The sequence below is a fragment of the Magnetospirillum sp. UT-4 genome (assembly GCF_902729435.1).
GTDB lineage: Bacteria > Pseudomonadota > Alphaproteobacteria > Rhodospirillales > Magnetospirillaceae > Magnetospirillum.
The window spans coordinates 120,923-175,316 of record NZ_LR746522.1; the positions used below are offsets into that span (position 1 = coordinate 120,923).

Here is a 54,394-nt window from a genome sequence, read left to right on the forward strand (position 1 = left end):
CCGTCCTTCAGCACCACCGGGATGGCGATGTGGTCCGAGTAGCGCTTGACGATGGCGCGCAGCCGGTGCGGATCGAGGAACTCGGATTCGCCGTCCCGGAGCGTCAGGGTGATGGCGGCGCCGCGCGCCGCCTCGGCCTCGGTGACGGTGAACTCGCCCTTGCCCTCGCTGGTCCAGCACCAGCCCTGGTCCTCGCCGGCCTTGCGGGTGGTGACGGTGACGTCCGAGGCGACCATGAAGGCGGAATAGAAGCCGACGCCGAACTGGCCGATCAGCGTCATGTCGGCCTTGGAATCGCCGGTCAGGCGGCTCATGAACTCGGCGGTGCCGGACTTGGCGATGGTGCCCAGGTTGGCGATCAGGTCGTCGCGGTTCATGCCGATGCCGTTGTCGGTGACCGTCAGGGTGCCGGCCGCCTTGTCGGGGATCAGGGTGATGCGCCAGGCGCCGTCGCCCTCGGCCAGCTCGGGCTGGGTCACCGCGGCGTAGCGCAGCTTGTCGCAGGCGTCGGAGGCGTTGGAGATCAGTTCCCGAAGGAAGATCTCCTTGTTCGAGTAGAGCGAGTGGACGACGATGTCCAGCAGCTTGGCCACTTCGGCCTGGAACTCACGCTTTTCCGCACTCATGCGCCCCACCTCGTTCATCCGGCGATCCCTAATCCGCCCATCGGCGGCGCCCTGATATGAGGGTGTTCGCGACACCTTGCAAGCCCGCGTCTTATCCCTAAGAATGGACCATCGCGCGCACGGTTGCTCCCGACGGGCCGAATGGGTATAGATATCGGCCCCCGGCGCCAGGCCGGGGCGGCGCCGCCCGGCAAACAGGCGCGGCGATTGGAATAGCAGGAGACGTTTCATGCAGAATCCCCTCCAGATCACCTTTCATGGCATCGACCATTCCGACGCGGTCGAGACGCGCGTCCGCGAGAAGGTGGCCAAGCTGGAGCAGTTCTTCGACCGCATCACCTCCTGCCGGGTGGCGATCGAGTCCCATCACAAGAACACCTCGAGCCTGCATCACAAGGGCGACGCCTTCCACATCCGCATCGATGTGGCGGTGCCGGGCTCGGAGCTGGTGGTGAAGCGCGATTCCGACGAGCACGAGGACGTCTATGCCGCCCTCAAGGGCGCCTTCCAGGCCATAGAGCGCCAGCTGAAGGAATACGTCGCCCGCTCGCGCGGCGACGTCAAGGCGCGCGCCCACGCGTGAGCCCCCCGGGGGTCCATTAAAATGGGGGGATCCGCAGCGCGGCCCCCCCGGGCTCCATTTAAAATGGGGGGATCCGCGGCGCGGCCCCCCGGGCTCCATTAGAAAATCGGCAGATGCGATTAGCGTCTTCTGCACGGTTGATGTTTGCCCCGAGGTGCGCTAGAAGTCCGCCGTCTTCGCGGGTGCGGCAGAGCGGCTGGCGCGCCCCTTTCGGGACCTCCCATGAATATCGATCTGGCGCGCACCTTCCTGGAAATCGTCGAAACCGGCAATTTCAACAGGGCGGCCGAACGCCTGGACGTCACCCAGTCGACCGTGTCCATGCGCATCAAGGCGCTGGAGGACGAGCTGGGTCGCCCCCTGTTCGTGCGCTCCAAGGCCGGCACCGAGCTGACCGCCGCCGGCATGCAGTTCCGTCGCTACGCCACCACCCTGGTGCGGGTGTGGGAACAGGCCCGCCAGGAGATCGCCCTGCCGCCCGGCTTCCGCACGGTGCTGACGGTGGGCGGCCAGTTCTCGCTATGGGACCGCCTGCTGGTGCAGTGGATCCCGTGGATGCGCACCGCCCTGCCCGACGTCGCCCTGCGCGCCGAGATCGGCGGCTCGGACGGCCTGATGCGGCAACTGGCGGAAGGCATCATCGACATCGGCGTGATGTATTCGCCGCAAAGCCGCCCCGGTCTGCACATCGAGAAGCTGCTGGAAGAACGCCTGATCATGGTCTCCACCAAGCGGCGCTCCGTCGATGAGTGGGACGACGATTACGTCTTCGTCGATTGGGGGCCGGAATTCCGCCAAAGCCACAGCCAGGCCTTTCCCGACCTCAAGACCACCGCGGTGTCGGTGGGTCTGGGGGCGCTGGGCCTGCAGCACATCCTGGCCCATGGCGGCACCGGCTATTTCCCCATGCGGGTGGTGCGTCCGGCCCTGGCCGCCGGCCGCCTGACCGCGGTGGAGGGCGCCCCCGAATTCCGCCGCCCGGCCTGGCTGGTCTATGCCCACGACGAGGGGCGCGCCGACTGGTTCCCCACCGCGCTGGAAGGCCTGCGCCACGTCGCCTCGCTGGAAAGCGAAGATTAGAGCCGGATGCTATCAGGTTGAATCGCGAGGCGATCCAACCTGATAGCTGAATCCGCCTCTAAATCAATAAATTAGACTCCCCCCGCCCGCCTGCGGGAGAGGGGGATCATTTAACTCCCGGCTTTCTTCAGAACTGCTTCAGCAGCCGGCGCAGATAGTCGCGTTCGGCCTCGGGGCGGCGCCATTCGCCGGCACGGCGGCGCAGTTCGTCGAGGATTTCGCGGGCCCGCACCAGATCGCCCCTTTCCGGAATGCGGGTGGTGCCGTCGTCGCCGAAGCCGGTACCGGTGAGCGGCCGGCCCAGGGGGTCGCGCGGCACCGCGCCGAAGCCGCCCTGGCCGGCGGCGCTGAGTTCCGCCATCGCCTCGCGGGTGGCCTGGCCGAGGGCGGCCACCGCCGCCGCCTGCGCCTCCGAGGCCGTGCCCCAGTCGCCTTCGCCCAGCGAGCGGGCCGCCTCGTCCATGGCCCCGGCCGCCTCGCCCAGCGAATCCGGCAGCCGCCCCAGCCCGGCCGCCAGCTTGTCGGCCAGCCCGTCCAGGGTATGGCGCAGCGCCTGCTGCGCCCGGGCCGCCTCGGCGGCGGCGCCGCGCGCACCGGCGCGGGCGTTGCGGTGGCTGGTGTCCAGCATCCGCTGCTGGCGCTCCGCCAGATCGCGCAGGCCCCGCGCGGCGTCCACCGCCGGCCCGCCGCCATCGGCGGGGGCGGCCTGCAACCCGTCCAGCAGCGCCCCCAGGCGGTCCAGCATTTGCTTCAGCGCGTCGCGCGCCCCCGCCTCGGCCAGGGCGCGCAGGGTGTCGGCCATGTCGGCCAGCTCGTCGCTGCCGATGGCGCGCTGGTTGGGCGCCATGGCCGCCGGATTGTCCGCCGCCCGCGCCGCCAGGGCGGCGACGTAGCGTTCCATGGCGGCGCGGAACTGCTCGACCAGCTGCTCGATCTCGGCGGCCGAGGCGTCGCCGGCCAGCGCCCGCTCGAGCGCGCGCCGGGCCTGTTCCAAGGTGCGCTCGGCCCCGGCCAGCTCGCCGTCCTCGATGCGCAGCGCGGCGTTCCACAGCAGGTCCTGCACCTCGGCGAGGTCGAAATCGCCACCCATCAGGGTGCGATGGGCGGTCATCAGGGCCAGGAAAACGGCAAGGTCGTCGTTGAACAGCTCCGGCTGGTCGACGATGCCGTCGATGACGTCCGCCGCCCGCGGGGCATTGGCGCGGTCCTCGGTGACGGCGCGGCGCTGGGCGGCCAGGGCCTGGGCGGCGGGATGGGTGAAGTGGCGCTCGGGCAGGGTGATGGTGACCGGCACGCCGCCGCCGGTCTGGCCCATTGTGTCGGCGGCCTTGGGCGCCAGGGTCGCCGGCAGGCCGGCCCAGGGATGGGCGGTGAGGTCGTGCCAGCCGGCCAGCCCGGCCTGGCGCGGGCGGTTGGCGGGAAGCTGCAGCTCGACCATTGCCGGCGCTTCGCCGTCCGGCGCCCCCAGGCGGCGGATCTCGATCCAGGCACGCTCCAGGCCGTGATCGTCCGAGGCGGCGAGGTCCAGGCGCAGGCGGCCCTTGTCGCCGGTCTCGGGCGGCGCCGCGAAATCGATGGAGGGCAGCGCGTCGGCCACCACCCGGATCGGCCATTCCGCCAGGGTCCTGCCGGTCTGGCGCACCGCCAGGCGGTGTATCGGACCGATGCCGGCCTCGATGCGCTGGCCGTCGCCGTCCTGGCGCTCGAAGGCGATGCGCTCGTCGTCGAGGACCAGGGTGGCGCCGCCCCAGCCACCCGAGAGCACCGCCAGCACGGTGCTGCCGGCCGGGACGTCGATGCCCTCCCCGCCCGCCGCCAGCAGCACCGGCGGCGCGTTGGCGGTGGCCGGCGGATTGATCCACACCTCCAGGCTGGCGGGGGCGCCGACGCCCAGTTGCGGCGACAGCGCGCGGGTCAGCCGGTTTTCGCCGTCGTGCCAGCCGCCGGCCAGGGCGATCACCAGCAGCAGCAGTGCCGCGGCGCGCCAGCCATAGGGGTCGCGGGCGGCCATGCCGCCATCCGGCCAGGCCAGCCGCAGCCGCCCGGCCAGCGCCGCCATGCGGCGGCGATGGGCGGCCCACAGGGCGGCGGTGACGGGATCGTCGGCACCGCCGGCGGGGCGGTCGGCCAGGGCTTCGAGCGGGCGGTTGGCAAGCTCCGAATCGCGCTCCAGCCGCCGCGCCGCCTCGTCGAGGGCGGGCCGGCGCAGCCGCAGCGGCACCCGCATCAGCAGGAACCCCAGCCCGCCGCCATAGGCCGCCAGCACCAGCCCGTGCAGCCATCCGGGCAGCAGCGGCAGCACGTCGAACAGGGCCAGGGCGACGAAGGTGGCGGCCAGCGCCAGCGGCGGCACCAGCAGCGGCCAGGCCTGCTCGACGGCCAGCACCGCCCGCGCCCGCGCCAGCCGCTTCGCCAGCCGGCGCTCGAAGGCGGGATCGGGATCGGCCGGCGGCGGCGTGGGGTGCATGGCGGTGCCTAACAGGCTGTCCATATTGGTTTCTTGGCCCGCCTGATCCTTCGAGACAGCCGCTTCGCGGCTTCCTCAGGATGAGGCTACTGTGACGACCTAAGACCTCATGCTGAGGAGGCCGCCGCGAGGCGGCCGTCTCGAAGCATCCCTAGTGTGGTGGCCTGCTTATCCCCGAAATCCGCTATACGGATTTCGGGGGCAGGACACTAGAACCAGTCCGGCAGGCTCTCCAGGGCCCGCATCTCCTCGTATGTGGGGCGGGCGCGGACCACTGCAAAGCGGTCGCCCTTGACCAATACCTCAGGCACCAGCGGACGCGTGTTGTAGGTCGATGCCATGGCGGCGCCATAGGCCCCGGCGGTGCGGAAGGCCAGCAGGTCGCCGGCCTTGACCGGCGGCAGCAGGCGCTGGCGGGCGAAGGTGTCGCCGGTCTCGCAGACCGGGCCGACCACGTCGACCGGCACCGGCTCGGTGCCCGGCGGCGGCGCCGTCACCGGCTCGATGGCGTGGTGAGCGTCGTAAAGGGCGGGACGCATCAGATCGTTCATGGCGGCATCGACGATGACGAAGGTGCGGGTCGCCCCCTCCTTCACGTAGACCACGCGCGACACCAGGATGCCGGCATTGGCCACCAGCAGGCGCCCCGGCTCCAGCACGATGCGGCAGCCGAGATCGCCCAGGGTGTCGCGGATCGCCGCCGCGTATTCGTCCGGATGCGGCGGCGTCTCGTCCTCATAGGGCACGCCGAGGCCGCCGCCGACATCGAGGCGGCGGATGTCGAAACCGTCGGCGCGCAGGATGGCGACCAGGTCGCGCACCCGCAGGAAGGCCTCGCGGAACGGCGCCACCTCGGTCAGCTGCGAGCCGATGTGGCAGGCCACCCCCACCACCTCGATGCCGGGCAGGGTGCGGGCCTTGCGGTAGACCTCGTGGGCGCGGGTCCACTCGATGCCGAACTTGTTCTCCTTCTTGCCGGTGGTGATCTTGGCGTGGGTGCCGGCATCGACGTCCGGGTTGACGCGCAAGGATACCGGCATGCGGATCCCGCGCTCGGCCGCCACGCTGGACAGCAGCTCCAGCTCCGGCTCGCTTTCCACGTTGATCTGCATGATCCCCTTGGCGACGGCGAATTCCAGCTCGCCGCGGGTCTTGCCCACCCCCGAGAAGACGATGCGCCCCGGCGGCACCCCGGCGGCCAGGGCCTGGCGCAGCTCGCCTTCCGACACCACGTCGGCGCCGGCGCCCAGCTCGGCCAGGGTGCGGATCACCGCGACGTTGGGATTGGCCTTGCAGGCGAAGCAGATGGTGGCGTCCAGCCCGGCCTTTTCCAGCGCATGGGCGAACACCGTGTAGTGGCGCACCAGGGTGGCGGTGGAGTAGCAGTAGAACGGCGTGCCGATGCGGGCGGCGATCTCGGCCAGCGCCACCTGCTCGGCATGCAGGCTGCCGTCGATGAGGTCGAAGTGGTTCATCGCGGCGCCGCCTCGATCTCGGATTGCGGTTCCTCCTCCATCTCCTCCATCTCCTCGCCGGGCTTGGGCTTCGGCTTGGGAAACTTGATTTCGGGATAGACCCGCGGGAATTGCGAATCGTCGGGTTCGATGGGCCGCCCCTTGCGGCCGCAGGCGGCCAGCGAGGTGCCCAGGGCGGCGATCACCAGGATGGTGAATAGGGCGCGCAGCATGATCCCCCCTTCTTCTGTCAGAGCCAGCGGGCGCGGGCGGCGGCGACCTGCTCGCGCACCCGTTCCGGCGCGGTGCCGCCGAAGCTGGTGCGGCTGGCCACCGAATGATCCACCGCCAGCACCGCCCTCGCCTCCTCGGTGATGCCGGGCTCGATGCCCTGCATCTCGGCCAGGGTCAGGTCCTCGAGGCCGCAGCCCCTTGTCTCGGCCAGCTTGACCAGCGAGCCGGCGACGTGGTGGGCGCGGCGGAACGGCATCCTCAGCGCCCGCACGCACCAGTCGGCGATGTCGGTGGCGGTGGTGTAGCCGGCCCCGGCGGCGGCCCGCATCACCCCTTCGTTGACCCGCATGTCGCGCACCATGCCGGCCATGGCGGCGATGGCCAGCTCCATGGTGTCGGCGACCTCGAACACCGGTTCCTTGTCGTCCTGCATGTCCTTGGAATAGGCCAGCGGCAGGCCCTTCATGACGATCAGCAGGGCGTTGAGATCGCCGATCACCCGGCCGGTCTTGGCGCGGATCAGCTCGGCGGCGTCGGGGTTGCGCTTCTGCGGCATGATCGACGAGCCGGTGGTGAAGGCGTCCGACAGCGACACGAAGCGGAACTGGGCGCTGGTCCAGATCACCAGCTCCTCGGCCAGGCGCGACAGGTGGACGGCGGCGATGGCGGCGGCGGCCATGAATTCCAGCGCGAAGTCGCGGTCCGAGACGCCGTCCAGCGAATTGTTGGTGGGCGCCCGGAAGCCCAGCTCGGCGGCGGTGGCGTGGCGGTCGATGGGGAACGAGGTGCCGGCCAGGGCGGCCGAGCCCAGCGGGCATTCGTTCAGCCGGGCGCGGGCGTCGGCGAGGCGGCCGCGATCGCGCCCCACCATCTCCACATAGGCCATCAGGTGGTGGCCGAAGGTCACCGGCTGCGCCGCCTGCAGGTGGGTGAAGCCGGGCATCACGGTGGCGGCGTGTTCCTCCGCCCGCTCGATCAGCGCCGCCTGCAGGTCCCGCAGCGCCGCCTCCATGCCGTCCATGGCGTCGCGCACCCACAGGCGGAAGTCGGTGGCGACCTGGTCGTTGCGCGAGCGCGCGGTGTGCAGCCGTCCCGCCGCCTCGCCGATCAGCTCGGCCAGGCGGGCCTCGACGTTCATGTGGATGTCTTCCAGCTCGGCCCGGAAGGGGAAGCCGCCGGCCTCGATCTCGGCCAGCACCCGGGCCAGACCGTCCAGGATGGCGTCGCCGTCGGCCGCGGTCAGAATCCCCTGCTTGACCAGCATGCGGCAATGGGCCATGGACCCCTTGACGTCCTGGGCATAGAGACGCTTGTCGAAGTCGATGGATGCGTTGATCCGCTGCATGATGGCGGCGGGACCGCCGGCGAAGCGGCCGCCCCACATGGAAGAGGCGGGCGGGGCGGAGGCGGAGGAAGACTTGTCGGTCATGGACACCTTGGACGGACTTGCAGGAAACGGGCACCGATGAACAGGAACGGAAACGGCTGGATGCGCTGGATCGCCCTCGGGCTGGGATTGGCGATCGCGGCGGCGGTGGTGTTTTACGTCACCAGGCGCCAGGAAGGCTACACCCAAGCCGGCCCGGACCCAAGCCGGACCATCGTCGCCGCCGCGCCGGCGGCACGCCCCGCCCCGCCCGAACTGATCTTCGCCGATGAAAGCGGACGCGGCCTGACGCTGGCCGACTTCGCCGGGCGGGTGGTGCTGGTCAACGTCTGGGCCACCTGGTGCCCGCCTTGCATCGCCGAGATGCCGTCCCTGGACGCGCTGCAGGCCAGGCTGGGCGGCGAACGGTTCCAGGTGGTGGCCATCGCCATCGACCGCGGCGGCGCCGCCGTGGCGCGGCGCTGGTTCGAGGCCAACGGCATCGCCGCGCTGGCCGTCCATGCCGCCAACCCGGCCCGCTTCCCCAACTGGGAAATCCCCGCCTCGTTCCTGATCGACGCCCAGGGCCGCCTGGCCTGGCGCGGCAAGGGCATCTTCGACTGGGAGGGGCCAGAGGCGGACCAGGTGGTGCGGGAATTGCTGAACGAGTAACGCCGCCCATGCGGGGTTTGCGGCCATTGCGGCCGCGGCCAAGACCGCGGGACGCGGGCGCCCGGCGAGGGCAAACCAACAAACGAAACCGGCGCCCCAGGGGGGCGCCGGTTCCGGTTCGTTCAGGCGAGGAGATCAGCCGTTGACGCGCACGATGACATCGACGCGGCTGATGGTGAACCCTTCGGGGGCTTCGGGCACCTTGGTCAGGCCGATCATCTCGGCCGGAATGTCGCACAGCCGCCCGGTGCTTTCGAAGAAGAAGTGGTGGTGGTCCGAGGTGTTGGTGTCGAAATACGACCGCCCCGAATCGACCACGATCTCGCGCAGCAGCCCCGCTTCGGTGAACTGGTGCAGGGTGTTGTAGACGGTGGCCAGCGACACCCGGATGTTGCCGGTCAGCGCCTCGGAATGCAGCTGCTCGGCCGACAGGTGGCGGTCGCCGCCGTCGAACAGCAGGCGGGCCAGCGACAGTCGCTGCCGGGTCGGCCGCAGGCCGGCGGCGCGCAGGCGGTCGAGTGCTTGGGAATAGGGTCGTGCGTTGTGCATATTCATAATGTGGTCCGCCCCGAACCGGATGTGAAGCCCCCTTCTCATTTAAGAAGAGTTCTGTGTCGAAGGTATCACAGAGAGGATTGAAACATAAAGGCTTCTCAGCGGAATGCCGTGACTGTGGTCAAGTGGCGGGGGGCGCTTCGAAGGGATGGACGTGGTGGGCGCCGTGGCCCGTCAGCACCGAAACGGCCCGGGCTTCGGCGGCGGTATCGCGGCAGCGCACCCAGATCAGGATGCCGCCCGTCTCCAGCTGGCGCTCGAATTCGTCGGCGAGGCGGCGGTCGAACAGCCGCCCCAGGCCGAACCCGGCGCCCGCGCCGGCCCCCGCTCCCAGCAGCGCCGCCCCCACTGCCACCGCGGCGCCGCCGCCGGTGGCGAAGACCAGCCCCAACGCGGTGACGGCGCCGAGATAACCGAGCGCCGAACCCAGCGCGCCGCGCCCCTCGGTGCGGGTCTCGGGCGCGACCCAGCCGCGCCGGGGCGAGTCGGGATCGTCGGCGGCGGCGACCGAATCGTCGAGGCGGTGGCCAAGCTGCTCGCGCACCACGCCTTCGGTGGCCAGCAGCGACAGGTCGCCGTGGTCGAAGCCGCTGCTCAGCAGCTCCTGCACGGCGGCCTCCATGGTCCTGGGATCGGGGAACAGTCCCACCACTTCGCGGGCGAGGGCGTCGGGCATGGCTGGGCCTCCCTGGGCAATTCCCCTGCATATGGGGCGACCGGGAGGCGGCGGGGATGGCCTTGCGGTTGCCTTACCCGGAATTGCTCCGATATAAGCGGCACCAGCTTCAGACCACCGGACGGGCGAGCGATGATCCTCTATACCCTGCGCTGTTCCCACGACCACCACTTCGAGCAGTGGTTCTCCAACTCGGCGGAATACGATTCGATGAAGGCCGAGGGCGGGCTGGCCTGCCCGGAATGCGGCGACAAGGACGTCGCCAAGGCGATCATGGCGCCCAACGTCAAGGGCGCCCCGGCCGCCGCCCCCGCTCCGGCTCCCGCCGCCTGCACCCCCGGCGGCTGCGGCATGTGCCAGTTCGCCGGGCAGCATTAGGCACGTTCCTGGCCCGCCTCGTCCTTCGAGACAGCCGCTTCGCGGCTTCCTCAGGATGAGGCCACTGTGATGGCAAAAAACACCTCATGCTGAGGAGGCCGCCGCCAGGCGGCCGTCTCGAAGCATTTGCGGCGCCTCACTTCCCGTCCGGCACCCAGGTCAGGGTGGCGCCGCCTTCGGCCTGGCCGCACAGATCGGCCAGGCGGGCCGCCGACAGCCGGGTCGGCAGGGTGCCGTTGACGATCACGGTGCCGTCCTTGGCGAGGCGCCAGCCGGCCTGGACGCAGGCCTTGGTCGGCAATCCCTGGGCGGTCACCATCAGGCCGTTGGCCCCCGAGGACACCGCCAGGGAACCACCGAAGGCGTGGCTGGGCGGCGCCGCGCCCGAGGCGGCGGCCCGCATCTGCCCGATCAATGCCTCGCCGGGATCGGCCGATTCTTCGCCATTGCCGAGGACCAGCCAGGCGGCCAGTCCGGCGGCGGCCACCACGGCCCCGGCAGCGATCCAGGCGACGAGGCGGCCGGGCCGCTCATGGCGTGGCGCCGGACGGTGGGAAACAGGATGGTGATGGGACAGGCTGGCGGTCTTGGACATGGCGATACCCGAATTGGCGCCCCAATTATCCACATGGTAACGCACAGAGAATGAACAAGGGATGAAGTTTGCCCGAAGCGGCGCGAGCGGGTAGACTCGCGCCATGCCGATCCGCCTGCTGCCCCCCACCCTGGTCAACCAGATCGCCGCCGGCGAGGTGATCGAGCGTCCCGCCGCCGCGGTCAGGGAGCTGGTGGAGAACGCCCTCGATGCCGGGGCGACCCGCGTCGAGGTAGCGCTGGCCGAGGGCGGCCAGGCGCTGATCGCGGTCACCGACGACGGCGCCGGCATGAGTCCCGACCAGCTGGTCCTGGCGGTGGAACGCCACGCCACCTCGAAGCTGGACGGCGACGATCTGGTCCACATCCGCCATCTCGGCTTCCGCGGCGAGGCGCTGCCCTCCATCGGCTCGGTGGCGCGCCTGGCCATCACCTCGCGGCCCAAGGGCGCCGACAGCGCCTGGAGCCTCAGCGTCGAGGGCGGCGCCAAGGGCGCACCGGTGCCGGCCGCCCATCCCCCCGGCACAAGGGTCGAGGTGCGCGACCTGTTCTATGCCACCCCGGCGCGGCTCAAGTTCCTGAAGAGCGTGCGCGCCGAGCTGGGCCAGGCGGTGGACGTGGTCGAACGCCTGGCCATGGCCCATCCCCGGGTCGCCTTCGCACTGCAGGACGGCGCCCGCACGGTGCTGAAGCTGCCGGCCCAACCGGATCGGCTGGGGCGGCTGGCGGCGGTGCTGGGCCGCGACTTCGCCGCCAACGCGGTGGAACTGGATGCCGAGCGCGACGGAATCCGCCTGTCCGGCTGGGCCGGTCTGCCCACCTTCAACAAGGGCACATCGGCCCACCAGTACCTGTTCGTCAACGGACGCCCGGTGAAGGACCGGCTGGTGATCGGGGCGGTCAAGGGCGCTTATCAGGACGTGTTGTCGCCCGACCGTCACCCGGTGGTGGCGCTGTTCCTGGAGCTGCCGGCCGACGCGGTGGACGTCAACGTCCACCCGGCCAAGGCCGAGGTGCGCTTCCGCGATGCCGGCATGGTGCGCGGGCTGATCGTCTCGGCCATCCGCCATGCCCTGGCGGCGGCCGGCCACCGCACCGCCTCCACCGTCTCCGACGCCGCCCTGGGGGCGCTTGGCGCGGCGCGCCCGGCCTATCAATGGCAGCCGCCGCCGCGTCCCTCGGCCGGGCAGGTCCGCACCGCCGCCTGGGCGCAGGCGCCCATGGGCCTGGCCGAAGCCATCCCCGGCCTCGATCTGCCGCCGGCGGCACCGGCCGCCGAACTTCAGGAACCAGTCGCCGATTATCCGCTGGGGGCGGCGCGGGCGCAGCTGCACGACACCTACATCGTCGCCGAGACCAGGGACGGGCTGGTCATCGTCGATCAGCACGCCGCCCACGAGCGGCTGGTGATGGAGCGCATGAAGGCGGCCATGGCCGCCGACGGCGCGGTCAAGGCACAGGCGCTGCTGCTGCCCGAGGTGGCGGAACTGGGCGAGGCGGCGGCCGCCCGCATCGCCGAGGCGGCGCCCGACCTGGCCGCGCTGGGGCTGGTGGTCGAGCCGTTCGGCCCCGGCGCGGTGGTGGTGCGCGCCACCCCGGCGCCGCTGGGCGAATGCGACGCCGCCGCCTTGGTGCGCGACCTCGCCGACGACCTGGCGGAATGGGGTGAGGCCCTCGGCCTCAAGGACCGCCTGGGCGAAGTCTGCGCCACCATGGCCTGCCACGGCTCGGTGCGGGCCGGGCGGCGCCTCTCGCCGGCCGAGATGGATTCCTTGCTGCGCCAGATGGAGGCGACGGCGCTGTCGGGCCAGTGCAACCACGGCCGCCCCACCCACGTCACCCTGCGCCTGGCCGATATCGAGAAGCTGTTCGGCCGGCGGTAGCAAGGCTACTCGCCGTATTCCGCCGCGCAGTTGGGGGTTTCGAACACGCGCACCAGCACCAGCCGGGCGGTGCCGCCCGAGCGCTGCCGCACCGGTCCGGCCAGCTTGGTGAACCAGTGCCGCGCCAGGCATTCGGCGGTGGGCTGGAAGCCGACCACGGTGAGCCTGGTGCCCAGGCGGGTGTCGGTGGTGGTGGCCTCGCCCTCGGCCGCCACCCGGGCGGCCAGCGCCGCCATCCAGTCCCGCGCATCGGCCCCGGCGGGAGCGAACAGGGTCAGCAGCTCGGTATCGGCGATGGCGGCGATGAAGCCGTGATCGCAGGGCGCGTCGATGGCCGTCAGCATCTCCTCTTTCAGGAAGCCGAAATCCACCACCATGTCGGTCTGCTCGCCGTCATGGTGCAGCTCGGCGGCCTCGCACACCGCCTCGACGGCATAGCGGTGGCCGTGCAGGTGCCGGCACTTGGAGCCGTGGGTCATGATGCGGTGGCCGGCATCGATCTCGATGCGGCGGGTGACGCGGTAGGGGGCGGCCATGTCTGCCTTCAGGGGATGCCGATCAGCTTGTGGGTCTGCAGGCTGAGCCGCCAGAGGGGATGCGTCAAGCACCACGCGACGCAGGCAGCGATGTTGGCCGCCCGCTCCGGGCCGTCCATGGGCTGCAGCAGGCGGTGGGTGAAGGCCAGGGCCTCCAGCGCCCCGGGGTCGAGGCCGGGCTGCGGCCACACCAGCTTCAGCTCGTCGCCCTGGCGCAGAACCAGTTCGGTGCCGGCCTTGGGGCTGACGCAGACCCAGTCGATGCCGGCCGGCAGCGTCCGGGTGCCGTTGGTCTCCACCGCCACCTCGAACCCCCGGCGGTGCAGGGCGTCGACCAGCGCGTCGTCCAGTTGCAGCGCCGGCTCGCCACCGGTGCAGACCACATAGGGGACGCCGCCGCCCGGCCACAGCGATTCCACCCGTTCGGCCAGCGAAGCGGCATCGGCGAAGCGCTCGCCGCCGACGAAATCGGTGTCGCAGAAGCGGCACTGGGCGCCGGCCCGATCCTCCTCGCGCCCGCTCCACAGGTTGCACCCGGAAAAGCGCAGGAACACCGCGACCCGCCCGGCCCGGGCGCCCTCGCCCTGCAGGGTCAGAAAGAGTTCCTTGACGGTGTAGGTCATGGGCTGATCCGTTGCCTTCGCCCCTTGATGGGGAGGGGTCCCCCCTTCTTTTCTCCCCTCCCCTTGATGGGGAGGGGTTGGGGGCGGGGTGAGGTTCCGCGACACCGCCGACGCGGTTCACCCCCACCCTAACCCTCCCCACAATTGGGAGGGGACGTTAGTGATCGCTGCCGTGGAGGATGCCGGCCATGCCGGTATCGTAGTCCTGACCGGCCAGGGTCAGGGTCAGCGCATGGGGGAAGGTGCTGCGGATCAGGCCCTTGCGCTCCAGCGCCGCCCACACCGCCGGATTGGCCAGTCCGCTGGCGTCCTTGCTCATCATCACCTTGTCGCCGACGTGGAAGTGGTTGCCGTGCGGCTTGGGCAGGGTGTTCAGCACCTTCTCGCCGGTTTCCAGGGTGTTGCTGGTCTCGGGGTGGCGGGCCAGCTCCTGGAACAGCACCAGGGTCTTGCACTGCAACGGGTTGAGCTTCAGCGGATTGGTCTTTGGCGGCATGGCGATCCTCCGGGAAAGGGCGGCGATTATGCCTGCCTGGGCCGCCACTTCCAATCCCCGGCGAGGGCCTGCACCACCGCCAGGGCGGCGATGGCGGCGGTCTCGGCGCGCAGGATGCGCGGCCCCAGCGAGACGGCGCGGGCGAAGGGCAGGCGGAGCAGCAGGTCGCGCTCCTCGGGCGCGAAGCCGCCCTCGGGGCCGACCAGCAGGGCCAGCTTCCCGGACAGGCCGGCCGCCACCTCGGGCAGCGGGGCGCCCGACCCGCCCTCGTCGAGGAACAGCAGGGTGCGCCCCGAATCCCAGCCGGCCAGGACCTGATCCAGCGCCGCCGGCGGCTTCAATTCGGGCACCGTCAGGCGCTCGCATTGCTCGGCCGCTTCCATCAGATGGGCGCGCAGGCGTTCGGCATTGACGCGGGCCGCATTGGTGCGCCGGGTGAACACCGGCCACAGCGCCGAGGCGCCCAGTTCCGCCGCCTTCTCGGCCACCAGATCGGTGTTGTCCTTCTTCAGGGGGGCGGCCAGCAGCCAGATATCGGGCTCGGGCGCCTGCGGCCGGGTCTGCGCCCCGACCGTGAGGCGCACGCCCCCCTTGCCGACATCGTCCAGCACCGCCAGCCACTCGCCGTCGCGCCCGTTGAACAACGCCACCGCCTGCCCGGCTCGGGCGCGCATCACGGTGGCGACGTAATGGGACTGCTCCCTGGCCAGCACCAGACCAGCCCCGGCGGCGAGGTCGAAGGGGACGAACAGGCGCAGACTCATTCCTTGGCTTCCACCCTGAGAGTGATGCCGTCCACACCCACCACCTTGACCCGGGCGCCGGCGGGCAGGTCGGGTCCCGTGACCGGCCAAGTGCCGTCGGCCACCCGCAGACGGCCGCGCCCGTCCTTTATCGGCATGTCCAGGGTATGGATGCCACCCACCAGGGCCTCGCCGCGGCGGTTGAGATGGGGTTCGTCCGCCGCCGGCGCGCGCAGCCGCCCGTAGAGCCGGCGCCCCAGGATGGCGGCGGCCAGGGACAGCGCGGCGAAGGCCAGCGCCTGGATCTCCCAGCCGATGTCCGGCGCCGCGTAGGCGACAATGCCGACCGCCAGGGCGGCAATGCCGGGGAACAACAGGTAGGCGCCGGGCATCACCGTCTCGACGGCGACCAGCACCACGCCCAGGGTCAGCCAGTGCCAGAAGACCAGATGCATGGCCTGGGCCTCAGCCCTGGTCCGACGCGGGCACGCTTCCGGTGCGCCGCGGCCGGGCGGCATCGGAACCGAGGGCGTCCCTGGCGATCTCGGCGATGCCGGCGACGGCACCGATGACCCCCGATGCCTCCAGCGGCATCATCACCAGCTTCTGGTTGGGTGCGGCCGCCACCTTCTCCAGCGCCCCGACATAGCGCTGGGCGACGAAGTAGTTGACCGCCATGGCCTCACCGTTGGCGATGGCGGAGGACACCATGGCGACGGCCTTGCCCTCGGCCTCGGCCTCGCGTTCGCGCGCCTCGGCGTCGCGGTAGGCGGCCTCGCGGCGGCCCTCGGCCGCCAGGATCTGGGCTTGCTTCTGTCCTTCCGCCTTCAGCACCTCGGCCTGCTTCAGGCCCTCGGCCTCCAGGATGGCGGCGCGTTTGTCCCGTTCGGCCTTCATCTGCCGGGCCATGGCGTCCACCAGATCGCGCGGCGGGGCGATGTCCTTGATCTCGATGCGGGTGACCTTGACGCCCCAGGGCTGAGTGGCGCCATCGACCACGGTCAGGAGCTGCGCGTTGATGCGGTCGCGCTGGGACAGCAGCTCATCCAGGTCCATGCCGCCCATGACGGTGCGGATGTTGGTCATGGTCAGGTTCAGGATGGCCAGTTCCAGCATCGCCACCTCGTAGGCGGCACGCGCCGCGTCCAGCACCTGGAAAAACACCACGCCGTCCACCGTCACCATGGCGTTGTCGCGGGTGATGACCTCCTGGCTGGGAACGTCCAGCACCTGCTCCATGACGTTGAGCTTGCGCCCGATCCTGTCGATGACGGGCACGATGAGATGCAGGCCGGGCGACAGGGTCCGGGTATAGCGGCCGAAGCGTTCGACCGTGCATTCGAAGCCCTGGGGCACCACCTTGACCCCCAGAACCACCACCAGCACCGCCGCCGCCGTCAGTACCAGCGCGAAAATCGCGAAATCGCCCAGCATGAGCACATCCCCCCGGCTGACTACCCAAACGTTACTATAGCCGAAACCACGCCGCCTGTCGTTTGCTCGCGTGGGAGACGGGTTGCCCACCGCCGCCGGCCGGGGCATAACCTGACCCCGGGGGACGCGAAAGGAAGCGCAGCATGGACACCATCGGCATCGTCGGCGCCGGCGCCTGGGGCACCGCCTTGGCCGTCACCGCGCGCCGGGCCGGGCGCAACGTGGTGGTGTGGGCGCACGAGCCGGACGTGGTCGGCGCCATCAACGCCATGCGGCGCAACATCGCCTATCTGCCCGACATCCATCTCGATTGCTGCATCCGCGCCACCACCGAGATCGCCGAGACGGCGTCCGCCGAGGCGGTGCTGCTGGTCACCCCGGCGCAGCACCTGCGCGCCGCCTGCCGCGCCCTGGCGCCCCATTGGCGGGCCGGGGTGCCGGCGGTGATCTGCGCCAAGGGCATCGAGCAGGGCAGCGGCGCCATGATGACCGAGGTGGTCGCCGCCGAGCTGCCCCATGCGCCGCTGGCGGTGCTGTCCGGCCCCACCTTCGCCGTCGAGGTGGCGCGCGGCCTGCCCACCGCCATCACCCTGGCCTGCGCCGATGCCGAGCTGGGCCGCCGGCTGGTGGCGGCGCTGGGCACGCCGACCTTCCGTCCCTATCTCGCCGACGACCTGGTGGGGGCCGAGATCGGCGGCGCGGTCAAGAACGTGCTGGCCATCGCCTGCGGCATCGTCGAGGGCCGCGGCCTGGGCGACAACGCGCGGGCCGCGCTGATCACCCGCGGCCTGGCCGAGCTGACCCGTCTGGCCCTGGCCAAGGGCGGCCGCGCCGACACCCTGATGGGCCTGTCGGGCATGGGCGACCTGATCCTGACCGCCTCGTCGGCGCAATCGCGCAACTACTCGCTGGGCTTCGCCCTGGGCGAGGGCCAGACGCTGGCCGACATCCTGGCCTCGCGCCGGGCCGTCACCGAAGGCGTGTGGACCGCCGGGGCGGTGGTCGAGATGGCCACCGGCTTAGGCATCGAGATGCCCATCTGCGCCGCGGTGGATTCGGTGATCAACCGCGGCCACGACCTCGACGACGCCATCACCGCCCTGCTCAGCCGGCCGTTCCGGGCGGAGGGAGCCTAGGCCCCCGCCATCTCGATGGTGACGCCGCAGGCCTGGGACGGCGGGATGCGGATGGTGCCGTCGGAATCGCGGCCGAATTCGACGCCACCGGCGTGCAGGATCTCGGCGGCCTTGCGGGTGTCGGCCACCTGCAGCGCCAGCACCACCAGGGCCGGGGGCGGCGGCTGCTCGTCCAGCTCGGCGTCGGGGTGGAGCTGGGTCAGGTCCTCGGGCCGGGTCAGGAAGATCAGGCCGCGGCCGGTATGCACCGTCACCGTCTCGTCGGTCACCACCGCGCTGTGGGGGCCGAACACCCGGTCCCAGGCCGGAGTCAGCGACACCGGGTCATCGACCACCGCGGTCACCGCGGCGATGCCGAAGGCGCCGTTGACGTGCTGCAGCCATTCCGGGTGGCGGTCGCGCTGGGCGGTGAGGTGCTGGATCATGCGGGTCGGCACGCCCGGCGTGGCATCGGCCGGCAGCGGCGTTTCCGAGAACATCAGCACCGGTTCGTCGGGGGCGTCGAGGCGGCGCGACAGCGAGCGCGGGACCGGCACGTCGAGCCCGGCGCGGCGCAGGGACTCCCCCGATGCGGCGCCGTCATTGGTGCGCAGCGCCAGGCCCATCAGCCCCTCGCGCTGCTCCAGGAAGGCGCGCACCGCCTCGGCCTCGGCGCCGTCGCCCTCGGGCGAAAGCAGTTCGACGTAGTCCTGCCCGAACATGGCGCAGTGATTGGCGGTGCCCCATTCGGCGTGGTGGCCGCGCGGGGTCAGGGTGAAGCCCAGCCGGCGGAACACCTCCGCCGCCTGGTCGAGGTCGCGCACGGCGATGACCGCGTGGTCGAGTCCGACGATCTGGTTGGCCATGGTCTGTCCTCCGCTGCCCGAAGCCACAGGGGACACCGGCACGCCGGAAGAGTCAACCGTGCGGGGATGACGGCGCCGTCAGGCCTGCTTGGCGTCGATGATGGCGCGCCGGATGGCGCGGGTTTCGCGGAAGCGTTCCTCCAGCACCTCGCCCTCGCCCCAGCGGATGGCCCGCTGCAGGGCGGTGAGGTCCTCGGTGAAGCGCTGGATCACCTCCAGCACCGCCTCCTTGTTGCCGAGGAAGATGTCGCGCCACATGATCGGGTCCGAGGCGGCGATGCGGGTGAAGTCGCGGAAGCCCGAGGCCGAGAACTTGATGACCTCCTGCTGCAGGTGGCCTTCCAGGTCATTGGCGGTGCCGACGATGGTATAGGCGATCAGGTGCGGCAGGTGCGAGGTGATGGCCAGCACCTGGTCGTGGTGATGGGGGTCCATCTCCTCGACCATGGCGCCGATGGCCGACCACAGGGCGCGCACCTTCTCCAGCGCCTTGGGATCGCCGCCGGGCAGCGGCGTGAGGATGGTCCAGCGCCCGGCGAACAGCTCGGCGAAGCCGGCCTCGGGGCCGGAATGCTCGGTGCCGGCGATGGGGTGGCCGGGGACGAAATGCACGCCGTCGGGCAGATGCGGCACCAGGTCGCGCACCACCGCGATCTTCACCGAGCCGACATCGGTGACGATGGTCCCCGGTTCGAGATGCGGCCCGATGGCGGCGGCCACCTGCTCCATGGCGCCCACCGGCGTGCCCACCACCACCAGCCCGGCGCCCTTCACCGCCTCGGCGGCGTCGGCGGTGGCGGCATCGACGATGCCGAGGCGCAGCGCCGCGTCGCGCGCCTCTGCGGATATGTCCAGGGTCACCAGGCGGCGGGCCAGATCGTGCTTGCGCAGCGCCCGCGCCAGCGAGGAATTGATCAGGCCGATGCCGACCAGGCAGACGGTGTCGAACAGCGGGGCGGTCATGGCCTAGGCGTCACCGATGTCGAGGCGGCGTTCCATGCGGTCGAGGCGGGTCTCGATGCGGTCGATGCGCATGGACTGGCCGGCGAAGTCGCCGTGCACCTGGGTGACCGCCAGTTCGAGCGAGGACAGGCGGCGCTTGACGTCGGCCATGTCGTCGCGCAGATCGCGCTGACCGTCGAGGACGCGCTGGATCATGGTCTGGATCAGGTCGAGGTTGGGTTCGGCCATCTGTCTCTCCTGGCCCGATGGTAGCAGCCGGCGAGCCGGCGGCACAAAGCTATTTGGCCGCCGCCGCGAACTCCTCCAGCGCGGCGATCACCGCCTGGTTCTCCTCGCCGGTGCCGATGGTGATGCGCAGCCAATCGCCCAGGCCGTAGCCGCCCATGGCGCGTGCGATGATGCCGCGGCCGCGCAGGTATTCGTCGGCGGCCCTGGCGTCGCACCCTTCGGCCTTGGGGAAGCGCACCAGCACGAAGTTGCACACCGAGGGCGTGGCGGGCAGGCCGATGCGGGCCAGTTCGGCCAGCATCCAGGCCAGCCAGTAATCGTTGTGCTCGCGGCACAGATCCATGTAGGCGGTATCCTCCAGCGCCGCCAGGCCGGCCGCCAGGGCCGGCGAGCCGACGTTGAAGGGATTGCGCACGCGGTTCAGCACGTCGGCGATGCTGGCCGGGCAATAGGCCCAGCCCAGGCGCAGGCCGCCCAGCGCGAAGATCTTCGAGAAGGTGCGGCACATCACCGTGTTGTCGCCCGCATCCACCAGCTCGATGCCGGGGGTGTAGTCGTTCTTGGACACGAACTCGGCATAGGCGGCGTCGATCACCAGCAGGATGTCGGGGCGCAAGGACGCCCGCAGCCGCTTGACCTCCTCGGCCGCCAGATAGGTGCCGGTGGGATTGTTGGGATTGGCCAGGAACAGGATCCTGGTGCGCGGCGTCACCGCCGCCAGCAGCGCGTCCACATTGGCGGTGAGGTCGGTCTCGGGCGCCGTCACCGGGGTGGCGCCGCAGGCCTTGGCGGCGATGGCGTACATCAGGAAGCCGTGAGCGGAATACAGCACCTCGTCGCCCGGCCCGGCATAGGCGCGGCAGAGGATGCCCAGCAGCTCGTCCGAGCCGGCGCCGCAGACGATGCGCTCGGGGTCCAGGCCCCAGCGGGCGCCCAGCGCCTTGCGCAGGCGGGTGGCGCCGCCGTCGGGATAGCGGTGCATCTCGCCGGCCATGGCGCGCAAGGCCTCGACCGCCCTGGGGCTGGGGCCGAGCGCGCCCTCGTTGGACGACAGCTTGATCACCCGGGACGACCCGTCGAGGGCGGATTCGCCGCCGACATAGGGGCGGATGTCCATGATGCCGGGGCGCGGGGTCGGGGCGGTCATCGGGCGGGGTCTCCTGGGGCGGGCGGTAGCGATAAACTCAGACGGGCAGCGGCACCGGATAGCCGCCGATCACCCGGAGGTGGCGCACGGCGTCCTTCTGGCTCGACGCCAGGGCGGTCAGGCGGGCATCGGCGTCGGTGAGATGGCCCGCCACCTCGGCCAGATGCAGCCAGTACTCGCCGCCGCGATGGGTGGCGACCACTCCGGTGCAGTCCAGCGAGACGCCCGAGAGCAGGGCGCGCAGGCGGTCGCGGCTGACGTCGGGCACCGTCTCGACCACCACCAGGGTGCGGTCGTCGCCGGTGTCGTCGTGGTCGCGCGCGGCGATGACGTAGCCCTCGAGCGGTTCCGGCTTGCCCGGCACGTGGTCCACCGCCAGCACCGGCAGGCGTGCCACGATGCGCGGCAGGTTGATGGAATCGGCGGCCAGCGAGGGCCACCACGGATCGTCCTCGGCGGCGGCGGGGATCGGCACCACGCCCACCGCGGCGATTCCGTCGGCGACCTGGCGCACCACATGCCCGGGCGAGGGGAAGACGGTCTGCGGCGCCACCACGCCGAAATGGTCGCGGGCCAGTTCGACGAAGCCGGACCCGCCGCCCGGCTGGCACACCGCCACGGTGAAGGGACCCTGGATGCCGACCAGCGCGCCCATGATCTCGCGCCAGATGCGCACCAAGGCCGCCTTGGGGAAGCAGCCCTGGTGGCGCTCGACCAGGCGGCGCAGGATTTCGGCCTCGCGGCCGGGGCGCAGCGCCACCGTGTTTTCGCCGGCCTTTGCGGCGGCGATGCGTTCGACCAGGGCGGCGCGTTCCTGCAACAGGTCGTGCAGCCGGTCGTCGATGCGGTCGATGTCCCGGCGGAGCCGGGTGAGGGTCTGGGGATCGGTTGTCATGGCCAATGTTTGCGCCTGCAGCGAAGCCGCATAGGTTTAGTGCGTCGTTCCCCCGAAATCAAAGAAAACGTTGACAGCCCCCGCGCGCCCCCATAGCTAATCGTGTCTTTTCCCCAAGGGACCACGCGTTCCCCCCGATGACCGTACAAGAGCCGCCCGGCGCCGCTTCCGACCATACCCCCGGCGGGCACACCGTCGAGCTGGGGCGCGACCGGCCGATCCGCCTGGATTGCGGCGTCGAGCTGACGTCGGTGACGGTGGCCTACCAGACCTACGGCCGCCTCAACGCCGACCGCTCCAACGCCATCCTGATGTGCCACGCGCTGACCGGCGACCACTACGTCGCCGACCCGCACCCCATCACCGGCAAACCGGGATGGTGGAGCGAGGTGGTCGGTCCCGGGCTGGTGTTCGACACCGACCGCTTCTTCATCATCTGCTCCAACGTGCTGGGCGGCTGCATGGGCACCACCGGGCCCAAGGACGTCAATCCCGCCACCGGCAAGCCGTGGGGCCAGACCTTCCCGGTCATCACCATCGGCGACATGGTGCAGGTGCAGGCGCGCCTGCTGGACCATCTCGGCATCGGCCAGCTGTTCTGCGTGGTCGGCGGCTCCATGGGCGGCATGCAGGTGCTGGACTGGTGCGCCAGCTACCCCGAGCGGGTATTCGCCGCCATCCCCATCGCCACCGCCGCCCGCCATTCCGCCCAGAACATCGCCTTCCACGAGGTCGGGCGTCAGGCCATCATCGCCGATCCCGACTGGATGGGCGGCAATTACCTGGACCACGGCATCCGGCCCCATCGCGGCCTGGCGGTGGCGCGCATGGCGGCGCACATCACCTACCTGTCGGAAACCGCGCTGCACCGCAAGTTCGGCCGCAACCTGCAGGACCGCGACGTGGTGTCCTACGGCTTCGGCGCCGACTTCCAGGTGGAAAGCTACCTGCGCCACCAGGGCTCGACCTTCGTCGACCGCTTCGACGCCAATTCGTACCTCTACATCACCCGCGCCATGGACTATTTCGACCTGGCGGCCGAGCATGGCGGGCAGCTGGCCAACGCCTTCCGCGGCACCCGCACCCGCTTCTGCGTGGTGTCGTTCTCGTCGGACTGGCTGTTCCCGACCCAGGAGAGCCGGGCGGTGGTGCACGCGCTCAACGCCGTCGCCGCCAATGTCAGCTTCGTCGAGATCCAGACCGACAAGGGCCACGACGCCTTCCTGCTGGACGAGCCCGAGTTCCACGCCACCCTGACCGGCTTCCTCGAGGGCGCGGCCGAGCATCGCGGCCTCGGGCGCCGAGAGGGAGGCGCCTCATGATGGTCGTCGCCAACGGCAACCTGCGCGTCGATCTGCGCCTGATCGCCGACATGGTCGAACCCGGCGGCCGCGTCCTCGACGTCGGCTGCGGCGACGGCACCCTGCTGGCCTGGCTGGGCAAGCACAAGAACGTCGACGGCCGCGGCATCGAGCTGTCCATGGCGGGGGTGTCGGCGGCGGTGGCGCAGGGGCTGTCGGTGATCCAGGGCGACGCCGACACCGACCTCAAGGACTATCCCACCGGCGCCTTCGACACGGTGATCCTGTCGCAGACCCTGCAGGCCACCTACGCGCCCCGCACGGTGCTGGCCAACATGCTGCGCATCGGCCGGCGCGCCATCGTCTCGTTCCCCAATTTCGGCCACTGGCGGGTGCGCCTGGGGCTGGCGCTGGGCGGCCGGATGCCGGTCACCGACACCCTGGCCTACGAATGGTACGACACCCCCAACATCCACTTCTGCACCATCCGCGACTTCCTGGTGCTGTGCCGCGAACTGGGCATCACCGTCGAGCGCGGCATCGCGCTGGACCGCGACGGCCGCGTGCTGCCCTTCGCCGGCGACGGGCGGCGGGCGAACCTTCTGGCCGCCCAGGGACTGTTCGAACTGTCGCGATCGGTGTGATTGGGGTATCCTGGGGTCGAGTAATCGCCTTGGGGGAGGCCGTGGGGGTCCTGCGCACCGTCGTGTTGCTGTTGCTGGCGGCCGTCACGGCTTCGGGGGCCAGGGCCGAGACGGTGCGCCTGCTCACCATCGACGCCGCGCCGTGGGCCTCGCTGGACGCCGCCGGCCGGCCGGCCGGCGCGCTGCCGGCCATCGCCGCCGAGCTGTCGGCCCGCACCGGCCACACGGTGACCATCGACCTGATGAGTCTGGCCCGCATGGAACGGGAGCTGGGCGAGTACGACTGCACCATCATCCTGTGGAGCGAGCGCCGGGCGGCGCTGGTCGAGCGCGGCGAGGACGTCTATCCCATGCCGTTCGGGGTGATCGCCCGCAAGGGCGTGACGCTGGACTCCTATGACGATCTTTTGCCGCTGGTGATCTCGGTGGTGCGGTCGCTGGCCATCGACCCGCGCTTCGACGCCGACCCCGCCCTGCACAAGGATTTCGACACCGACTACCTGCAGGGGCTGCGCAAGATCGCCCATCGCCGCCTCGACGCGGTGGCCGGGGCCATCCCCACCATCCGCTACCAGGCGCTCAAGGCCGGACTGGCGGACGAGATGGGCCAGCACCTGACCCTGCGCACGGTGCCGCTGACCCTGCAATGGGTGCGCACCTCGCCGCGCCTGGGGCTGCTGCCCGAATTCAACCGCGCCATCCAGGCCATGCGCGCGGACGGGACCCTGGACCGCATCCTCGCCGCCAACCATTACAGCCCCTAGATGGTCGGCGCCCCCACCCCCCGACACCCGTTGGGCAAGGCGCTGAGCCACGGCATCGGGCTGCGCTTGCTGGTGCTGATCGTGCTGTTCAGCACATTGGTCACCGCCATCTCCACCGTCATCCAGCTCTACCTGGACTATCGCCGCGACGTGGGCGCCATCGAGGGCCGCCTCGACGAGATCGAACGCTCCAGCCTGGCCAGCCTGGCCGGCAGCCTGTGGCATGTGGACGTCGATCAGCTGCGCCGCCAGGTCGAGGGCCTGATCCGACTGCCCGACATGCAGGCGGTGGAGGTGCGCGAGGCCGAGGGCGCCGCCCGGCCGCTGGTGGTGGCGGTGCGGTTGCGCGAGGGCGGGCCGGTGCTCGCCCGCGACCTGCCGCTGGTCTACAACGACCGCGGCACCGAGCGGCTGATCGGCCACCTCCATGCCGAGGCGACGCTGACCGGCGTCTATTCCCGCCTGATCGAGACCGCGGTGGTGATCCTGGTCAGCCAGGGCATCAAGACCTTCCTGGTGTCGCTGTTCACCCTGTACATCGTCTACCGCCTGGTCGCCCGCCATCTGGTCGACATCGCCGGCTATGCCCAGCGCTTCGACATCAAGGATCCGGCGCCGCCGCTGGCCCTGAGGCGCCGCCATCCCGGCCGTCCCGACGAGCTGGACCAGGTGGTCAGCGCCTTCAATGCCATGCGCATGGACCTGCAAAGCGCCTGGGAGCAGCTGCGCACCGCCAATGCCGAGCTGGAGGACGACATCGTGCGGCGCGAGGCGCACGAGCGCGAGATGAGGCGCCTGGTCGACCGCCTCACCCGCACCAACGCCGAGCTGGAGCGCTTCGCCACCATCTCGTCCCACGACCTGCAGGAGCCGCTGCGCGCCATCACCAGCTACGCCCAGCTGATCGAGAAACGCTACGGCGACCATCTCGACGACGAAGGGCGCGAGTTCCTCGGCTACATGACCGGCGGCGCGCTGCGCATGAAGGCGCTGGTCAATGACCTCGCCACCTATGCCCGCATTCCCGGCCATTTCGAGCCGCCGCGGCCGGTCGAGCTGGGCGCGGTCTGCGCCGGCGTGCTGGCCGGCATGAAGGACGCCATCGAGGCGGCGGACGCCGAGATCGTGGTCGGGACGCTGCCGGTGGTCGAGGGCGATCCGGAGCGGCTGGCCCACCTGTTCCGCAACCTGCTGGACAACGCCATCAAGTTCCGCCACCAGGACGTCGCCCCCCGCGTGTCGGTGACCGCCGAACCCGATCCCGGCGGCGGCTGGGTGGTGTCGGTGGCCGATAACGGCATCGGCATCGGCGCCACCAACCAGGACGTGTTCGAGATCTTCCGCCGCCTCCATCCCGCCTCGGCCTATCCCGGCACCGGCGTCGGCCTGGCCATCTGCCGCCGCATCGTCGAGCACATGGGCGGCCGCATCTGGCTGGACTCCAGGCCCGGCCAAGGCACCACCATCCGCTTCACCGTCGGCGTGCCGCCCGAGGCGGCGGCGGAGTAGCGGGCGCGCTCAGAGCACGCTGCGATTAAATCGCATCGCGCTCTAGCTTTGTTGGGGTGCCCCTCGCCGGGCGCAAACCTGCGGTTTGCTTGGCCGCCGCCGCAATGGCGGCAGGAGCAGGGCGAATCCGTCGGATATCCCCCTGCTCTAAAACCCCTGCGGCACCGGCACGTAGCCGCGCCGCGCCCGGGCGCCGCGCAGGGACGAGCCGGCGTAGATCTGCTTGGTCGCCTCGACCACGGTGACGCCGGCGATGGTTTCGAACCAGCGCCGGCCCAGTTCCTCCACCGCCGGGGCCGAGCGCAGCAGCACCCGCGAGGTGGTGGGCGGCATGAACAGCGCCCCGGCCGAGGCCACCGGCGTGAACATGCAGTCGCGCAGCATGCGGGCCAGCTGGCCGGTGGTGTAGGGGCGGCCCTGGCCGAACGGCGTGCGGTCGAGGCGGGCCCAGATGCCGCGCCGGTTGGGCGCGACGATGATCACCCGGCCGCCATCGGCCAGCACCCGCCACACCTCGCGCATCATGCCGCGCACCTGCTCGGTGGCCTCGACCGCGTGCACCAGCACGATGCGGTCGACCGAGCGGTCGGGCAGCGGCAGCTCGGTCTCGTCGGCCAGCACCACCAGGCCGGGCCCTTCGGGCGGCCACGGCAGCACGCCCTGGCTGGCCGGCATCACCGCCATCACCCGCTCCGCCTCGGCCAGGAAGGGGCGCAGATAGGGGGTGGCGAAGCCCAGCCCCAGCACCCGCATGCCGGCCACGTCGGGCCAGAACCGGCGCAGCTGGCGGCGGATCATGCGCCGCGCCATCTGGCCCAGGCCGGTGTCGTAGAAGTCCCGGAGATCGACCACGTCGGTCCAGGGGCGGGGGAACAGCGGCGCCGGCTGCACGACGGTCACTCCCCGATGTTGAGCAGCAGGCCGCGCTGGCGTGCCACGTGGTGGGTGCGCAGGAACAGGGCGGCGGCGGCGCCGACGTAGACCAGGTTCAGCGCCGCCGCCGAGGCCATCAGGCCGGCATCGAAGCCGTGGCCCAGCATCACCGAGCGCATGCCCTCGAAGACGTGGGCGGGGGGCAGCGCCCAGGCCACCGGCTGCAGCCAGGCCGGCAGGGTGCTGATGGGATAATAGATGCCGGCCACCGGCGCCACCGCGAACACCAGCACCCAGGCCAGGCTTTCCGCCCCCAGGCCGAAGCGCAGCACCAGCGCCGAGACGCCCAGGCCGATGGCCCAGCCGGTGACCATCAGGTTGACCCAGAAGCCGATCAGCGGCAGCCCCAGCTCGAACAGCGAGAAATGGTAGAGCGGGATGGCCAGCAGCGCCGCCGGCAGCACCCCGATCACCGTGCGGATCAGGCTCATCACCAGCATGCTGGCCACCAGCTCGTGCGGGCGCAGCGGGCTGACCGACAGGTGGCCCAGGTTGCGCGACCACATCTCTTCCAGGAAGGCCAGCGAAACCCCGAGATTGCCGCGGAACATCACGTCCCACAGGATCACCGCGCCGATCAGGATGCCCGCCGCCTGGGCCAGCCACGACGAATGGCTGGTGAAGAACTGGCTGGTGAAGCCCCACACCACCATGTTGACCGCCGGCCAATAGGCCATTTCCAGCACCCGCGGCCACGAGCCCCGGAGGATGTAGAGATGGCGCAGCACCATGGCGCCGACCCGGCGGAGGGAGAAGGAGGTCATGTTTCACCCTCCCCCCTTGCGGGGGAGGGCCGGGGTGGGGGGGGAACCGCGTCGGCGTCGTCGCGGAACTCACCCCACCCCCGGCCCCTCCCCATCAAGGGGAGGGGGGTATTCCGGTGCGCCGTCATCACTGCGCCGCCTCCGATGGTTTCTGGCGGTCGCGGGCGATGTCGAGGAACACCTCCTCCATGGTGGCGCGGCCGTAGCGTTCGATCAGCGCCGCCGGGCCGCCGGCATCGACGATGCGGCCCTGCTTCATGATCAGCACGTGGTCGCACAGGCGCTCGACCTCGGTCATGTTGTGCGAGGCCAGCACGATGGTGGCGCCGGTGCGGCTGCTGTAATCCTGGAAATAGCGCCGCACCCAGTCGGCGGTGTCGGGATCGAGCGACGCCGTCGGCTCGTCCAGCAGCAGCAGTTCGGGCCGGTTGAGCATGGCCTTGGCCAGCGCCGCGCGGGTCTTCTGCCCGGCCGACAGCTTGCCGGCGGCGCGGTCGACGAACTCGCCCAGGTCCAGCTCGGCGGTCAGCTCGGCGATGCGGCCCCTGAGATCCGGCACGCCGTAGAGATGGCCGTAGACCGTCAGGTTCTCGCGCACCGTCAGGCGGTGGGGCAGGTCCACATAGGGACTGGAGAAGTTGAGCCGGGGCAGAACCCGGTAGCGGTGGCGCACCATGTCCTCGCCCAGCACCCGGATGGAGCCCGAACTGGGGATCAGGAGGCCCAGCAGCATGGACAGGGTGGTGGTCTTGCCGGCGCCGTTGCCGCCCAGCAGCGCGGTCACCGAGCCGCGGCGGACCGAGAACGAAATCCCGTCCACCGCCCGCACGGCCCCGAATGTCTTGGTGAGGCTCTCGACCTGAAGCGCGAAGGGCTGCATCCCCCGACATATAAGGGAGTCGGGCCTGCGCCGCCAGTGCGGCGACGGCGACACCCTATTCCTTCAGCCACTCCATGGCCTGGTTCAGCTGGCTCATGCGCTCGTGGCTGCCATGGTCGCTGTCGGGGTGGTGAATGGTGGCCAGCATGCGGAAGCGGGCGCGGATCATGCGCTTGTCGGGATGGGCGCCGGGCGGGAAGCCGAGCACGTGCAGCGCCTCGGCACGGCTGCCGACGCCGCCGTCCAGCGGCTCGAAGGCGAGCACGTTGACGATGGCGCGCAGGCGCTCCAGCTCCTCGGCGGTGGCGTCGTTGGCCCGCCGTCCGAAGGCCCGGTCGGTGGCGCGTCGCGCCTGCTGCGGTTCCGGGGGCGGCGGCGGCGGCGGCGGGGGAGGCGGCGGCGCCTTGGGGTCCTCGACGGAGAGCTTGAGGGCGCCGCCATCCAGGGCCAGGGCCAGCGCCAGGGCGCGGCGGACGAAGCCGAGGTCGAAGCCGGGCGGCATGCGCACCTGCAGCCGCGGCTTGCGCTTCCATGGCCGGCCCTGGGCCGGGCCGGATTTCAGCACCACCGTCTCGCGGTCGTCGGCGCCCGGCTCGCCGGGATCGGGAAAGGCGGCGATGGCGTCCGGCGGCATCACCAGCAGCACCGAGCGGGCGATGTCGCCGACATTGACCCGGCGCCGCGCCGCCAGCGCCTCGACCGCGTCGCGGAACGCCGAGGCGCAGGGAACGGTGTAGGAGTGCTTGACCGCCGAGGCCGCCCTGGGATGCCCGCCGTGATGGGACTCGCTGCCTTGCATGTGTGTCCCCGGCGCGGTGCGCCGGCCCCCTTTGCAATGGCGAAACGATTAGGCGCGGGCGGGTGGGCCGTCAACTACAAACGAATCCCGACCCGAATCCGTATGGCGTCAGGCGGTCTGCCGTTCGGACTGGTAGAGCGCCCGGCCCTCGGCCAGCAGCTGTTCCATCTCGGCCGCCGGCAGCGGCCGCGAGAACAGGTAGCCCTGCATCTGGTCGCAACCGACATTGCGCAGGTATTCCAGGTGCTTGACGTGCTCGACGCCTTCCGCCACCACCTTCATCCGGAGCGCCTTGGCCATGGCGACGATGGCATCGACGATGGCGGCGTCGTTGGGGTCGGTGATGACGTCCATGACGAAGCTGCGGTCGATCTTGAGCTTCGAGATGGGGAAGCGCTTCAGCACCGACAGCGAGGAATAGCCGGTGCCGAAATCGTCGATGGAGCAGGCGATGCCCATGTCCTTCAGGGTCTGCACCACCTGGATGGCGTTGTCGGCGTCGCGCATGGCCGAGCTTTCGGTCAGTTCGACCTCGAGGTAGCGGGGATCCAGGCCGGACTGGTCCAGGGTGGTCTCCAGCGCGGTGATCAGGCGCCTGGCATACTGGAACTGCCGACCCGAGACGTTCACCGCCACCGGCACCTTGGGCAGGCCCTTGTCCTGCCAGGCCATGTTCTGGCGGGCGCAGGCCTCCAGCATGACCTCGCAGATGCCGTCGATCAGGCCCGATTCTTCGGCCACCGGAATGAATTCGCCGGGCGACACCATGCCCAGGTCGGGGCTTTGCCAGCGGACCAGCGCCTCCATCCCCACCACCTCGCCGGTGACCAGGTCCACCTGCGGCTGGAAGTAGGGGATGAACTCGCCGCCGTCCAGCGCCCGGCGCAGCTTGGTCTGCAGGCTCAGGGTCTTGGCGGCGCGGTCGCTCATCTCCTTGGTGAACACCTGCAGGGTGCCCGGCCCCTGGCCCTTGGCCCGCTGCAGCGCCGCCTCGGCGTTCTTGATCAGGGTCTCGGCGTCTTCGCCGTCGCGGGGAAAGGTCGCCACGCCGCCGGAAGCGGAAATGTCGAATTCCTCGCCGCCCACCGTCACCGGCCGCTGCGCCAGGACATGGATGCGCTCGACCGCGTCGGCCAGCTCGCGCTTGCTACCCTGGCTGGCGACCAGCAGCAGGAAGCGGTCGCCCGATGCCCGCGCCATCACGCTGTCGCCGCCCAGCCCCGATTGCAGCATGTCCGCCACCGCAATCAGCACCTGGTCGCCGATGCTGTGGCCCATGGTGGCGTTGATGATGCCGAAGCGGTCGATGCCCAGGCTGACCACCGCCATCGGAAGGTGCTGTTGCTGCGCCCGTTCGCGGGCGGCGGCGAAGCGCTCCAGGAAGGCGGTGCGGTTGGGCAGGCGGGTCAGGGGATCGTAATAGGCCAGGAACGACAGGCGCTGCTCGGCCACCTTGCGGTCGGTGACGTCGATCATCACGCCGTCCCACACCACGTCGCCGCCGTCGCGCCGGGTCGGGCGCGACTGGCCGCGCAGCCAGCGCCGGCGCCCGTCGCCGCCGATGGTCATCATCTCTTCCTCGAACGGCTCCATGGCATGGGCCGAGCGGGCCAGCTGGGCGAAGAAGCGCTGGCGCTCGTCGGCCGACAGCGGGTTGAGGAACAGCTGCGAATCGGCCATCAGCGCCTCGGGCTCGAGCCCCAGGAACGCGCGGCAGCCCTCGCTGACATAGGTGTAGACCAACTCGCCGGAAATCCGCAGCACGCGCTGGAACACCATTCCCGGCATGTTGGCGGCGATGGCCCGCAGCCGCTGCTCGGTCTCGCGCAGCGCCGCCTCGGTGGCCTTGCGGGTGGTGATGTCGCGGCCGATGGCCACGTACAGGCGGTGGCCCTCGATGCGGACCTCGCTGGTCGACAGCTCCAGCGGAAAGGTCGAGCCGTCCTTGCGCAGGCCCACCAGCTCGTGGGCGGTGCCGCCGACGATGCCCAGTTGGCAGAGTTCGGCGTCGTCGCAGCTCGCCTGGTCGGCGGACAGGATGTGCGGGTGGCGGTCGGCCTCGGGCAGCAGCAGCGCGAAGGCGCGGCCGGCCAGCTCCTCGGCGCTGTAGCCGAACAGCCGCTCGGCGGCGGCGTTGGCGGTGTCGATGGTGCCGGCCTCGTCGATCACCAGGATGGAATCGGCGGCATGCTCCATCAGCATGTCCAGGCGGAACTCGGCCCGCCGCCCGTCGGTAACGTCGATCAGCACGCCGTCCCACACCACCGTGCCGTCGGCCAGCCGCCTGGGCCGCGATGCCCCCTTCAACCAGCGCACCTCGCCGCTTTTGGTGACGGCGCGGAATTCCTCGATGCAGGAGGCGAGATCGTCCGCCGACCTGCGGATGGCCGCCAGATGCTGGTCACGGTCGGCCCAGTGGGTGACGTGCAGACAGCCTTTGGCGTTGATCGCCATCTCCTCGGGCGCGAAGCCCAGGATCGCGGTGACGTTGTCGCTGAAATGGGAATAGGACAGGGCGCCGTCGCCGTCCATGCGGCGCTGAAAGGCGAAGCCGGGCAGACTGGCCGCCAGCCCACCGGCCCGGGCGGCCAGTTCGTCATATGTCGCCCGATCGATCGCGCCTTCGCTGTCGGTCACTCAAGCACTCCGTCCTGCGGCGCCGCCCCCGGCCATCCTATGACCGAATGGTATCGGCGAACCGCCCCGCTGGCAACGGCGTAGCCCCAAGGTATAGTCGCGGCCCGGACGCGGTCAGGCAATCTTGCTTCTAAAGTACTCGATGGTGCGCTGCAGTCCGTCCTCGAGCTTCACCGTCGGCTCCCAGTCCAGAAGGGTGCGGGCGCGGGTGATGTCGGGCTGGCGCTGCAGGGGATCGTCGGCCGGCAGCGGCTTGACCACCAGCTCGGACTTGGCCCCGGTCATCCGGATGACCGTCTCGGCCAGCTGGCGGATGGTCATTTCGTGCGGGTTGCCCAGGTTGACCGGCCCGGTGACCTCGTCGGGCGAATCCATCAGGCGGATGAAGCCCTCGATCAGGTCATCGACGAAGCAGAACGAGCGGGTCTGGCTGCCGTCGCCGTAGATGGTGATGGGCCGGCCCTCCAGCGCCTGGACGATGAAGTTGGAGACCACCCGGCCGTCGTCGGGATGCATGCGCGGCCCGTAGGTGTTGAAGATGCGCGCCACCTTGATGCGCAGGGAATGCTGGCGCCAGTAGTCGAAGAACAGGGTCTCGGCGCAGCGCTTGCCCTCGTCGTAGCAGGCGCGCGGGCCGATGGGGTTGACGGCGCCGCGGTAATCCTCGACCTGGGGATGGACTTCCGGATCGCCGTAGACCTCGGAGGTGGAGGCCTGGAAGATCTTGGCGCCGACCCGCTTGGCCAGGCCCAGCATGTTGATGGCGCCGTGGACGCTGGTCTTGGTGGTCTGCACCGGATCGCGCTGATAGTGGATCGGCGAGGCCGGGCAGGCCAGGTTGTAGATCTCGTCCACCTCGATGTAGAGCGGGAAGGTGACGTCGTGGCGCACCAGCTCGAAGTAGGGATTGCCCATCAGATGGGCGATGTTGTCCTTGGCACCGGTGAAGAAATTGTCGACGCACAGCACGTCGCAGCCCTGGGCCAGCAGGCGCTCGCACAGGTGCGATCCCAGGAAGCCGGCGCCGCCCGTCACCAGAACCCGCTTGCGTGCGTACTTCATGCTGTTCCCCATCGGCTGACTCGTCGGGGGTTCATATGCCCGTTCGCGACAGAGGGCAAGGGATATGGGGGCAGGGATATGGGGGAAAGGCTTGACTCGCGGCGGCGGCGGGCGTAATGACCTCCCCTCTTCGGTTCGTTCGAAGATTCCGCCACCACGGTGGCCCGCCAGTCCGCGACGTTACGCGCACTGGCGTGTTCGTGTTTTGCGCGTTCGCATTCGGAGTACCCACGGTCCCATGTTCGATACGCTCTCGCAGCGCCTGTCCAAGGTCTTCGACAAGCTCACCGGCCGCGGTGCGCTGTCCGAGGCCGACGTCACGGAAGCCCTGCGCGAGGTGCGGGTGGCGCTGCTGGAAGCCGACGTGGCGCTGCCGGTGGTCAAGGACTTCGTCGCCCGCGTCAAGGACCGCGCCATCGGATCCGAGGTGGTGAAGTCGGTCACCCCCGGCCAGATGGTGGTCAAGATCGTCCATGACGAGCTGGTCGCCACCCTGGGCACCGAGGGGGTCGAGCTCAACCTCAACGCCGTTCCGCCGGCGGTCATCCTGATGGTCGGCCTGCAGGGCTCGGGCAAGACCACCACCTCGGGCAAGCTGGCGGTGCGCCTGAAGGCGCAGAAGAAGAAGGTGCTGCTGGCCTCGCTGGACGTCTACCGCCCCGCGGCGCAGCAGCAATTGGAGATCCTGGCGCGCCAGGCCGATGTCGGTTCGCTGCCCGTGGTCATGGGCGAGATGCCGGTGGCCATCACCCGGCGCGCCCTGGAGATGGGCCGCCGCGAGGGCTACGACGTGGTGGTGCTGGACACCGCCGGCCGGCTGCACATCGACCAGGAACTGATGGCCGAGGTCGCCGCCGTGCGCGACGTCGCCAAGCCGGTGGAAACCCTGCTGGTGACCGACGCCATGACCGGCCAGGACGCCGTCACCCTGGCCCGCGAGTTCAACGAGAAGGTCGGCGTCACCGGCATCGTGCTGACCCGCGTCGATGGCGACGCCCGCGGCGGTGCCGCGCTGTCCATGCGCCACGTCACCGGCCGGCCCATCAAGTTCCTCGGCCAGGGCGAGAAGCTGGACGCGCTGGAGGTCTTCCACCCCGACCGCATCGCCGGGCGCATCCTGGGGATGGGCGACGTGGTGTCGCTGGTCGAGAAGGCCATCGAGACCGTCGATCACGACGAGGCCGAGAAGCTCGCCAAGCGCATCCAGAAGGGCAAGTTCGACCTGGAAGACATGCTGACCCAGTTCAAGCAGGTCGAGAAGATGGGCGACCTCAAGGGCATCCTCGGCATGCTGCCGGGCATCGGCAAGATGGCCGCCCAGTTGAAGGACGCCAAGATCGACGACAAGGCGCTGGGGCGGCAGAAGGCGATCATCCAGTCCATGACCCCGGCCGAGCGCCGCAACGCCGACCTCATCAAGGCGTCGCGCAAGCGCCGCATCGCCGCCGGCGCCGGCGTCTCGGTCCAGGACGTCAACAAGCTGATCAAGCAGTACCAGCAGATGGCCGACATGATGAAGAAGGTCGGCAAGATGGGACAAAAGGGTTTCGCCCGCCACGGTCTCGCGGGGCTGCTGCCCCCGGGCGGCGGCGGGTTCGGAAAGTTCGGCCGCTGACCCCCATCCCGTCATGCCCGGGCTCGACCCGGGCATCCATGGATCGCCGGGTCAAGCCCGGCGATGACGGAAATGGGAAAGGTGGCCAAGGGTATTTGGTTCTAGATAGAGGAAGATGAATAATGGCTGTGAAGATTCGCCTCGCCCGCGGCGGCGCCAAGAAGGCTCCGTTCTACCGTATCGTCGTCGCCGACGCCCGTTCGCCGCGTGACGGCCGCTTCATCGAGAAGCTGGGCATCTACAACCCGCTGCTGCCCACCGACCACGCCGAGCGCATCACGCTCAATGCCGAGCGCATCAAGCACTGGCTGTCCATGGGCGCCCAGCCGACCGACCGCCTGGTCCGCGTGTTCTCGGCCCAGGGCCTGATGGCCGCCCCGACCCGTCCCGAGCAGACCAAGAAGCCGCAGCCCAAGGCCAAGGCCCAGCAGCGCGCCAAGGAAGTGGCCGAGCGCGCCGCCGCCGCCGCCGCTGCCGCCGCCGCCGAGGGTGGCGAGGCCGCGGCCGAGTAGTCGGCCATGGACTCCCGTGTCTGCGTCGGAATCATCGTCGGCGCGCAGGGGGTGCGGGGCCAGGTCCGCGTCAAGAGCTTCACCGCCGATCCGGCCGACGTGGCCGCCTATGGCCCGGTGGAGAGCGAGGACGGGACCCGGAGCTTCCGGCTCGACGCGGTGGGGGAAGCCAAGGGCCTGGTGATCGCCAGGCTGGACGGCATCCGGGACCGCGACGGCGCCGAGGCGCTGAAGGGGACCAGGCTGTTCGTGCCGCGCGAACGCCTGCCGGCGACGGAGGAGGACGAGTTCCTCTACTCCGACCTGGCGGGCCTGAGGGCGGAGGCCACGGATGGCGGGGCCCTGGGCACGGTGCGGGGGGTGTTCGATTTCGGTGCCGGCGACGTGCTGGACATCGGGCTCGACGCAGGCGGCAGCCTGATGGTCCCCTTCACCCGGGCGGCGGTGCCGGTGGTGGACCTGGCCGGCGGACGGCTGGTGGTGGTTCCTCCGCCATTCGCGGAGGACGAGAAGGACGGGGAAGACGGTGGAAAGCAGGGCTAGCCCATGGCGCGCCACGGTGCTGACCATCTTCCCCGAGATGTTTCCCGGGCCGCTGAGCCAGTCGCTGGCCGGGCGGGCGCTGGAGCGGGGGATCTGGGCGCTGGATGTGGTCAACATCCGCGACCATGCCCTCGACCGGCACCGGTCGGTGGATGACGAGCCCTTCGGCGGCGGGGCCGGGATGGTGATGCGGCCCGACGTGGTCGATGCCGCCATCCGGGCCGGTCGCGGACCCGACGGACCGGATGTGGGGCCGTTGATTTACATGACCCCGCGCGGGCGGCTGCTGGATCAGCCCCTGGTGCGGGAGTTGGCGCAGGGACCCGGGGCGACCGTGCTGTGCGGCCGCTTCGAGGGGGTGGACCAGCGGGTGCTGGACGCCCACGGCGCCGTCGAGGTCAGCCTCGGCGACTTCGTCCTGTCGGGAGGCGAGCTCCCGGCGCTGGTGATGCTGGATGCCGTGGTTCGGCTCCTGCCCGGGGTGGTGGGCAAGGAGGAATCGCTGGCCGAGGAGAGTTTCGAACGGGGGCTGCTGGAGCACCCCCTCTATACCCGCCCCGCCGACTGGCAGGGCAGAAAGGTGCCGGAGGTTCTGCTGTCCGGCCACCACGAGAGGATCCGCGACTGGCGCAAGAGCCAGTCCGAGGACGCAACGAGGGCACGCCGACCGGACCTGTGGCGCCGGTATGCCTCTGCCGAAGGCAAGTAAGAAGGAACGAGGATCATGAACATCATTCAGCAGCTCGAGCAGGAGCAGATCGCCAAGCTCACCGAGGGCAAGTCGATCCCCCAATTCGCCCCCGGCGACACCCTGAAGGTCAACGTCAAGGTGGTCGAAGGCAACCGCGAGCGCGTCCAGGCCTATGAGGGCGTCTGCATCGCCCGCAAGAACGACGGCCTGAACAGCCACTTCGTGGTGCGCAAGATCAGCTACGGCGAGGGCGTCGAGCGTATCTTCCCGCTCTATTCCCCCAACATCGCCTCCATCGAGGTGGTGCGCCGCGGCGACGTGCGCCGGGCCAAGCTGTACTACCTGCGCGACCGCCGCGGCAAGTCGGCCCGCATCGCCGAGCAGACCACCGGCTATTCGGCCAAGGTGACCGCCGCCGAGCGCGAATCCGCCGCCGCCGAGAAGGCCGCCAAGGCCGCCCAGCCGGCGCCGGCCGCCGCCGCCGAGGAGTAATCTCCAGCAGCAGCCTTTCCCTTCGTCATTCCCGCGAAGGCGGGAATCCAGGGTCGCGGAATGGCTGTGGGTGCACTCCCTGGGTCCCCGCCTGCGCGGGGACGACGATCGACAATGAACCTTGCAGCCTGGGAAGCTCCCGGGCTGCATCGGCCTGTGGCGGTTCTATATTGCCGTCCGGTCATGTTTCGCGAGGGAGCAAGATGTCCAAGCCGCGCACGCTGTTCGACAAGATCTGGGACGCCCACCTGGTCGATGTCCAGGACGACGGCACCTGCCTGATCTACATCGACCGCCACCTGGTCCACGAGGTCACCAGCCCGCAGGCGTTCGAAGGCCTGCGCATGGCCGGCCGCAAGGTCCGCCACCCCGAGGCGACGCTGGCGGTGGCCGACCACAACGTGCCGACCACCGACCGCTCGAAGGGCATCGAGAACGAGGAAAGCCGGGTCCAGGTGGAGACCCTGGAGCAGAACGCCCGCGATTTCGGCGTCGAGTACTACGCCATGGACGATGTCCGCCAGGGCGTGGTCCACATCGTCGGCCCCGAGCAGGGCTTCACCCTGCCCGGCACCACCATCGTCTGCGGCGATTCCCACACCGCCACCCACGGCGCCTTCGGGGCGCTGGCCTTCGGCATCGGCACCTCGGAGGTCGAGCACGTGCTGGCCACCCAGACCCTGGTGCAGAAGCCGGCCAGGAACATGCGCATCACCGTCAAGGGCAAGGCCCCGGCCGGGGTCACCGCCAAGGACATCGTGCTGGCCATCATCGGCAAGATCGGCACCGCCGGCGGCACCGGCTACGTGGTGGAATTCGCCGGCGAGGCCATCACCGCGCTGTCCATGGAAGGCCGCATGACGGTCTGCAACATGACCATCGAGGCCGGAGCCCGCGCCGGCCTGGTCGCCCCCGACGCCACCACCTTCGAGTACATCAAGGGCAAGCCGCGCGCCCCCAAGGGCGCCGCCTGGGAAGCCGCCATGGCGTGGTGGAAGACGCTGTACACCGACGAAGGCGCCAAGTTCGACGCCGAGATCGAGCTGGACGCCGCGACCCTGGTGCCGCAGATCACCTGGGGCACCAGCCCCGAGGACGTCATCGCCATCACCGGCACCGTGCCCGACCCCGCCGACATCAAGGACGAGGCCAAGAAGAAGGCGGTCGCGCGCTCGCTCGACTACATGGGCCTGAAGCCCGGCATGAAGGCCACCGACATCGCCGTCGACGTGGTGTTCATCGGCTCGTGCACCAACGGCCGCATCGAGGACTTCCGCGCCGCCGCCGAGGTGTTCAAGGGCCGCAAGGTGGCCCCCGGCGTGCAGGCGCTGATCGTCCCCGGCTCCGGCCTGGTCAAGGAACAGGCGGAAGCCGAGGGCCTGGACCGGATCTTCATCGAAGCCGGCGCCGAATGGCGCGAGCCCGGCTGCTCCATGTGCCTGGCCATGAACGCCGACCAGCTGAAGCCCGGCCAGCGCTCGGCCAGCACCTCGAACCGCAACTTCGAGGGCCGCCAGGGCCGCGGCGGCCGCACCCACCTGGTCAGCCCGGCCATGGCCGCGGCGGCCGCGGTGACCGGCAAGCTGACCGACGTGCGGGAGTTGAAGTAGGAAAAGCCCCTCCGCCGGACACGGTGGAAAACGTTTACCGCTGTTTGAAAAGGGAATAGGAACCACAGAGACACGGAGGGCACAGAGAGGCCCTTGCTTCCGTTGTCGTCATCGCCGGGCTCGACCCGGCGATCCACGCCAAAACCGCGTGGATGCCCGGGTCGAGCCCGGGCATGACGAGCCTGGGAAATATCTCTGTGTCTCTGTGGTGATTCCTCTTTTTTCATTCCGGCGGACTGCAAACGGAGTGCGCAATGGACAAGTTCACCGTTCTCACCGGCGTCGCGGCGCCGTTGCCGATGATCAACGTCGACACCGACATGATCATCCCCAAGCAGTTCCTGAAGACCATCAAGCGCACCGGGCTGGGCAAGAACCTGTTCGACGAGATGCGCTACACCCCCGACGGCAAGGAAGTGGCCGAGTTCGTGCTGAACCAGCCGGCCTGGCGCCAGGCCAGCATCCTGGTGGCCGGCGCCAATTTCGGCTGCGGCTCGTCGCGCGAGCATGCGCCGTGGGCGATCCTGGATTTCGGCATCCGCTGCGTCATCGCGCCCAGCTTCGCCGACATCTTCTTCAACAACTGCTTCAAGAACGGCATCCTGCCGGTGGTCCTGCCGCAGGCGCAGGTGGAGGCGCTGATGGCGCAGGCGCAGAACGGCGCCAACGCCACCTTCACCATCGATCTGCCGAACCAGACCATCACCGCCCCCGATGGCAGCACGACGCCGTTCGAGGTGGATTCGTTCCGCAAGCACTGCCTGATCAACGGCCTGGACGATATCGGCCTGACGCTGATGAAGGACGCCAAGATCGCCACCTTCGAGGCCGCCCGCAAGCAATCCTCGCCCTGGCTGTAGTTTGATTCCACCACAAAGACACAAATCGCACGAAGGGGAAATATTCTTTGTGTCCTTTGTGTCTTCGTGGTGAATTGTCCGTCCTTTTCTAAGGAGCAATCTTCCATGTCCGCCAAGAAGCTTCTCATCCTGCCCGGCGACGGTATCGGCCAGGAAGTCATGGTCCAGGTCCGCCGCATCATCGACTGGATGGGCAAGAAGCGCGGCGTCGCCTTCGACGTCTCGGAAGGGCTGATCGGCGGCTCCGCCTATGACGTCCACGGCACCCCGCTGGCCGACGAGACCCTGGCCGACGCCATGGCCGCCGACGCCGTGCTGCTGGGCGCGGTGGGCGGCCCCAAGTGGGACGACCTGCCGTTCGAGAAGAAGCCCGAGCGCGGCCTGCTGAAGATCCGCAAGGAGATGGGCCTGTTCGCCAACCTGCGCCCGGCGGTGGTGTTCGACGCCCTGGTCGAGGCCTCGACCCTGAAGCCCGAGGTGGTCAAGGGCCTCGACATCATGATCGTGCGCGAGCTTACCGGCGGCCTTTACTTCGGCCAGCCGCGCGGCATCGAGACGCTGCCCGACGGCCAGCGCAAGGGCGTCAACACCCTGACCTACACCACCTCGGAGATCCAGCGCATCGGCCGCGCCGCCTTCGACCTGGCGCGCAAGCGCCGCAAGAAGCTGACCAGCGTCGACAAGGCCAACGTGCTGGAATGCACCGTGCTGTGGCGCGAGGAGATGATCAAGCTGCACAAGGAGGAATATTCCGACGTGGAGCTGGAGCATCTGTACGTCGACAACGCCGCCATGCAGCTGGTGCGCAATCCCCGCCAGTTCGACGTCATGGTCACCGAGAACATGTTCGGCGACATCCTGTCCGACTGCGCCGCCATGCTGACCGGAAGCCTGGGCATGCTGCCCTCGGCCAGCCTGGGCGCCGCCGATGCCACCGGGGCGCGCAAGGCCCTGTACGAGCCGGTGCACGGCTCGGCCCCCGACATCGCCGGCAAGGACATGGCCAACCCGCTGGCCTGCATCCTCAGCTTCTCCATGTGCCTGCGCTATTCCTTCGACATGACCGCCGAGGCGGACATGATCGACAACGCGGTCAAGACCGTGCTGGCCGGCGGCCTGCGCACCGGCGACATCATGGCGGCGGGCAAGGCCAAGGTCTCGACCACGGTGATGGGCGAGGCCATCGTCCGCGAACTGGACAAGATGGGCTGAGACGTCGGGTCGTTTCGTATGCGTAGCCTCACCCTGAGGAGCCCCCTTGGGGGGCGTCTCGAAGGGTGAGGTGGGCCATGGATGCCGGTGCGACGGGCCTCGTCCTTCGAGACGCCGCCTGCGGCGGCTCCTCAGGATGAGGCCCGAATGAAACGAGGCCTCGGCCAGGTCGGCCCCTATGGGAACGCCTCCGCTATTCCCGGTAGCCGTTGGCGCGGGCGAATTCGGCGGTGACGAAGTCCATGGTGTTGCGGTGGATCATCAGCCAGCCGGGCAGGTCCTCGGTGAAATAGCGATCCATGGGCTCGCCCGACCGCAGCCTGGCCAGCACCGCATCCAGTTCGGCCAGCACCCGCTGGTGCTCGCCCTGGTGGCAGCCGAAGGCGAAGAAGCCGGTGGCTTCCATCATCGCCTCCTCGCGGGCGAAGTGCTCGCGGCAATGGTCGATGAAGTGGGGCAGCAGGGCGATGCGCTCGGGCAGGCCGGCTTCCGCCAGGTGGTTGATCTGCGCGGCCGCCGCCTCATGGTCCCGGTCCATGAATCCGACGCCGACGTTCAGGCCGTCGTGCCACGTCAATACGCTCATGATCGCTTCGTCCGCTGTTCAGTGCCGCCCTGCCGCCTGTCCAGGCGGCGGCGCATTATGCTGCCAACCTATGCAAATTGGAATATCGGAATACACCTTTTGGCATGACCGCTAAGGGTTTGACCCGACTTATCTTTTATCCGAAAGTCGGACATGCGCACATGCCGATGGATAAGCATACCGAGGCCGTATTCCCGTGACGGCCTCGGCGGGGGCACCCTGGAACCAGTCAAAAACAGCCCCCGGAAGCGATCATGGACACCACCAGCCACTGGATGCGCCTCGCCCATCTGCTGCGCCGCGAACTCGAGGGCCAGCCCATCGACCGCCAGCAGGCGGCCTCGCTTGCCGAGATGCTGGCCCCGCTCCACCCCGACATGACCCATACGCTGTCGAGCGTGCGCCGCCGCATGCGGGCGCAATCGGCCTGACTTTTCCCTTTCCCTCGCCTGGCCCGGTTCCTGCAATGCCCTGACCATGGACCGCCGGGGACGGCTTCATCCCCATCCCCGGCATCCCATGTGTAAGAAAAGTTACATCATTGCGGGGTATCATCGTTTACAGCCGAGCGAGGTGCGCCATGCCCATTACAGCCTTCGTGGTCGCCTGCCTGGGCCCGCTGTGCAGCTACAGCGCCAGCCCTCAGCCCTTCGACACCGTCGCCCAGTGCGAGCGGGCCGCCCCGGTGATGGCCGGGATCGCCCGCAGCGGCATGACCGAGTTGTTGTGGGTCCCCACCGACACCAGCCGCCGCCTGGCCTTCCGCTGCATCGACGTCCGCACCGGCGAGGTGCTGATGTCCTTCGACAGCGCCGACCAGGTTGCCGCCGCCCGCCCCGCCACGCCTCTCCGGGACTGAAGTCGCGGCCTTGTGGTCTCTGCGCCCCGGGCCTATATCCCGATGGCGTTTCCGGGTTGATCGGAGGAGGCATGTTCATCCGCGTGTTCGCTGTCGCCCTGCTGGCGCTGGTCCCCGTCGTTTCCGGACCGGCCGCCGCCCAGGTGTTCAACCCCACCACCCATACCCTGGGCAACGGCCTGCAGGTGGTGGTGGTCGAAAACCACCGGGCCCCCATCGTCAGCCACATGGTGTGGTACCGGGTCGGCGCCGCCGACGAGCCGCCGGGCAAGAGCGGCATCGCCCACCTGCTCGAGCATCTGATGTTCAAGGGCACGCCCGAGGTCCCGCCCGGCGCCTTCTCGAAGATCGTGGCCAGGAACGGCGGCCGCGACAACGCCTTCACCTCGTCCGACTACACCGCCTATTTCCAGAACATCGCCGCCGACCGCCTGGAGCTGGTGATGAAGATGGAGGCGGACCGCATGCGCAACCTGACGCTGGATGAGGCGAATGTCGTCACCGAGCGCGACGTGGTGCTCGAGGAGCGCCGCTCGCGCACCGACAACAGCCCCTCGGCGCTGCTGTCCGAGCGGGTCGAGGCAGCCCTCTACCTCAACCACCCCTACCGCCGCCCGGTGATCGGCTGGGCCTCGGAAGTCGCCGCCCTCAACCGCGAGGACGCGCTGGACTATTACCGGCGCTGGTACGCCCCCAACAACGCCATCCTGGTGGTGGCCGGCGACGTCCGCCCCGAGGAGGTCAAGGCGCTGGCCGAGAAGTATTACGGCCCGCTCAAGCCCGAGACCGTGCCGCCGCGCCTGCGCGCCGCCGAGCCGCCCCAGGTGGCCGCCCGCCGGGTGGTGCTGGAGGACGCCCGGGTGCAGCAGCCATCCTGGAACCGCACCTACATCGCCCCCAGCTACACCTCGCCCGACAAGGCCCAGGCCTATGCCCTTCAGGTGCTGGCCGAGATCATGGGCGGCGGCGCCACCAGCCGGCTGTACAAGGCGCTGGTGGTCGAGCAGGGCATCGCCGCCGGGGCCTCGGCCTGGTACGACCCCTCGGCGCTGGACATGGCCAGCTTCGGCATCGGCGCCACGCCGCGCCCCGGCGTGCCCATGGACCGGCTGGAGGCGGCGGTGCTGAAGGAACTGGCCCGCGCCACCGGCGCCGGCATCAGCGCCGCCGAGGTCGAACGGGCCAAGACCCGCCTGAAGGCCAACGTCGTCTATGCCCGCGACAGCCTGCACACCGCCGCCCGGGTGCTGGGCGAGGCGCTGACCACCGGCCAGAGCGTCGCCGACGTCGAGGCGTGGCCGCAGCGCATCGCCCAGGTCACCCCCGAGGCGGTCAACGCCGCCGCCCGCGCGGTGCTGGACGAGCGCGCCTCGGTCACCGGCGTACTGCTGCCCAAACCGATCGCCACGGCCGCCGCTCCGGTGGAGAACTGACATGCGCCGCATTCTCGTCCTGCTGGCCCTGCTGGCGGCCTGGCCGCTGTCCGCCGGCGCCGTCACCGTCGAACGGGTGGTCAGCCCCAAGGGCATCGAGGCCTGGCTGGTGCAGGACCACGCCAATCCCATCGTCGCCCTGTCGGTGGCCTTCCGCGGCGGCGCCGCGGTGGAGGCGCGGCCCGGGCTGGCCAACATGGTCTCGGGCCTGCTCGACGAGGGGGCGGGGCCTTACGATTCCCAGGCCTTCCAGGGCCGCCTGGAGGACCTCGCCATCGATCTCGGCTTCGAGGCCGGACGCGACGAGTTCCGCGGCCGCCTCAAGACCCTGAGCGAGAACCGCGACGCCGCCTTCGAGCTGTTCCGCCTGGCCCTGACCCAGGCCCGCTTCGACAAGGAGCCGGTCGAGCGCATCCGCAGCCAGATCCTGGCCGGGCTGGCGCGCGAGCTGCAAAGCCCCGAGGCGGTGGCGGCGCGGGCCTGGTTCCGCCAGGCCTTCGCCGGCCACCCCTATGCCAGCGCCGTGCGCGGCGAACCCGAGACGGTGAAGGCCGTCACCACCGCCGAGCTGAAGGCCTATGCCCGCACCTGGCTGGCCCGCGACGGCATGGTGATCGGCGTGGTCGGCGACATCACCCCCGAGCAGTTGAAGCCGCTGCTGGATTCCACTTTCGCCGCCCTGCCCGCCCGCCACCCCGGGATCACGGTGCCCGAGACCGCGCCCAAGGCGCCCGGCGCCACGATGGTGGTGACGAAGGACAACCCGCAGAGCGTGGCCATGTTCGGCGAGGCGGGGCCGAAGCGCGACGATCCCGACTGGTACGCCGCCTATGTGATGAACTACATCCTGGGCGGCGGCGGCTTCTCGTCGCGGCTGACCGAACAGGTGCGCGAGAAGCGGGGCCTGGCCTATTCCGTCTATTCCTACCTGTCGCCCTACGACCGCGCCGGACTGATCGTCGGCGGCGTCGCCACCCAGAACGCCCGCATCGCCGAATCCCTCGACCTCATCCGCGCCGAGTGGCGCCGCATGGGCGAGGAGGGGCCGAGCGAGACCGAACTGGCCGACGCCAAGACCTATCTCACCGGCTCGTTCCCGCTGCAGCTGGATTCCACCGCCGCCATCGCCGGCCTGCTGGTGGCCATGCAGCTGGACGATCTGGGCATCGACTACCTGGACAAGCGCAACGGCTACATCGAGGCGGTGACCCTCGCCGACGTGCGCCGGGTGGCCAAACGCCTGCTCGACCCGGCGCGGCTCAGCGTGGTGGTGGTGGGCAAGCCGGAAGGGCTGGCGGCGACGCGGTGAAGACATCTCCCCTCCCCTTCCATGGGGAGGGAGACGTAAAAAAACCCCGCCCCCTTGCGGAGGCGGGGTCTTTCATGCCGAAGCGGGTTCAGCCTACAGGCTGGCCTCGACCCATTCGTACAGCTTGCTCTTGGGCAGGGCGCCGATCTTGGTGGCGGCGACCTGGCCGTTCTTGAAGATCATCAGGGTCGGGATGCCGCGCACGCCGTACTTGCCGGGGGTGGCGGGGTTGTCGTCGATGTTGATCTTGGCGACGGTGACCTTGTCGCCCATCTCGCGGGCCAGATCCTCCAGCGCCGGAGCGATCTGGCGGCAGGGACCGCACCACTCGGCCCAGAAATCCACCAGCACCGGGCCCGCGGCCTTCAGCACGTCGGCCTCGAAGCTCGCATCCGTCACGTTCATCATCGCCAGCATCCTCGTTCGTGTCGTTCACCGGGCGGGCACCGCCCGCCGGCATCCATTAGCATTCACTCTATGAAGCCCCGCCCAGGGCGTCAAGATGGGGGCGTCAAGGCAGGGGCACGCCCGAAATGTCGGTGCCAGCCATATGGGGACGCCGGGGTCTTCCGCGTAGGCCCGTCGCGAATGGTTGCCAGCCCGCCCGCAAGGTGCCAAGAATGGCGCGTCGCCGCGTCCAGACGAGCCCCCATGACCAAGACCCCGCTTCTCGACCGCCGCAGTATCGAAGCCGGCAAGGTCATCTTCGAGCAAGGCGACAACGGCGATGCCGCCTATGTGGTGGAATCCGGCGAGGTGGCGGTGTTCAAGGAGATCGACGGCGAGAGGGTGCGCCTGGGCAGCATCAAGCCGGGCGGCATCTTCGGCGAGATGGCGGTGATCGACGGCAGCCCGCGCATGGCCACCGCGATAGCCGACACCCACACCGTGCTGGTGCGCGTGCCCAAGGCGGTGTTCGACGGCAAGCTGGCGGCCTGCGACCCCTTCATCCGCGGCCTGATCGCCATCTTCCTGGCCAACATCCGCGCCGCCCACAAGCTCTACAACAAGCGTCCGCGCTCGCTGGCCGACCACCTGCGCATGCTGGACGCCTATTCCATGGATCTCACCACCTACATCAACGGCGTCGATGTGGCCGATTTCTCGCCCGACATGGTGACGGCGCTGAACGACCTGAACGACGCCATCGCGCGGGTGCGCGTGGCCTCGCGCGACCACCACGACCGCCGCGATTCGGTGATCGATACCGACGACCTCAAGGGCGTCAACCTGCGCGCCGTGCTGGAGCGCGGGTAACCCTCACCGCCCGGTTTCGGCGCGCTGCTCCAGCGTCTCGATATAAGCGGCGACGTCCTCGATCTCGCGCGTGCTCAGGGAAAACCCGCGCATGGGCCGGGCATGGGGCTTGACCAGGAAGGCGCGGATCTCGGCGCTGTCGCGGCGCCCGGCGATGGCGGCGAAGCTGGGCGCGGAATCGGTGCCGGCCCCCGATGGCCCGACCACATGGCAGCCGGCGCACCAGCGGGCGGCCAGATCGGCCCCGGCCTCGGGCGACGGTGCCACCGCGCCGGCCGGGGCGGTGGCCAGCCACAGGATCACGGCAACGGTTCCCAGCCCACCCAGCACCAGCGGCATTGCGCGCATGTCCGACACCCCGTCACGGAACGCCGGCCCGTGCCGGCGGGGCGCAGGATGGCGCGCCGGACCTGGGGCGGACAAGGGCGCGGAGGGCGGGTCCGACGGATGTCACAGGGGGGGGGGTTATGCTACCGCGCCGAAACCGTCTCCAGCAGGGCGAGAAGGCCGGCCAGGATGTCCCTGGGCGGCGGCGGGCAGCCCTTGATGTGCAGGTCGACCGGGATGATGGCCGAGACCCCGCCGGCCACCGCGTAGGACCCGGCGAAGCAGCCGCCGTCGCGGGCGCAATCGCCCATGGCCACCACCCATTTCGGCGCCGGGGTGGCCTCATAGGTGCGCATCAGCGCCTCGGCCATGTTCCAGGTCACCGGGCCGGTCACCAGCAGCACGTCGGCGTGGCGCGGCGAGGCGGTGAACTTGATGCCGAAGCGTTCCAGGTCGTAGACCGGATTGTTGACGGCGTGGATCTCCAGCTCGCAGCCGTTGCAGCTGCCGGCATCGACCTCGCGGATGGCCAGGCTGCGGCCCAGCCGTCCCCGCGCCCGCTGCCCCAGCGCCTCGGCCAGCTCGAGCAGCCCGTCGGCATCCGGGTCGGGGGCGCCGCGCATGGTGTACGGGCCCTTCAGCAGGTGGCGGGCGAGGAACTTGGCGATGGGGGGAATCATCGAAAGCTCCTCGAATAAAGTAATTCACCACAAAGACACAAAGAGCACGAAGAATAAAAAGAAGAACTAATCTTCCTCATTCCTTCTTCGTGCCCTTTGTGTCTTTGCGGTGAACTAATCTTCACTGGTCATGCCCCGAATAGGAACAATTGAACGACTTGTTGCACAGCGGGAAGTCGGCGACGATGTTGCCGTCGATGGCGGCCTCCAGCAGCGGCCATTGGAACCAGCTGGGGTCGTGGGCGTGCAGGCGCACCACCTTGCCGGCCTCGGAGACCCGGACCCAGACGATCACCTCGCCGCGGAAGCTCTCCACCGCCGCCACCCCCTCGCCGGCGCCCCTGAGCATCAGCGGCGCCAGCACCGGACCGTCGGGCAGCTGGGCCAGGATCTGGTCGATCAGCTTGAACGAGGCGCGCACCTCGGCGACGCGGACCATGATGCGGGCGTGGACGTCGCCCTCGGCCATCACCGGCACCTCGAAATCCAGCTCGTCATAGGGCGGGTAGCCGGGCAGGCGGCGGGCGTCGTGGCCCCGCGACGAGGCGCGGCCGACGAAGCCGCCGGCGCCGAAGCGATGGACCAGGGCGCCGCCCACCACGCCGGTGCCGGTGGTGCGGTCGAGCAGCGACGGCGTGCTGTCGTAGAGCGCCACCGCCTGCTCGAAGCCCTTGCGCACGCCGTAGAGCATGTGGCCCAGCGCCTCGCGCCCGGCCTCGGACAGGTCGGCGGCGACGCCGCCCGGCACCACCCGGTCCATCAGCAGCCGGTGGCCGAAGCACAAATCGTTGCCGCGCAGCAGCTTCTCGCGCAGCGCCCCCATGTGCCCCAGCATGATGGCGAAGGCGGCGTCGTTGCAGATGGCGCCGATGTCGAAGACGTGGTTGGCGATGCGCTCGAACTCGGCCATCAGGGCGCGCAGCCACACCGCCCGCGGCGGCGGCTCGATGCCCAAAGCGGCCTCGACGGCGCGGGCGAAGGCCAGGGAATAGGCGACGGTGGAATCGCCCGACACCCGGGCGACGATGCGGGCGGCGTCGGCCACCGGGCGGCCGGCCACCAGCCCGGCGATGCCCTTGTGGACGTAGCCCAGGCGTTCCTCAAGGCGGACCACCGTCTCGCCCTGGCAGTGGAAGCGGAAATGGCCGGGCTCGATCACCCCGGCATGGACCGGCCCCACCGGAATCTGGTGCAGCCCGTCGCCCTCGGCGGTGAGGAAGCGGTAGGTGTAGGGCTCGCCGTCGTACTGGCGCGGCTTGCCCAGCGGATGGCGCACGCCCCAGCGGCCGTGGTCGAGCCACGGGCGCTGGTCCTCCAGCCCCTCGGGCACCAGGCCCCACAGGTCGCGGATGGCGCGCTCCAGCCGGATGGCCGAGGGTCGCACCCGCCCCAGCGCGAAGAACTTGCCGTCGGGACAGGGATGCGACACCACGGCGATGGCGCCCGAATCCTCGCCGCGCAGCAGGACGTGCACCTCGGCCGGCTCGCCCCATTCGGCCAGCACCTCCCAGTTGGACACCGTCATCTGCTCGACCAGCGCCCGCCAGCCGCGCGCGTCCAGCTGATAGCGCGGCCACGGCTTGTGGCCGGGCACCTCGCGCCCGCCCGACAGGAACTCCAGCAATGTGACGTTGCCCATCATCTCGGCGTCACCCCAGCATCCGCGCCACGGTCTCGAACCATTCCACCAGCGGCCGCGGCAGCCACAGCCCGGCCACCACCACCAGCGCCAGATGGACCCACAGCGGCACATAGGCCAGCGTCGTCGACAGCCAGCCGGCCCGGCCGTAGCCCCGGGTGGCGGCCGGGGTGCCGAAGGCCAGCCCCTGCAGCCGGGTGACCAGGGCGGCGAAGGCCAGCAGCAGACCGAGAATCAGCGGCACCGCCAGCAGCGGCTGGGTGGCGAAGGTGCTGCTGACCACCAGGAACTCGCTCATGAACACGCCCATGGGCGGCATGCCGGCGATGGCCAGCACCGCCACCACCAGGCCCCAGCCCAGCACCGGATGGCTGACGGTGAGGCCGCGGATCTCGGCGAGGCGCTTGGTGCCGGTGTTCTGGGTGATGACGCCGACGGCGAAGAAGATGGCCGACTTGGTCAGCGAGTGCATGGTCATGTGCAGCAGGCCGGCGAAATTGGCCAGCGGCCCGCCGATGCCGAAGGCGAAGGTGACGATGCCCATGTGCTCGATGGAGGAATAGGCGAACAGCCGCTTGATGTCGCCGCGCCGGTACAGCATGAAGGCGGCCAGGAACAGCGACGACAGCCCCATCATGATCATCTGCGGCCCCGCCGGCAAAGTCTGGCCGTTGGCCGAGATCAGCATCTTGAAGCGCAGCAGGGCGTAAAGGGCGACGTTCAGCAGCAGGCCCGACAGCACCGCCGAGATGGGGGTGGGGCCCTCGGCATGGGCGTCGGGCAGCCAGGCATGCAGCGGCGCCAGGCCGACCTTGGTGCCGTAGCCCACCAGCACGAAGACGAAGGCCAGGTTCAGCAGGTCGGGCTGGAACTCGGCGGCGCGCCCGATCATCAGCGTCCACGCCATGGCGTCGGCGCCGTCGCCCATCACCGGCTGCGCCGCCAGATAGACCAGGGTGGTGCCGAACAGCGCCAGGCCGATGCCCACCGAGCACAGGATGAAGTATTTCCACGCCGCCTCGATGGCCTCGCGCGAGCGGTACAGGCTGACCATCAGCACGGTGGTCAGCGTCGCCGCCTCGACCGCCACCCACATCACCCCGGTGTTGTTGGCGGTCAGCGCCAGCAGCATGGTGAACAGGAAGGCCTGGTACATGGAGTGGTAGAAGCGCAGATGCACCGGGCTCAGGCGCTCGGCCTCGGTCTCGCGGGCGATGTAGGCGGCCGAGAACAGCGCGGTGGTGAAGCCGACGAAGGCGGTCAGCACCACCAGGTAGATGTTGAAGTCGTCGATGAACAGCAACCGGCTGGGCGCCGGGCGCTGCTGGAACAGCATCAGCGAGGCGGCGAAGGTGGCGGCCGAGATGAAGACGTTGAGCACCGAGGCCAGCCGCCACGACGGCAGCACCGCCAGGAACCCGGCGGCGCCCAGCGGCAGCCCCAGGATCCAGAACAGCGGGTTGGCCGCCTGCAGCTGCTCCAGCGCGGTCATGATCGGTCCCCGCGATAGGTTTCCAGATAGTGCAGGTCCAGGGTGTCGAAGCGCTCGCGGATGCGGAAGAAGAAGATGCCGAACAGGGTCATGGCCACCAGCACCGAGAAGGCGATGGAGATCTCGACCACCAGCGGCATGCCCTTGGCCGACACCGCCGCCAGGATCAGCCCGTTCTCCAGCGCCATGAAGCCGACCACCTGGGTCACCGCGTTGCGCCGGGTGATCATCATCAGCATGCCCAGCAGCACCACGCTCATGGCCAGGGCCAGGCTCTCGCGGGTCAGCGCCGCCGCCTTGGCGGTGACCGGCAGCACCAGCAGGATCGACAGCGCCACCAGCGCCACCCCGACGATCATGGTCCAGCCGATGGACAGCGCGGTCTCCACCGTACGGTGGATCCCCAAGCGCTCGACCAGCCAGTGCAGGGCGAAGGGCACCAGCAGGGCCTTGAACACCAGCGCGATGGCGGCGGTGGCGTAGAGGTGCGGCGCGTGCTGCACGTGCGCCTGCCAGGCGGCGGCGGCGGCCAGGGCGAAGGCTTGGAAGGCGAAGGTGTTGAGAACGGCGAAGATGCGGCGCTGGTAGAGCATCCCGAACCCCGCCATCAGCACCGTGGCGCCGATCAGGTGGGCGAGGTCGTAGGAGAATTGCTGCAGCATCACACCGCCTCGGAGACGTAAAGGAAGATGGTCGCCAGCAGGCCCAGCAGCAGCGCGCCGCCCAGGAAATCGGCGTAGCGGAACACCCGCATCTTGGCGATGGCGGTCTCGAACCACGCCAGGGCGGTGGCCAGCACGAAGGACTTGGCGACGAAGGCGCCCATGCCGACCATGATCCCCACCGGCCCGCCGCCCGGCTGGGCCATGCCCCAGGGGGCGAACAGGCAGCCGATCAGGGCGATGAACAGGGTCAGGCGGACCATGGCCGCCACCTCGATCATCGCCAGGTGACGGCCGGAATATTCCAGCACCATGGCCTCGTGGACCATGGTCAGCTCCAGGTGGGTGGCCGGGTTGTCGATGGGGATGCGGCCGTTCTCGGCGATGGCCACCATCACCAGGGCGGCCATGGCCAGGCCCAGGCTGACCTCGATGCCGACGTTGCCCGACAGCACGAAGGCGACGATCTGGGCCGGCGCGGTGGTGCCCGAGACCAGCGACAGCGAGAACGACACCATCAGCATGGCCGGCTCGGCCAGGCTGGCGATCAGCATCTCGCGGCTGGCCCCCAGGCCGCCGAAGGCGGTGCCCACATCCATGCCGGCCAGCGCCGTCCAGAACCGCCCCACCGCCAGCAGCGCCACCAGGGCGATCAGGTCGGCGGCCGGGGCCAGGAACATGTTGGTGGTGAAGGTCGGCACCATGGCGGCGGCCAGCCACACCGAGGCAAAGGTGACATAGGGCGCGGTGCGGAAGATCCACGACGCCGAATGGGCGACGATGGCCTCCTTCTGCAGCAGGCGGTAGAGGTCGCGGTAGGGCTGCCACGGCGCCGGCCCGCGCCGGCCCTGCAGGCGTGCCTTGACCCAGCGGACATAGCCGGTCACCAGCGGCGCCGTCGCCACCACCAGCACGATCTGCACCAGCTGCCAGATCACCGAATTCATGGCTGCCTCGCGGCGACGACCAGCAGGAACAGCACCAGCGTGCCGAACATCATCAGCAGGTAGCCGCGCACCGTCAGGTATTGCAGCCGGTTGACCAGATCGGCGAGGGCGTCCACCGCCTTGCCGATGCCCTCGTACAGATAGGTCCACACCGGATCGATCATGTGGACGCGGTGGCGGGCCGGCGAATCGTCGCCGGGCTCGGGCATCTCCACCGTCTCGCGGGCGCGGAAGATGGTGGCGCCGAAGGCGCGCCGCAGCGGCTGGGCGAAGGACTGGGCGGTGTACTGGGTCTCGGGGATGTCCTCGGCATGGCCGCAATCCCAGGCGTCGGCGGCGCGGATGGCGCGGGTGCCGATGCGGTGGACCAGCACGATGGCGGCACCGAACATGGCCAGCCCGACCATCACCAGCACCGTCGCCGAATAGGAGCCGCGGGTCGAGGACACCGGCGACAGCCACGGCCAGCCGAGATCGGCCGAGACCGCGAAGGACACCCCGGTCAGCGGCTCGACCACGTGCGACAGCGCGTTGGTCACCGTCACCGGCACCACCCCCAGGAACACGCACAGCGCCGCCAGCACCGCCATGGCGCCCTTCATGCCGAAGCTGACATCGACCGCCCGGGCGGCGGCGGCCGAGCGCGGCCGGCCGAGGAAGGCGATGCCGTAGGCGCGCACGAAGCAGGTGGCGGCCAGCGCCGCGGCCAAGGCGAGGAAGGCGCCGACCACCGGCACCCCGAACTTCATGGCCCAGTGCGGCATGGCCGGCCCCTTGAACAGCGCCTGCAGCACCAGCCATTCGGACACGAAACCGTTGAGCGGCGGCAGCGCCGAAATGGCGGCGGCGCCCACCAGGAACGCCGCCCCGGTCCACGGCATGCGCTTCAGCAGACCGCCCAGCGCCCCCAGCGAGCGCTCGCCGGTGGCGCTCATCACGGCGCCGGCGCCCATGAACAGCAGGGTCTTGAAGATGGAATGGTTGAGCACGTGGTAGAGGGCGGCGACCAGCGCCAGGGCCGCCAGGTTGCGCTCGCCGTCGGCCTTGAAGGCGATGGCCAGACCCAGCCCGATGACCACGACGCCGATGTTCTCGACCGTCGAATAGGCCAGCAGCCGCTTCATGTCGTCCTGCATCACCGCGTACAGCACCCCCATCACCGCGGTGATGCCGCCCGCCACCATGATGCCGGCGCCCCACTGCCAGCCGACCTCGCCGTGCAGGTCGAACAGCACGCGCACCATGCCGTAGAGGGCGACCTTGGTCATCACCCCGCTCATCAGCGCCGAGACGTGGCTGGGCGCCGCCGGATGGGCCAGCGGCAGCCAGGCGTGCAGCGGCACCAGCCCGGCCTTGGAGCCGGTGCCCAGCACCACCAGCAGGATCACCAGCGCCCCCGGCACCTCGCCCAGTTCCTTCAGGCGCATGGCGGCGAAGGTGTAGTCGCCGCCCGGCCCGGCCAGCAGGCCGAAGCAGGGCAGCAGGCAGAAGGTGCCGAACGCCGCCATGGTGAGATAGACCATGCCGGCCTTGCGGTTCTCGGCCTTCTCGTGGTCGGACAGGACCAGCAGCCACGAGGCCAGCGACATGAACTCCCAGGCGACCAGGAACACGAAGGCGTCGTCGGCCACCAGCACCGCGTTCATGCCGAACAGGAACAGGGGATAGAAGGGGGTGACGCGGGCCCGCTCGGGCAGGTGCTCGGAATAGCCCACCGCGAAGGCCGAGGCCGCCGCCGCCGACAGGTTGACCACCAGCATGAAGAAGGCCGACAGGTTGTCGATGCGGAAATGGGCCTTCAGCCACGGCAGGCCGAAGGGCAGCACCACCGACGGCGCCGAATCCCGGTGGCCGAGATGCTCGATCCCGGCCGACAGCAGCGCCATCGAGGCGACGAAGCAGCCGGCATAGACGATGCCGTGGGACCAGTCCCGCCGTCCCGCCACCACCGCGAAGGCGAACAGCATCAGCAGGACCAGCAGCGCCGACGCGATCAGCATGCGGACCGCTTTGGCCGGTGACGAAGGATCAAGCCGCGCCTCGCCGAAAGGGTTAAGGGCGAATCATATCACGCAAGTGCGAAAGGGCAAGTAGGCCACCGGACGGGCTACAGCAGGCTCCCCTGGCGGCCGTCCTCCTTGCGTGGGCGTCCCGGCTTGGGATGGCCGGCGCCCACCGCCACCTCGACGCGGCCGTCCTTGAACTCCACCGCCCAGGCGGCGCCGGCCTGGGCGTCGGCGGCGGAAACCACGGCGCCGGCGGCGTCGCGCACCACCGCGTAGCCGCGTTCCAGTACCTTGCGGTACGAGACGCTGTCCAGCAGCTTGCCGGCCTGATCGAGGATGCGGGCGCGGTCGGCGAGATCGCGGGCCATGGCCGGGGCGAGGCGTCCCGAGGCCTGGTCGAGACGCAGGCGGGCCTTGTCGATGCGCCCGGTTTCCGCCGCCAGCGCCGTCTTCACCGCATGGTCCAGGCGGGTGGCGATCGCGGCGAGGCGGTGATTGGCGTCCGACAGCACCTCGCGCGGGTGCTTCAGCCGCGCCGCCGACGCCTCCAGCCGGGCGGCCTGGCGCTCCAGCAGCGCCGGCAGGGCGTTGTCCAGCCGCTCGCCGCGATCGTCCAGGCGCTGGGCGCACTCCTCGATGGTGCGGCGCGGATTGGGCAAAGCGCGGGCCAGGTGCTGCACCCGGGCGCGGCGATCCTCGATGCCGCGCAGCAGCGCCCCGGCCAAACGGGCGCCGCAATCGGCGACGGCGGCCAT

Annotated in this window: 58 protein-coding genes (2 of these 58 cut by a window edge); 23 read left to right on the forward strand and 35 right to left on the reverse strand. The window is 70.0% G+C overall.

The features are described 5' to 3' along the window. Nucleotides 1–626 carry the 5' end (the start) of a molecular chaperone HtpG gene (gene htpG, locus MTBUT4_RS16885; protein WP_173980869.1) on the reverse strand. It extends 1,234 nt beyond the left edge of the window, so only the first 626 of its 1,860 coding nucleotides appear in the window; the start codon lies at nt 624–626; its stop codon lies beyond the left edge, outside the window. 229 nt (nt 627–855) lie between these two features. Here htpG and hpf point away from each other — a divergent pair, with 229 nt between their 5' ends. Both hpf and MTBUT4_RS16895 read left to right on the forward strand, forming a co-directional pair. Further along, the gene (hpf, locus tag MTBUT4_RS16890; protein WP_173980870.1) at nt 856–1,209 is read left to right on the forward strand and encodes a ribosome hibernation-promoting factor, HPF/YfiA family; all 354 of its coding nucleotides are present in this window, start codon (nt 856–858) and stop codon (nt 1,207–1,209) included. Between the two features lie 222 nt (nt 1,210–1,431). Beyond that, nucleotides 1,432–2,289, forward strand: a complete 858-nt coding sequence (locus MTBUT4_RS16895; protein WP_173980871.1) for a LysR family transcriptional regulator — start codon at nt 1,432–1,434, stop codon at nt 2,287–2,289. A 127-nt stretch (nt 2,290–2,416) separates the two neighbouring features. Here the strand turns inward: MTBUT4_RS16895 and MTBUT4_RS16900 are convergent, their stop codons facing one another. The 4 genes from MTBUT4_RS16900 to argH all read right to left on the reverse strand — a co-directional run bounded on the left by MTBUT4_RS16900 (nt 2,417) and on the right by argH (nt 7,873). Beyond that, a complete protein-coding gene (locus MTBUT4_RS16900; RefSeq protein ID WP_173980872.1) occupies nt 2,417–4,780 on the reverse strand; it encodes a DUF4175 domain-containing protein in 2,364 nt (787 codons plus the stop codon). A 185-nt stretch (nt 4,781–4,965) separates the two neighbouring features. Beyond that, nucleotides 4,966–6,231 (reverse strand): diaminopimelate decarboxylase, encoded by a 1,266-nt coding sequence (lysA, locus tag MTBUT4_RS16905; RefSeq protein WP_173980873.1) that lies wholly within the window; start codon nt 6,229–6,231, stop codon nt 4,966–4,968. Next, entirely contained in the window at nt 6,228–6,443 is a 216-nt protein-coding gene (locus MTBUT4_RS16910) for a lipoprotein (protein ID WP_173980874.1), read from the reverse strand. Before MTBUT4_RS16910 ends, lysA begins: the two co-directional genes overlap by 4 nt. A gap of 17 nt (nt 6,444–6,460) precedes the next feature. Next, nucleotides 6,461–7,873 carry an argininosuccinate lyase gene (gene argH, locus MTBUT4_RS16915; protein WP_173980875.1) on the reverse strand — a complete coding sequence of 471 codons (1,413 nt, stop codon included), beginning with the start codon at nt 7,871–7,873 and terminating at the stop codon, nt 6,461–6,463. Between the two features lie 36 nt (nt 7,874–7,909). Between argH and MTBUT4_RS16920 the strand changes: the two genes are divergently transcribed. Further along, a complete protein-coding gene (locus MTBUT4_RS16920; protein ID WP_173980876.1) occupies nt 7,910–8,482 on the forward strand; it encodes a TlpA disulfide reductase family protein in 573 nt (190 codons plus the stop codon). 135 nt (nt 8,483–8,617) lie between these two features. Here MTBUT4_RS16920 and irrA read toward each other — a convergent pair whose 3' ends face one another. Further along, complete coding sequence (gene irrA, locus MTBUT4_RS16925; protein ID WP_371738070.1) at nt 8,618–9,037, reverse strand: iron response transcriptional regulator IrrA; 420 nt, start codon at nt 9,035–9,037, stop codon at nt 8,618–8,620. Nucleotides 9,038–9,158: 121 nt separating this feature from the next. Further along, a complete protein-coding gene (locus MTBUT4_RS16930) occupies nt 9,159–9,713 on the reverse strand; it encodes a hypothetical protein (protein ID WP_173980878.1) in 555 nt (184 codons plus the stop codon). Between the two features lie 132 nt (nt 9,714–9,845). Here MTBUT4_RS16930 and MTBUT4_RS16935 point away from each other — a divergent pair, with 132 nt between their 5' ends. Further along, nucleotides 9,846–10,091 carry a DUF1178 family protein gene (locus MTBUT4_RS16935; RefSeq protein WP_173980879.1) on the forward strand — a complete coding sequence of 82 codons (246 nt, stop codon included), beginning with the start codon at nt 9,846–9,848 and terminating at the stop codon, nt 10,089–10,091. 136 nt (nt 10,092–10,227) lie between these two features. Here the strand turns inward: MTBUT4_RS16935 and MTBUT4_RS16940 are convergent, their stop codons facing one another. Further along, nucleotides 10,228–10,686 (reverse strand): hypothetical protein, encoded by a 459-nt coding sequence (locus MTBUT4_RS16940; RefSeq protein WP_173980880.1) that lies wholly within the window; start codon nt 10,684–10,686, stop codon nt 10,228–10,230. A 103-nt stretch (nt 10,687–10,789) separates the two neighbouring features. On the opposite strand from MTBUT4_RS16940, the gene mutL reads away from it, so the two are divergent. Next, nucleotides 10,790–12,568 carry a DNA mismatch repair endonuclease MutL gene (gene mutL / locus MTBUT4_RS16945; RefSeq protein WP_173980881.1) on the forward strand — a complete coding sequence of 593 codons (1,779 nt, stop codon included), beginning with the start codon at nt 10,790–10,792 and terminating at the stop codon, nt 12,566–12,568. Nucleotides 12,569–12,573: 5 nt separating this feature from the next. Here the strand turns inward: mutL and MTBUT4_RS16950 are convergent, their stop codons facing one another. The 6 genes from MTBUT4_RS16950 to MTBUT4_RS16975 all read right to left on the reverse strand — a co-directional run bounded on the left by MTBUT4_RS16950 (nt 12,574) and on the right by MTBUT4_RS16975 (nt 16,400). Continuing rightward, complete coding sequence (locus tag MTBUT4_RS16950; protein WP_173980882.1) at nt 12,574–13,104, reverse strand: 6-carboxytetrahydropterin synthase; 531 nt, start codon at nt 13,102–13,104, stop codon at nt 12,574–12,576. 8 nt (nt 13,105–13,112) lie between these two features. After that, a complete protein-coding gene (gene queE, locus MTBUT4_RS16955; RefSeq protein ID WP_173980883.1) occupies nt 13,113–13,727 on the reverse strand; it encodes a 7-carboxy-7-deazaguanine synthase in 615 nt (204 codons plus the stop codon). Nucleotides 13,728–13,884: 157 nt separating this feature from the next. Beyond that, nucleotides 13,885–14,223, reverse strand: coding sequence for a hypothetical protein (locus tag MTBUT4_RS16960; RefSeq protein WP_173980884.1), 339 nt, complete (start codon nt 14,221–14,223; stop codon nt 13,885–13,887). A 26-nt stretch (nt 14,224–14,249) separates the two neighbouring features. Continuing rightward, entirely contained in the window at nt 14,250–14,987 is a 738-nt protein-coding gene (locus tag MTBUT4_RS16965; RefSeq protein ID WP_173980885.1) for a 16S rRNA (uracil(1498)-N(3))-methyltransferase, read from the reverse strand. Beyond that, entirely contained in the window at nt 14,984–15,421 is a 438-nt protein-coding gene (locus tag MTBUT4_RS16970) for an NfeD family protein (protein ID WP_173980886.1), read from the reverse strand. Before MTBUT4_RS16970 ends, MTBUT4_RS16965 begins: the two co-directional genes overlap by 4 nt. Nucleotides 15,422–15,431: 10 nt before the next feature. Next, complete coding sequence (locus MTBUT4_RS16975) at nt 15,432–16,400, reverse strand: SPFH domain-containing protein (RefSeq protein ID WP_173980887.1); 969 nt, start codon at nt 16,398–16,400, stop codon at nt 15,432–15,434. Nucleotides 16,401–16,543: 143 nt separating this feature from the next. Here MTBUT4_RS16975 and MTBUT4_RS16980 point away from each other — a divergent pair, with 143 nt between their 5' ends. Continuing rightward, nucleotides 16,544–17,536 carry an NAD(P)H-dependent glycerol-3-phosphate dehydrogenase gene (locus MTBUT4_RS16980; protein WP_173980888.1) on the forward strand — a complete coding sequence of 331 codons (993 nt, stop codon included), beginning with the start codon at nt 16,544–16,546 and terminating at the stop codon, nt 17,534–17,536. Here MTBUT4_RS16980 and MTBUT4_RS16985 read toward each other — a convergent pair. The 5 genes from MTBUT4_RS16985 to pheA all read right to left on the reverse strand — a co-directional run bounded on the left by MTBUT4_RS16985 (nt 17,533) and on the right by pheA (nt 21,614). Next, nucleotides 17,533–18,381: a VOC family protein gene (locus tag MTBUT4_RS16985; RefSeq protein WP_173980889.1), complete on the reverse strand. Its 849-nt coding sequence runs from the start codon at nt 18,379–18,381 to the stop codon at nt 17,533–17,535. The two genes, MTBUT4_RS16980 and MTBUT4_RS16985, sit on opposite strands and share 4 nt — an antisense overlap. 78 nt (nt 18,382–18,459) lie before the next feature. Further along, entirely contained in the window at nt 18,460–19,344 is an 885-nt protein-coding gene (locus MTBUT4_RS16990; RefSeq protein ID WP_173980890.1) for a prephenate/arogenate dehydrogenase family protein, read from the reverse strand. 3 nt (nt 19,345–19,347) lie between these two features. Next, entirely contained in the window at nt 19,348–19,572 is a 225-nt protein-coding gene (locus tag MTBUT4_RS16995; protein ID WP_173980891.1) for a hypothetical protein, read from the reverse strand. Between the two features lie 49 nt (nt 19,573–19,621). Further along, nucleotides 19,622–20,719, reverse strand: coding sequence for a histidinol-phosphate transaminase (gene hisC, locus MTBUT4_RS17000; RefSeq protein WP_173980892.1), 1,098 nt, complete (start codon nt 20,717–20,719; stop codon nt 19,622–19,624). 37 nt (nt 20,720–20,756) lie between these two features. Then, nucleotides 20,757–21,614, reverse strand: a complete 858-nt coding sequence (pheA, locus tag MTBUT4_RS17005) for a chorismate mutase (RefSeq protein ID WP_173980893.1) — start codon at nt 21,612–21,614, stop codon at nt 20,757–20,759. Nucleotides 21,615–21,751: 137 nt separating this feature from the next. On the opposite strand from pheA, the gene MTBUT4_RS17010 reads away from it, so the two are divergent. Genes MTBUT4_RS17010 through MTBUT4_RS17025 form a run of 4 tightly spaced genes read left to right on the forward strand, consistent with a single transcriptional unit; the run spans nt 21,752 to nt 25,832 of the window. After that, on the forward strand, nt 21,752–22,936 hold the full coding sequence (locus MTBUT4_RS17010; protein WP_173980894.1) for a homoserine O-acetyltransferase: 1,185 nt from the start codon (nt 21,752–21,754) through the stop codon (nt 22,934–22,936). Continuing rightward, on the forward strand, nt 22,933–23,559 hold the full coding sequence (gene metW / locus MTBUT4_RS17015) for a methionine biosynthesis protein MetW (protein WP_173980895.1): 627 nt from the start codon (nt 22,933–22,935) through the stop codon (nt 23,557–23,559). The genes MTBUT4_RS17010 and metW overlap by 4 nt, the downstream gene beginning before the upstream one ends. 41 nt (nt 23,560–23,600) lie before the next feature. Beyond that, nucleotides 23,601–24,323: an ABC transporter substrate-binding protein gene (locus tag MTBUT4_RS17020; RefSeq protein ID WP_173980896.1), complete on the forward strand. Its 723-nt coding sequence runs from the start codon at nt 23,601–23,603 to the stop codon at nt 24,321–24,323. A 30-nt stretch (nt 24,324–24,353) separates the two neighbouring features. Then, nucleotides 24,354–25,832 (forward strand): ATP-binding protein, encoded by a 1,479-nt coding sequence (locus MTBUT4_RS17025; protein WP_173980897.1) that lies wholly within the window; start codon nt 24,354–24,356, stop codon nt 25,830–25,832. 147 nt (nt 25,833–25,979) lie between these two features. Here the strand turns inward: MTBUT4_RS17025 and MTBUT4_RS17030 are convergent, their stop codons facing one another. The 6 genes from MTBUT4_RS17030 to MTBUT4_RS17055 form a co-directional block, all read right to left on the reverse strand. Continuing rightward, complete coding sequence (locus MTBUT4_RS17030) at nt 25,980–26,642, reverse strand: class I SAM-dependent methyltransferase (protein WP_173980951.1); 663 nt, start codon at nt 26,640–26,642, stop codon at nt 25,980–25,982. Nucleotides 26,643–26,728: 86 nt separating this feature from the next. Next, the gene (locus MTBUT4_RS17035) at nt 26,729–27,529 is read right to left on the reverse strand and encodes an ABC transporter permease (protein WP_173980898.1); all 801 of its coding nucleotides are present in this window, start codon (nt 27,527–27,529) and stop codon (nt 26,729–26,731) included. Between the two features lie 127 nt (nt 27,530–27,656). Beyond that, the gene (locus tag MTBUT4_RS17040) at nt 27,657–28,409 is read right to left on the reverse strand and encodes an ABC transporter ATP-binding protein (protein ID WP_173980899.1); all 753 of its coding nucleotides are present in this window, start codon (nt 28,407–28,409) and stop codon (nt 27,657–27,659) included. A gap of 55 nt (nt 28,410–28,464) precedes the next feature. Next, nucleotides 28,465–29,208, reverse strand: a complete 744-nt coding sequence (locus tag MTBUT4_RS17045) for a J domain-containing protein (protein WP_173980900.1) — start codon at nt 29,206–29,208, stop codon at nt 28,465–28,467. 108 nt (nt 29,209–29,316) lie between these two features. Continuing rightward, nucleotides 29,317–31,845, reverse strand: coding sequence for an EAL domain-containing protein (locus MTBUT4_RS17050; protein ID WP_254434904.1), 2,529 nt, complete (start codon nt 31,843–31,845; stop codon nt 29,317–29,319). A 114-nt stretch (nt 31,846–31,959) separates the two neighbouring features. Next, complete coding sequence (locus MTBUT4_RS17055; protein ID WP_173980901.1) at nt 31,960–32,907, reverse strand: UDP-glucuronic acid decarboxylase family protein; 948 nt, start codon at nt 32,905–32,907, stop codon at nt 31,960–31,962. 238 nt (nt 32,908–33,145) lie between these two features. Here MTBUT4_RS17055 and ffh point away from each other — a divergent pair, with 238 nt between their 5' ends. The 8 genes from ffh to leuB all read left to right on the forward strand — a co-directional run bounded on the left by ffh (nt 33,146) and on the right by leuB (nt 40,442). Further along, entirely contained in the window at nt 33,146–34,522 is a 1,377-nt protein-coding gene (ffh, locus tag MTBUT4_RS17060) for a signal recognition particle protein (RefSeq protein WP_173980902.1), read from the forward strand. A gap of 122 nt (nt 34,523–34,644) precedes the next feature. Continuing rightward, a complete protein-coding gene (rpsP, locus tag MTBUT4_RS17065; RefSeq protein WP_173980903.1) occupies nt 34,645–35,034 on the forward strand; it encodes a 30S ribosomal protein S16 in 390 nt (129 codons plus the stop codon). Nucleotides 35,035–35,040: 6 nt separating this feature from the next. Next, nucleotides 35,041–35,577: a ribosome maturation factor RimM gene (gene rimM, locus MTBUT4_RS17070; protein WP_173980904.1), complete on the forward strand. Its 537-nt coding sequence runs from the start codon at nt 35,041–35,043 to the stop codon at nt 35,575–35,577. Then, nucleotides 35,561–36,286, forward strand: coding sequence for a tRNA (guanosine(37)-N1)-methyltransferase TrmD (trmD, locus tag MTBUT4_RS17075; RefSeq protein ID WP_256367268.1), 726 nt, complete (start codon nt 35,561–35,563; stop codon nt 36,284–36,286). Before rimM ends, trmD begins: the two co-directional genes overlap by 17 nt. Nucleotides 36,287–36,301: 15 nt before the next feature. Further along, nucleotides 36,302–36,760, forward strand: coding sequence for a 50S ribosomal protein L19 (gene rplS, locus MTBUT4_RS17080; protein WP_173980905.1), 459 nt, complete (start codon nt 36,302–36,304; stop codon nt 36,758–36,760). A 203-nt stretch (nt 36,761–36,963) separates the two neighbouring features. After that, complete coding sequence (gene leuC, locus MTBUT4_RS17085; protein ID WP_173980906.1) at nt 36,964–38,370, forward strand: 3-isopropylmalate dehydratase large subunit; 1,407 nt, start codon at nt 36,964–36,966, stop codon at nt 38,368–38,370. A gap of 254 nt (nt 38,371–38,624) precedes the next feature. Beyond that, nucleotides 38,625–39,230: a 3-isopropylmalate dehydratase small subunit gene (leuD, locus tag MTBUT4_RS17090; protein ID WP_173980907.1), complete on the forward strand. Its 606-nt coding sequence runs from the start codon at nt 38,625–38,627 to the stop codon at nt 39,228–39,230. A gap of 105 nt (nt 39,231–39,335) precedes the next feature. Beyond that, the gene (gene leuB / locus MTBUT4_RS17095; protein WP_173980908.1) at nt 39,336–40,442 is read left to right on the forward strand and encodes a 3-isopropylmalate dehydrogenase; all 1,107 of its coding nucleotides are present in this window, start codon (nt 39,336–39,338) and stop codon (nt 40,440–40,442) included. A gap of 193 nt (nt 40,443–40,635) precedes the next feature. Here leuB and MTBUT4_RS17100 read toward each other — a convergent pair whose 3' ends face one another. Continuing rightward, entirely contained in the window at nt 40,636–41,028 is a 393-nt protein-coding gene (locus tag MTBUT4_RS17100) for a bacteriohemerythrin (RefSeq protein ID WP_173980909.1), read from the reverse strand. A gap of 254 nt (nt 41,029–41,282) precedes the next feature. On the opposite strand from MTBUT4_RS17100, the gene MTBUT4_RS17105 reads away from it, so the two are divergent. The 4 genes from MTBUT4_RS17105 (at nt 41,283) to MTBUT4_RS17120 (ending at nt 44,629) form a co-directional block, all read left to right on the forward strand. Next, the gene (locus tag MTBUT4_RS17105; protein ID WP_173980910.1) at nt 41,283–41,459 is read left to right on the forward strand and encodes a hypothetical protein; all 177 of its coding nucleotides are present in this window, start codon (nt 41,283–41,285) and stop codon (nt 41,457–41,459) included. Between the two features lie 149 nt (nt 41,460–41,608). After that, nucleotides 41,609–41,887, forward strand: coding sequence for a hypothetical protein (locus tag MTBUT4_RS17110; protein ID WP_173980911.1), 279 nt, complete (start codon nt 41,609–41,611; stop codon nt 41,885–41,887). A gap of 71 nt (nt 41,888–41,958) precedes the next feature. Beyond that, complete coding sequence (locus MTBUT4_RS17115) at nt 41,959–43,320, forward strand: pitrilysin family protein (RefSeq protein ID WP_173980912.1); 1,362 nt, start codon at nt 41,959–41,961, stop codon at nt 43,318–43,320. Between the two features lies 1 nt (nt 43,321). Then, on the forward strand, nt 43,322–44,629 hold the full coding sequence (locus tag MTBUT4_RS17120) for a pitrilysin family protein (protein WP_173980913.1): 1,308 nt from the start codon (nt 43,322–43,324) through the stop codon (nt 44,627–44,629). 93 nt (nt 44,630–44,722) lie between these two features. Here the strand turns inward: MTBUT4_RS17120 and trxA are convergent, their stop codons facing one another. Beyond that, nucleotides 44,723–45,037 carry a thioredoxin TrxA gene (trxA, locus tag MTBUT4_RS17125; protein WP_173980914.1) on the reverse strand — a complete coding sequence of 105 codons (315 nt, stop codon included), beginning with the start codon at nt 45,035–45,037 and terminating at the stop codon, nt 44,723–44,725. A gap of 243 nt (nt 45,038–45,280) precedes the next feature. Here trxA and MTBUT4_RS17130 point away from each other — a divergent pair, with 243 nt between their 5' ends. Beyond that, nucleotides 45,281–45,886 (forward strand): cyclic nucleotide-binding domain-containing protein, encoded by a 606-nt coding sequence (locus tag MTBUT4_RS17130; RefSeq protein WP_254434905.1) that lies wholly within the window; start codon nt 45,281–45,283, stop codon nt 45,884–45,886. Between the two features lie 3 nt (nt 45,887–45,889). Here the strand turns inward: MTBUT4_RS17130 and MTBUT4_RS17135 are convergent, their stop codons facing one another. The 8 genes from MTBUT4_RS17135 to xseA all read right to left on the reverse strand — a co-directional run. Beyond that, nucleotides 45,890–46,234, reverse strand: a complete 345-nt coding sequence (locus MTBUT4_RS17135) for a cytochrome c (protein ID WP_173980916.1) — start codon at nt 46,232–46,234, stop codon at nt 45,890–45,892. 122 nt (nt 46,235–46,356) lie between these two features. Then, nucleotides 46,357–46,893 (reverse strand): NADH-quinone oxidoreductase subunit B family protein, encoded by a 537-nt coding sequence (locus MTBUT4_RS17140; RefSeq protein ID WP_173980917.1) that lies wholly within the window; start codon nt 46,891–46,893, stop codon nt 46,357–46,359. A gap of 121 nt (nt 46,894–47,014) precedes the next feature. Next, nucleotides 47,015–48,532 carry a nickel-dependent hydrogenase large subunit gene (locus MTBUT4_RS17145; protein WP_173980954.1) on the reverse strand — a complete coding sequence of 506 codons (1,518 nt, stop codon included), beginning with the start codon at nt 48,530–48,532 and terminating at the stop codon, nt 47,015–47,017. 10 nt (nt 48,533–48,542) lie between these two features. Beyond that, nucleotides 48,543–50,024: a hydrogenase 4 subunit F gene (locus MTBUT4_RS17150; protein ID WP_173980918.1), complete on the reverse strand. Its 1,482-nt coding sequence runs from the start codon at nt 50,022–50,024 to the stop codon at nt 48,543–48,545. Continuing rightward, nucleotides 50,021–50,686, reverse strand: coding sequence for a hydrogenase-4 component E (locus tag MTBUT4_RS17155; protein ID WP_173980919.1), 666 nt, complete (start codon nt 50,684–50,686; stop codon nt 50,021–50,023). The genes MTBUT4_RS17150 and MTBUT4_RS17155 overlap by 4 nt, the downstream gene beginning before the upstream one ends. Beyond that, the gene (locus MTBUT4_RS17160; RefSeq protein ID WP_173980920.1) at nt 50,686–51,633 is read right to left on the reverse strand and encodes a respiratory chain complex I subunit 1 family protein; all 948 of its coding nucleotides are present in this window, start codon (nt 51,631–51,633) and stop codon (nt 50,686–50,688) included. The genes MTBUT4_RS17155 and MTBUT4_RS17160 overlap by 1 nt, the downstream gene beginning before the upstream one ends. Next, nucleotides 51,630–53,633, reverse strand: a complete 2,004-nt coding sequence (gene hyfB / locus MTBUT4_RS17165) for a hydrogenase 4 subunit B (RefSeq protein WP_173980921.1) — start codon at nt 53,631–53,633, stop codon at nt 51,630–51,632. Before hyfB ends, MTBUT4_RS17160 begins: the two co-directional genes overlap by 4 nt. 107 nt (nt 53,634–53,740) lie before the next feature. Further along, nucleotides 53,741–54,394, reverse strand: the 3' portion of a protein-coding gene (gene xseA / locus MTBUT4_RS17170) for an exodeoxyribonuclease VII large subunit (protein WP_173980922.1). The gene runs 828 nt beyond the window's last position; the window shows 654 of its 1,482 coding nt (coding positions 829–1,482); the start codon falls outside the window, past its right edge — the gene reads right to left on this strand; the stop codon is at nt 53,741–53,743.

Coding starts and splice junctions, on each gene's coding strand:
- MTBUT4_RS16895 (WP_173980871.1), top strand. CDS start 1,432: ATGAATATCGATCTGGCGCGCACCTTCCTGGAAATCGTCGAAACCGGC.
- MTBUT4_RS16950 (WP_173980882.1), bottom strand. CDS start 13,104: ATGGCCGCCCCCTACCGCGTCACCCGCCGCATCGAGATCGATGCCGGC.
- MTBUT4_RS17145 (WP_173980954.1), bottom strand. CDS start 48,532: ATGGGCAACGTCACATTGCTGGAGTTCCTGTCGGGCGGGCGCGAGGTG.
- pheA (WP_173980893.1), bottom strand. CDS start 21,614: ATGACAACCGATCCCCAGACCCTCACCCGGCTCCGCCGGGACATCGAC.
- MTBUT4_RS16985 (WP_173980889.1), bottom strand. CDS start 18,381: ATGGCCAACCAGATCGTCGGACTCGACCACGCGGTCATCGCCGTGCGC.
- MTBUT4_RS17155 (WP_173980919.1), bottom strand. CDS start 50,686: ATGCTGCAGCAATTCTCCTACGACCTCGCCCACCTGATCGGCGCCACG.
- MTBUT4_RS16920 (WP_173980876.1), top strand. CDS start 7,910: ATGAACAGGAACGGAAACGGCTGGATGCGCTGGATCGCCCTCGGGCTG.
- ffh (WP_173980902.1), top strand. CDS start 33,146: ATGTTCGATACGCTCTCGCAGCGCCTGTCCAAGGTCTTCGACAAGCTC.
- leuD (WP_173980907.1), top strand. CDS start 38,625: ATGGACAAGTTCACCGTTCTCACCGGCGTCGCGGCGCCGTTGCCGATG.
- MTBUT4_RS16995 (WP_173980891.1), bottom strand. CDS start 19,572: ATGGCCGAACCCAACCTCGACCTGATCCAGACCATGATCCAGCGCGTC.
- hisC (WP_173980892.1), bottom strand. CDS start 20,719: ATGACCGCCCCGACCCCGCGCCCCGGCATCATGGACATCCGCCCCTAT.
- metW (WP_173980895.1), top strand. CDS start 22,933: ATGATGGTCGTCGCCAACGGCAACCTGCGCGTCGATCTGCGCCTGATC.
- MTBUT4_RS16940 (WP_173980880.1), bottom strand. CDS start 10,686: ATGTCCAAGACCGCCAGCCTGTCCCATCACCATCCTGTTTCCCACCGT.
- MTBUT4_RS17140 (WP_173980917.1), bottom strand. CDS start 46,893: ATGATTCCCCCCATCGCCAAGTTCCTCGCCCGCCACCTGCTGAAGGGC.
- MTBUT4_RS16935 (WP_173980879.1), top strand. CDS start 9,846: ATGATCCTCTATACCCTGCGCTGTTCCCACGACCACCACTTCGAGCAG.
- rplS (WP_173980905.1), top strand. CDS start 36,302: ATGAACATCATTCAGCAGCTCGAGCAGGAGCAGATCGCCAAGCTCACC.
- MTBUT4_RS17160 (WP_173980920.1), bottom strand. CDS start 51,633: ATGAATTCGGTGATCTGGCAGCTGGTGCAGATCGTGCTGGTGGTGGCG.
- MTBUT4_RS17035 (WP_173980898.1), bottom strand. CDS start 27,529: ATGACCTCCTTCTCCCTCCGCCGGGTCGGCGCCATGGTGCTGCGCCAT.
- hpf (WP_173980870.1), top strand. CDS start 856: ATGCAGAATCCCCTCCAGATCACCTTTCATGGCATCGACCATTCCGAC.
- MTBUT4_RS16975 (WP_173980887.1), bottom strand. CDS start 16,400: ATGCTGGGCGATTTCGCGATTTTCGCGCTGGTACTGACGGCGGCGGCG.
- mutL (WP_173980881.1), top strand. CDS start 10,790: ATGCCGATCCGCCTGCTGCCCCCCACCCTGGTCAACCAGATCGCCGCC.
- MTBUT4_RS16990 (WP_173980890.1), bottom strand. CDS start 19,344: ATGACCGCCCCGCTGTTCGACACCGTCTGCCTGGTCGGCATCGGCCTG.
- trxA (WP_173980914.1), bottom strand. CDS start 45,037: ATGATGAACGTGACGGATGCGAGCTTCGAGGCCGACGTGCTGAAGGCC.
- irrA (WP_371738070.1), bottom strand. CDS start 9,037: ATGAATATGCACAACGCACGACCCTATTCCCAAGCACTCGACCGCCTG.
- leuB (WP_173980908.1), top strand. CDS start 39,336: ATGTCCGCCAAGAAGCTTCTCATCCTGCCCGGCGACGGTATCGGCCAG.
- MTBUT4_RS17030 (WP_173980951.1), bottom strand. CDS start 26,642: ATGGCGCGGCGCATGATCCGCCGCCAGCTGCGCCGGTTCTGGCCCGAC.
- hyfB (WP_173980921.1), bottom strand. CDS start 53,633: ATGCTGATCGCGTCGGCGCTGCTGGTCCTGCTGATGCTGTTCGCCTTC.
- MTBUT4_RS16980 (WP_173980888.1), top strand. CDS start 16,544: ATGGACACCATCGGCATCGTCGGCGCCGGCGCCTGGGGCACCGCCTTG.
- MTBUT4_RS16900 (WP_173980872.1), bottom strand. CDS start 4,780: ATGGACAGCCTGTTAGGCACCGCCATGCACCCCACGCCGCCGCCGGCC.
- MTBUT4_RS16930 (WP_173980878.1), bottom strand. CDS start 9,713: ATGCCCGACGCCCTCGCCCGCGAAGTGGTGGGACTGTTCCCCGATCCC.
- leuC (WP_173980906.1), top strand. CDS start 36,964: ATGTCCAAGCCGCGCACGCTGTTCGACAAGATCTGGGACGCCCACCTG.
- MTBUT4_RS17135 (WP_173980916.1), bottom strand. CDS start 46,234: ATGCGCGCAATGCCGCTGGTGCTGGGTGGGCTGGGAACCGTTGCCGTG.
- MTBUT4_RS16965 (WP_173980885.1), bottom strand. CDS start 14,987: ATGAGTCTGCGCCTGTTCGTCCCCTTCGACCTCGCCGCCGGGGCTGGT.
- MTBUT4_RS17110 (WP_173980911.1), top strand. CDS start 41,609: ATGCCCATTACAGCCTTCGTGGTCGCCTGCCTGGGCCCGCTGTGCAGC.
- queE (WP_173980883.1), bottom strand. CDS start 13,727: ATGACCTACACCGTCAAGGAACTCTTTCTGACCCTGCAGGGCGAGGGC.
- rimM (WP_173980904.1), top strand. CDS start 35,041: ATGGACTCCCGTGTCTGCGTCGGAATCATCGTCGGCGCGCAGGGGGTG.
- MTBUT4_RS17055 (WP_173980901.1), bottom strand. CDS start 32,907: ATGAAGTACGCACGCAAGCGGGTTCTGGTGACGGGCGGCGCCGGCTTC.
- MTBUT4_RS16910 (WP_173980874.1), bottom strand. CDS start 6,443: ATGCTGCGCGCCCTATTCACCATCCTGGTGATCGCCGCCCTGGGCACC.
- MTBUT4_RS17130 (WP_254434905.1), top strand. CDS start 45,281: ATGACCAAGACCCCGCTTCTCGACCGCCGCAGTATCGAAGCCGGCAAG.
- MTBUT4_RS17010 (WP_173980894.1), top strand. CDS start 21,752: ATGACCGTACAAGAGCCGCCCGGCGCCGCTTCCGACCATACCCCCGGC.
- MTBUT4_RS17120 (WP_173980913.1), top strand. CDS start 43,322: ATGCGCCGCATTCTCGTCCTGCTGGCCCTGCTGGCGGCCTGGCCGCTG.
- MTBUT4_RS17150 (WP_173980918.1), bottom strand. CDS start 50,024: ATGACCGCGCTGGAGCAGCTGCAGGCGGCCAACCCGCTGTTCTGGATC.
- lysA (WP_173980873.1), bottom strand. CDS start 6,231: ATGAACCACTTCGACCTCATCGACGGCAGCCTGCATGCCGAGCAGGTG.
- MTBUT4_RS16960 (WP_173980884.1), bottom strand. CDS start 14,223: ATGCCGCCAAAGACCAATCCGCTGAAGCTCAACCCGTTGCAGTGCAAG.
- MTBUT4_RS17115 (WP_173980912.1), top strand. CDS start 41,959: ATGTTCATCCGCGTGTTCGCTGTCGCCCTGCTGGCGCTGGTCCCCGTC.
- MTBUT4_RS17105 (WP_173980910.1), top strand. CDS start 41,283: ATGGACACCACCAGCCACTGGATGCGCCTCGCCCATCTGCTGCGCCGC.
- MTBUT4_RS17100 (WP_173980909.1), bottom strand. CDS start 41,028: ATGAGCGTATTGACGTGGCACGACGGCCTGAACGTCGGCGTCGGATTC.
- argH (WP_173980875.1), bottom strand. CDS start 7,873: ATGACCGACAAGTCTTCCTCCGCCTCCGCCCCGCCCGCCTCTTCCATG.
- MTBUT4_RS17045 (WP_173980900.1), bottom strand. CDS start 29,208: ATGCAAGGCAGCGAGTCCCATCACGGCGGGCATCCCAGGGCGGCCTCG.
- rpsP (WP_173980903.1), top strand. CDS start 34,645: ATGGCTGTGAAGATTCGCCTCGCCCGCGGCGGCGCCAAGAAGGCTCCG.
- MTBUT4_RS17040 (WP_173980899.1), bottom strand. CDS start 28,409: ATGCAGCCCTTCGCGCTTCAGGTCGAGAGCCTCACCAAGACATTCGGG.
- MTBUT4_RS16970 (WP_173980886.1), bottom strand. CDS start 15,421: ATGCATCTGGTCTTCTGGCACTGGCTGACCCTGGGCGTGGTGCTGGTC.